The 57,671-nt window shown below is 44.1% G+C and carries 56 protein-coding genes; 38 read left to right on the forward strand and 18 right to left on the reverse strand.

Translation table 11 applies throughout. The features are described 5' to 3' along the window. Positions 1 to 85 precede the first annotated feature (85 nt). Positions 86 to 1,195, forward strand: a complete 1,110-nt coding sequence (locus GB992_RS08920) for an MDR family MFS transporter (protein WP_161002132.1) — start codon at positions 86 to 88, stop codon at positions 1,193 to 1,195. Between the two features lie 69 nt (positions 1,196 to 1,264). Here the strand turns inward: GB992_RS08920 and nrdI are convergent, their stop codons facing one another. Beyond that, positions 1,265 to 1,732, reverse strand: coding sequence for a class Ib ribonucleoside-diphosphate reductase assembly flavoprotein NrdI (gene nrdI, locus GB992_RS08925; protein WP_161002133.1), 468 nt, complete (start codon positions 1,730 to 1,732; stop codon positions 1,265 to 1,267). Between the two features lie 136 nt (positions 1,733 to 1,868). On the opposite strand from nrdI, the gene GB992_RS08930 reads away from it, so the two are divergent. Both GB992_RS08930 and GB992_RS08935 read left to right on the forward strand, forming a co-directional pair. Then, the gene (locus tag GB992_RS08930; RefSeq protein ID WP_161002134.1) at positions 1,869 to 2,705 is read left to right on the forward strand and encodes an HAD family hydrolase; all 837 of its coding nucleotides are present in this window, start codon (positions 1,869 to 1,871) and stop codon (positions 2,703 to 2,705) included. Next, on the forward strand, positions 2,702 to 3,226 hold the full coding sequence (locus tag GB992_RS08935; RefSeq protein ID WP_161002135.1) for a dihydrofolate reductase family protein: 525 nt from the start codon (positions 2,702 to 2,704) through the stop codon (positions 3,224 to 3,226). Before GB992_RS08930 ends, GB992_RS08935 begins: the two co-directional genes overlap by 4 nt. Before the next feature lie 55 nt (positions 3,227 to 3,281). On the opposite strand, the gene GB992_RS08940 is transcribed toward GB992_RS08935, so the two are convergent. After that, positions 3,282 to 4,661 carry a hemolysin family protein gene (locus GB992_RS08940; RefSeq protein WP_161002183.1) on the reverse strand — a complete coding sequence of 460 codons (1,380 nt, stop codon included), beginning with the start codon at positions 4,659 to 4,661 and terminating at the stop codon, positions 3,282 to 3,284. A 711-nt stretch (positions 4,662 to 5,372) separates the two neighbouring features. Between GB992_RS08940 and GB992_RS08945 the strand changes: the two genes are divergently transcribed. The 15 genes from GB992_RS08945 to GB992_RS09015 all read left to right on the forward strand — a co-directional run bounded on the left by GB992_RS08945 (position 5,373) and on the right by GB992_RS09015 (position 19,749). Beyond that, positions 5,373 to 5,738: a hypothetical protein gene (locus GB992_RS08945; protein WP_017261587.1), complete on the forward strand. Its 366-nt coding sequence runs from the start codon at positions 5,373 to 5,375 to the stop codon at positions 5,736 to 5,738. Between the two features lie 440 nt (positions 5,739 to 6,178). After that, positions 6,179 to 6,604: an Hsp20/alpha crystallin family protein gene (locus GB992_RS08950; RefSeq protein ID WP_161002136.1), complete on the forward strand. Its 426-nt coding sequence runs from the start codon at positions 6,179 to 6,181 to the stop codon at positions 6,602 to 6,604. A gap of 197 nt (positions 6,605 to 6,801) precedes the next feature. Then, positions 6,802 to 7,674: an aminoglycoside 6-adenylyltransferase gene (locus GB992_RS08955; RefSeq protein ID WP_161002137.1), complete on the forward strand. Its 873-nt coding sequence runs from the start codon at positions 6,802 to 6,804 to the stop codon at positions 7,672 to 7,674. A 9-nt stretch (positions 7,675 to 7,683) separates the two neighbouring features. Continuing rightward, positions 7,684 to 8,820: a low temperature requirement protein A gene (locus GB992_RS08960; RefSeq protein WP_161002138.1), complete on the forward strand. Its 1,137-nt coding sequence runs from the start codon at positions 7,684 to 7,686 to the stop codon at positions 8,818 to 8,820. A 229-nt stretch (positions 8,821 to 9,049) separates the two neighbouring features. Then, a complete protein-coding gene (gene recX / locus GB992_RS08965) occupies positions 9,050 to 9,835 on the forward strand; it encodes a recombination regulator RecX (RefSeq protein WP_162855674.1) in 786 nt (261 codons plus the stop codon). A 150-nt stretch (positions 9,836 to 9,985) separates the two neighbouring features. Further along, positions 9,986 to 10,219 (forward strand): hypothetical protein, encoded by a 234-nt coding sequence (locus GB992_RS08970; protein WP_161002140.1) that lies wholly within the window; start codon positions 9,986 to 9,988, stop codon positions 10,217 to 10,219. Between the two features lie 96 nt (positions 10,220 to 10,315). Beyond that, positions 10,316 to 10,663, forward strand: coding sequence for a DUF975 family protein (locus GB992_RS08975; protein WP_161002141.1), 348 nt, complete (start codon positions 10,316 to 10,318; stop codon positions 10,661 to 10,663). 120 nt (positions 10,664 to 10,783) lie between these two features. Next, on the forward strand, positions 10,784 to 11,488 hold the full coding sequence (locus tag GB992_RS08980) for a DUF975 family protein (RefSeq protein WP_161002142.1): 705 nt from the start codon (positions 10,784 to 10,786) through the stop codon (positions 11,486 to 11,488). A 101-nt stretch (positions 11,489 to 11,589) separates the two neighbouring features. Then, a complete protein-coding gene (locus tag GB992_RS08985) occupies positions 11,590 to 12,114 on the forward strand; it encodes a DUF1836 domain-containing protein (protein WP_161002143.1) in 525 nt (174 codons plus the stop codon). A gap of 111 nt (positions 12,115 to 12,225) precedes the next feature. Further along, entirely contained in the window at positions 12,226 to 13,062 is an 837-nt protein-coding gene (locus tag GB992_RS08990; RefSeq protein WP_161002144.1) for a DNA/RNA non-specific endonuclease, read from the forward strand. A 389-nt stretch (positions 13,063 to 13,451) separates the two neighbouring features. Then, positions 13,452 to 16,088: a bifunctional acetaldehyde-CoA/alcohol dehydrogenase gene (gene adhE, locus GB992_RS08995; protein ID WP_161002145.1), complete on the forward strand. Its 2,637-nt coding sequence runs from the start codon at positions 13,452 to 13,454 to the stop codon at positions 16,086 to 16,088. 531 nt (positions 16,089 to 16,619) lie between these two features. Continuing rightward, on the forward strand, positions 16,620 to 17,291 hold the full coding sequence (locus GB992_RS09000; RefSeq protein ID WP_161002146.1) for a CPBP family intramembrane glutamic endopeptidase: 672 nt from the start codon (positions 16,620 to 16,622) through the stop codon (positions 17,289 to 17,291). 48 nt (positions 17,292 to 17,339) lie between these two features. Then, positions 17,340 to 18,020, forward strand: coding sequence for a coenzyme F420-0:L-glutamate ligase (locus GB992_RS09005; protein ID WP_347877382.1), 681 nt, complete (start codon positions 17,340 to 17,342; stop codon positions 18,018 to 18,020). A gap of 129 nt (positions 18,021 to 18,149) precedes the next feature. Continuing rightward, positions 18,150 to 18,737 carry a hypothetical protein gene (locus GB992_RS09010; protein ID WP_161002148.1) on the forward strand — a complete coding sequence of 196 codons (588 nt, stop codon included), beginning with the start codon at positions 18,150 to 18,152 and terminating at the stop codon, positions 18,735 to 18,737. 328 nt (positions 18,738 to 19,065) lie between these two features. Then, positions 19,066 to 19,749, forward strand: coding sequence for a CPBP family intramembrane glutamic endopeptidase (locus GB992_RS09015; protein WP_161002149.1), 684 nt, complete (start codon positions 19,066 to 19,068; stop codon positions 19,747 to 19,749). Here GB992_RS09015 and GB992_RS09020 read toward each other — a convergent pair. Then, complete coding sequence (locus GB992_RS09020; RefSeq protein WP_161002150.1) at positions 19,741 to 20,559, reverse strand: sugar phosphate isomerase/epimerase; 819 nt, start codon at positions 20,557 to 20,559, stop codon at positions 19,741 to 19,743. The genes GB992_RS09015 and GB992_RS09020 overlap by 9 nt on opposite strands. Positions 20,560 to 20,886: 327 nt before the next feature. Next, entirely contained in the window at positions 20,887 to 21,687 is an 801-nt protein-coding gene (locus GB992_RS09025) for a Cof-type HAD-IIB family hydrolase (RefSeq protein WP_161002151.1), read from the reverse strand. A 289-nt stretch (positions 21,688 to 21,976) separates the two neighbouring features. Here GB992_RS09025 and GB992_RS09030 point away from each other — a divergent pair, with 289 nt between their 5' ends. The 5 genes from GB992_RS09030 (at position 21,977) to GB992_RS09050 (ending at position 28,122) form a co-directional block, all read left to right on the forward strand. Continuing rightward, positions 21,977 to 22,864 (forward strand): polyphosphate kinase 2 family protein, encoded by an 888-nt coding sequence (locus tag GB992_RS09030; protein ID WP_161002152.1) that lies wholly within the window; start codon positions 21,977 to 21,979, stop codon positions 22,862 to 22,864. Positions 22,865 to 22,886: 22 nt separating this feature from the next. Beyond that, positions 22,887 to 24,413: a Ppx/GppA phosphatase family protein gene (locus GB992_RS09035; RefSeq protein ID WP_161002153.1), complete on the forward strand. Its 1,527-nt coding sequence runs from the start codon at positions 22,887 to 22,889 to the stop codon at positions 24,411 to 24,413. 101 nt (positions 24,414 to 24,514) lie between these two features. Beyond that, positions 24,515 to 26,677, forward strand: coding sequence for an RNA degradosome polyphosphate kinase (locus GB992_RS09040; RefSeq protein ID WP_161002154.1), 2,163 nt, complete (start codon positions 24,515 to 24,517; stop codon positions 26,675 to 26,677). A 39-nt stretch (positions 26,678 to 26,716) separates the two neighbouring features. After that, positions 26,717 to 27,736 carry a Ppx/GppA family phosphatase gene (locus GB992_RS09045; RefSeq protein WP_225439185.1) on the forward strand — a complete coding sequence of 340 codons (1,020 nt, stop codon included), beginning with the start codon at positions 26,717 to 26,719 and terminating at the stop codon, positions 27,734 to 27,736. After that, positions 27,733 to 28,122, forward strand: coding sequence for a VOC family protein (locus tag GB992_RS09050; RefSeq protein ID WP_161002156.1), 390 nt, complete (start codon positions 27,733 to 27,735; stop codon positions 28,120 to 28,122). Before GB992_RS09045 ends, GB992_RS09050 begins: the two co-directional genes overlap by 4 nt. A 123-nt stretch (positions 28,123 to 28,245) precedes the next feature. On the opposite strand, the gene GB992_RS09055 is transcribed toward GB992_RS09050, so the two are convergent. Together GB992_RS09055 and GB992_RS09060 are read right to left on the reverse strand one after the other, a co-directional pair. Beyond that, positions 28,246 to 28,938 carry a DUF4811 domain-containing protein gene (locus GB992_RS09055; protein ID WP_161002157.1) on the reverse strand — a complete coding sequence of 231 codons (693 nt, stop codon included), beginning with the start codon at positions 28,936 to 28,938 and terminating at the stop codon, positions 28,246 to 28,248. Then, a complete protein-coding gene (locus GB992_RS09060) occupies positions 28,938 to 30,407 on the reverse strand; it encodes a DHA2 family efflux MFS transporter permease subunit (protein ID WP_161002158.1) in 1,470 nt (489 codons plus the stop codon). The genes GB992_RS09055 and GB992_RS09060 overlap by 1 nt, the downstream gene beginning before the upstream one ends. Positions 30,408 to 30,644: 237 nt before the next feature. Here GB992_RS09060 and GB992_RS09065 point away from each other — a divergent pair, with 237 nt between their 5' ends. Next, positions 30,645 to 31,352, forward strand: a complete 708-nt coding sequence (locus GB992_RS09065; protein WP_161002159.1) for a hypothetical protein — start codon at positions 30,645 to 30,647, stop codon at positions 31,350 to 31,352. A gap of 60 nt (positions 31,353 to 31,412) precedes the next feature. Next, entirely contained in the window at positions 31,413 to 32,348 is a 936-nt protein-coding gene (locus GB992_RS09070; protein ID WP_191989550.1) for an alpha/beta hydrolase, read from the forward strand. A gap of 163 nt (positions 32,349 to 32,511) precedes the next feature. Here the strand turns inward: GB992_RS09070 and GB992_RS09075 are convergent, their stop codons facing one another. Both GB992_RS09075 and GB992_RS09080 read right to left on the reverse strand, forming a co-directional pair. Next, positions 32,512 to 34,134 (reverse strand): ABC transporter permease, encoded by a 1,623-nt coding sequence (locus GB992_RS09075; RefSeq protein ID WP_161002161.1) that lies wholly within the window; start codon positions 34,132 to 34,134, stop codon positions 32,512 to 32,514. Further along, positions 34,127 to 35,065 carry an ABC transporter ATP-binding protein gene (locus GB992_RS09080; protein WP_161002162.1) on the reverse strand — a complete coding sequence of 313 codons (939 nt, stop codon included), beginning with the start codon at positions 35,063 to 35,065 and terminating at the stop codon, positions 34,127 to 34,129. The genes GB992_RS09075 and GB992_RS09080 overlap by 8 nt, the downstream gene beginning before the upstream one ends. Positions 35,066 to 35,872: 807 nt before the next feature. Here GB992_RS09080 and GB992_RS09085 point away from each other — a divergent pair. Then, the gene (locus GB992_RS09085) at positions 35,873 to 36,619 is read left to right on the forward strand and encodes a LytR/AlgR family response regulator transcription factor (protein ID WP_161002163.1); all 747 of its coding nucleotides are present in this window, start codon (positions 35,873 to 35,875) and stop codon (positions 36,617 to 36,619) included. Between the two features lie 8 nt (positions 36,620 to 36,627). Beyond that, positions 36,628 to 37,299 carry an HD domain-containing protein gene (locus GB992_RS09090; protein ID WP_161002164.1) on the forward strand — a complete coding sequence of 224 codons (672 nt, stop codon included), beginning with the start codon at positions 36,628 to 36,630 and terminating at the stop codon, positions 37,297 to 37,299. Between the two features lie 92 nt (positions 37,300 to 37,391). Here GB992_RS09090 and GB992_RS09095 read toward each other — a convergent pair whose 3' ends face one another. Both GB992_RS09095 and GB992_RS09100 read right to left on the reverse strand, forming a co-directional pair. Beyond that, positions 37,392 to 38,186, reverse strand: a complete 795-nt coding sequence (locus GB992_RS09095) for a hypothetical protein (RefSeq protein ID WP_161002165.1) — start codon at positions 38,184 to 38,186, stop codon at positions 37,392 to 37,394. 10 nt (positions 38,187 to 38,196) lie between these two features. Beyond that, positions 38,197 to 38,694 carry an aminoacyl-tRNA deacylase gene (locus GB992_RS09100; RefSeq protein WP_161002166.1) on the reverse strand — a complete coding sequence of 166 codons (498 nt, stop codon included), beginning with the start codon at positions 38,692 to 38,694 and terminating at the stop codon, positions 38,197 to 38,199. A gap of 119 nt (positions 38,695 to 38,813) precedes the next feature. On the opposite strand from GB992_RS09100, the gene GB992_RS09105 reads away from it, so the two are divergent. The 5 genes from GB992_RS09105 (at position 38,814) to GB992_RS09125 (ending at position 44,638) form a co-directional block, all read left to right on the forward strand. Then, the gene (locus tag GB992_RS09105) at positions 38,814 to 39,542 is read left to right on the forward strand and encodes a GntR family transcriptional regulator (protein ID WP_161002167.1); all 729 of its coding nucleotides are present in this window, start codon (positions 38,814 to 38,816) and stop codon (positions 39,540 to 39,542) included. Positions 39,543 to 39,866: 324 nt separating this feature from the next. Beyond that, positions 39,867 to 42,251, forward strand: coding sequence for a phosphoketolase family protein (locus GB992_RS09110; RefSeq protein ID WP_017261553.1), 2,385 nt, complete (start codon positions 39,867 to 39,869; stop codon positions 42,249 to 42,251). A gap of 470 nt (positions 42,252 to 42,721) precedes the next feature. Further along, positions 42,722 to 43,168 carry an 8-oxo-dGTP diphosphatase gene (locus GB992_RS09115; RefSeq protein ID WP_161002168.1) on the forward strand — a complete coding sequence of 149 codons (447 nt, stop codon included), beginning with the start codon at positions 42,722 to 42,724 and terminating at the stop codon, positions 43,166 to 43,168. Beyond that, a complete protein-coding gene (locus GB992_RS09120) occupies positions 43,165 to 43,644 on the forward strand; it encodes an NUDIX hydrolase (protein WP_161002169.1) in 480 nt (159 codons plus the stop codon). The genes GB992_RS09115 and GB992_RS09120 overlap by 4 nt, the downstream gene beginning before the upstream one ends. 106 nt (positions 43,645 to 43,750) lie before the next feature. Then, on the forward strand, positions 43,751 to 44,638 hold the full coding sequence (locus GB992_RS09125; protein WP_161002170.1) for a DegV family protein: 888 nt from the start codon (positions 43,751 to 43,753) through the stop codon (positions 44,636 to 44,638). A gap of 119 nt (positions 44,639 to 44,757) precedes the next feature. Here GB992_RS09125 and GB992_RS09130 read toward each other — a convergent pair whose 3' ends face one another. From GB992_RS09130 to GB992_RS09140, 3 genes are all read right to left on the reverse strand, one after another. Further along, entirely contained in the window at positions 44,758 to 45,759 is a 1,002-nt protein-coding gene (locus tag GB992_RS09130; protein ID WP_161002171.1) for a glycosyltransferase family 2 protein, read from the reverse strand. Between the two features lie 14 nt (positions 45,760 to 45,773). Further along, entirely contained in the window at positions 45,774 to 48,128 is a 2,355-nt protein-coding gene (locus GB992_RS09135) for a glycosyltransferase family 39 protein (protein WP_161002172.1), read from the reverse strand. Positions 48,129 to 48,941: 813 nt separating this feature from the next. Next, entirely contained in the window at positions 48,942 to 49,394 is a 453-nt protein-coding gene (locus tag GB992_RS09140; protein WP_017261546.1) for a universal stress protein, read from the reverse strand. Positions 49,395 to 49,739: 345 nt separating this feature from the next. Here GB992_RS09140 and lplA point away from each other — a divergent pair, with 345 nt between their 5' ends. The 4 genes from lplA to GB992_RS09160 all read left to right on the forward strand — a co-directional run bounded on the left by lplA (position 49,740) and on the right by GB992_RS09160 (position 52,426). Then, complete coding sequence (gene lplA / locus GB992_RS09145) at positions 49,740 to 50,750, forward strand: lipoate--protein ligase (protein WP_161002173.1); 1,011 nt, start codon at positions 49,740 to 49,742, stop codon at positions 50,748 to 50,750. A gap of 16 nt (positions 50,751 to 50,766) precedes the next feature. Then, positions 50,767 to 51,201 (forward strand): hypothetical protein, encoded by a 435-nt coding sequence (locus GB992_RS09150; protein WP_017261544.1) that lies wholly within the window; start codon positions 50,767 to 50,769, stop codon positions 51,199 to 51,201. Between the two features lie 2 nt (positions 51,202 to 51,203). Beyond that, the gene (locus GB992_RS09155; protein ID WP_161002174.1) at positions 51,204 to 51,683 is read left to right on the forward strand and encodes a hypothetical protein; all 480 of its coding nucleotides are present in this window, start codon (positions 51,204 to 51,206) and stop codon (positions 51,681 to 51,683) included. Positions 51,684 to 51,778: 95 nt separating this feature from the next. Then, complete coding sequence (locus GB992_RS09160; protein ID WP_161002175.1) at positions 51,779 to 52,426, forward strand: DNA alkylation repair protein; 648 nt, start codon at positions 51,779 to 51,781, stop codon at positions 52,424 to 52,426. Here the strand turns inward: GB992_RS09160 and GB992_RS09165 are convergent. From GB992_RS09165 to GB992_RS09175, 3 genes are all read right to left on the reverse strand, one after another. Next, a complete protein-coding gene (locus tag GB992_RS09165; RefSeq protein WP_161002176.1) occupies positions 52,419 to 53,120 on the reverse strand; it encodes a VTT domain-containing protein in 702 nt (233 codons plus the stop codon). The two genes, GB992_RS09160 and GB992_RS09165, sit on opposite strands and share 8 nt — an antisense overlap. Before the next feature lie 452 nt (positions 53,121 to 53,572). Continuing rightward, on the reverse strand, positions 53,573 to 53,698 hold the full coding sequence (locus tag GB992_RS12025; protein ID WP_161002177.1) for a putative holin-like toxin: 126 nt from the start codon (positions 53,696 to 53,698) through the stop codon (positions 53,573 to 53,575). A gap of 410 nt (positions 53,699 to 54,108) precedes the next feature. Next, complete coding sequence (locus GB992_RS09175; protein WP_161002178.1) at positions 54,109 to 54,216, reverse strand: putative holin-like toxin; 108 nt, start codon at positions 54,214 to 54,216, stop codon at positions 54,109 to 54,111. Positions 54,217 to 55,186: 970 nt separating this feature from the next. Here GB992_RS09175 and gloA2 point away from each other — a divergent pair. After that, positions 55,187 to 55,567 carry an SMU1112c/YaeR family gloxylase I-like metalloprotein gene (gloA2, locus tag GB992_RS09180; protein WP_017261540.1) on the forward strand — a complete coding sequence of 127 codons (381 nt, stop codon included), beginning with the start codon at positions 55,187 to 55,189 and terminating at the stop codon, positions 55,565 to 55,567. On the opposite strand, the gene GB992_RS09185 is transcribed toward gloA2, so the two are convergent. Then, on the reverse strand, positions 55,524 to 56,003 hold the full coding sequence (locus GB992_RS09185; RefSeq protein ID WP_161002179.1) for a GNAT family N-acetyltransferase: 480 nt from the start codon (positions 56,001 to 56,003) through the stop codon (positions 55,524 to 55,526). The genes gloA2 and GB992_RS09185 overlap by 44 nt on opposite strands. Before the next feature lie 73 nt (positions 56,004 to 56,076). Between GB992_RS09185 and GB992_RS09190 the strand changes: the two genes are divergently transcribed. Then, the gene (locus GB992_RS09190) at positions 56,077 to 56,484 is read left to right on the forward strand and encodes a MarR family winged helix-turn-helix transcriptional regulator (protein ID WP_017261538.1); all 408 of its coding nucleotides are present in this window, start codon (positions 56,077 to 56,079) and stop codon (positions 56,482 to 56,484) included. A 126-nt stretch (positions 56,485 to 56,610) separates the two neighbouring features. Here the strand turns inward: GB992_RS09190 and GB992_RS09195 are convergent, their stop codons facing one another. Further along, positions 56,611 to 57,474, reverse strand: a complete 864-nt coding sequence (locus GB992_RS09195) for a helix-turn-helix domain-containing protein (RefSeq protein WP_161002180.1) — start codon at positions 57,472 to 57,474, stop codon at positions 56,611 to 56,613. Positions 57,475 to 57,671 lie beyond the last annotated feature (197 nt).

Below are 57,671 nucleotides of genomic sequence, written 5' to 3' on the forward strand. Positions count from 1 at the left end.
TTAATCAGAGACCACTTAAAATACTTGACTGGCAAACACCTTATCAGATCATGCTGACAAATTTGTCCAAAAATTCGGATTAAATTTGCAATCTACCAATTATCTTCATGAATCACTTACTTTATCAGGACTGGTGTTATTGGGGATGTCCTTGATGATGATCGTCGGTGACTCAGTTGGTGGCTATTTATTCGATCATTGGAAACCATATCAAACGGGGGTATTGTCAGCAGCTTTGGCTACTCTAGCTGTAGTCGCCTTGATATTCTGGCATGGTTGGCCGGTATATGGCATTTTGTTGCTAGTTGTCGGGTTTGGCGACGGTGTCAACATGACCATTTTGAATTCTCTGGCAACATGGATGAAATCTACCTCGACACGGCATGTGTTTAACATGCTTTACGTGTCGATGAATATCGGGGTCGTGATTGGAACGTTGATTGTCGGCTATGCCATTAAATTTGGGATTACGACGGTTTTCATTATTGCGGCTGTTTGTTATGCGGCGCTAACGCTCGTCGTGGCTTTACACTTTAATGTTAAACCGCAAACACAAACGAACAGGTCAACGGCACAATCTAAGAATCCTAAGACCAATGGTACGCCAAAGCGCTCACGGCCAACTGTTTTGATCACGTTGATTTTAGTATTATTGCTGGCGATTAACCTGGCGTACTCACAATGGGAGAGTGTGATTTCGGTTCACATGACCAATTTAGGCATTCCCGTGCTGAATTATAGCCTGTTGTGGACTTTGAACGGTGTCATTATCGTGTTGTTACAACCAGTAATTACGCGCTGGAGTGAGCGATTTAAGATTGAAAACGTCATTGTTGTTGGGATCACACTATTTGCAGCGTCATTCTTTATGTTGATTTTTGCCAGGACCTACGCGATGTTTGTGATTACTATGATCGTGCTTACGTTTGGTGAAATGATTGGTCATCCGGCCTTGCCGGCTTGGATTGCAGTTAAAGCGCCAGCTAGTGAAGCTGGTCGTTATCAGGGCTTTGCCAACATGGCGATTGCGTTTGGCCGAGCCTTGGGTCCGCTATTTGGTGGCTTTATGCTAGATTATGCAACATTCCCCGTTTTATTCATGGCGGTTGGTGGTGTGCAGATGATTGCGTTGGTTGCCGTTTATTGGCGCGCACACTCAGAACGGGTCAAACAACAAGCTAAAATTTCGAAATAATGATTCGTTAAATGAAAAATATCCTGAACAATGGGCACGTTCGCAAGTGCCGCATTGTTCAGGATATTTTTATTTGGCCGCTTGAATGGCCGTTTTAACGATTAAATCATAAATGCGAGCGACATCGCGAGTCGTTCCGCGCAACTCATAATCGGCTAAAAATGGGAAGCCATATTTGTCGGCATAGCGACGGGCTGTTAAACAATATTGTTCGTTGAAATTACGGTTACCGGAACCAATCACGCCTAAACATTGTTTGCGGTTATCATGATAGGCAATGTATTCACCAAGGACATTTGTCATTAGCTCTTTAACACCATTGTCGATGCCATTGCCGCCGTCTAGATAGGTCGGAACAAACGCAAAGTAGGGCTCTGTTTCATCGATAAAATCTGATTGTTCAGAGATTTCTTCAACCTTCAGTGTGGGTTGGTCAGCATTTTCTTCATGTTGTTTGTCAGCATATTCAGCAAGGTGGCTGACGAAACTGCGGGTGTTTCCTTCAATAGATATGTAGCGAATGTTTAATGGCGTCATACATATGAACTCCTCATTTTTGATTTAAGTTGAGTGTACAGCAAGGATTTTTTTGAAACCAGTCTTGACGATTCGCAATCTAGCTTCCAGACGCATCATGAACAGGCGTAAAATGGTGTTAACGGAGGAATTGTTAATGACACATTATTTAATTGTTACAGATATTGATGGCACGTTAATTCCGAAGAGCCAAATTGTGTCCCCCCTGACGAAGGCAGTGTTTGCCAAACTTCGTGCGGATGGTCACGAAACATATATTGCTAGTGGACGATTGCTCGCATTGGCGCAGTCAATTGGGAATCAATTAAGTCCTGATATGAACATCATCTGTTCCAATGGGGCGGTGATTGCGCAAGGTGAGCAGATTCATCAAACGCTGCTTGGCATGGATGCCACCATTGCTGCGTATGAAATTTGTGAGCGCTACGGACTAACACTCCGTTTGTTCAACTTGAAGGATACTTTTCATACGTCTACTGAACACGAGGCGATTGAGCATATGCGATTCTTACGCCGCGGCGTTGACACCGGTACGATTTACTTGAAAGATATCGACGATGTAAAAACGATCGCGGATACGATTACAAATGGCCTGGCAGTGTCACATGACGGCGACAAGTTAGCTTTAGCGCGTCAAGCGTTTGCCGAGACTGGTTTATTCTCATTGTCAGCATCAAATCCGTGGAACATCGAGTTAATTCCCAAGGGTATCAGTAAGGCAACTGCGCTTAGGTCAGTACAACAACAGCTACATATCGATGCCGCGCATACTATTGTGTTCGGTAACGGACTCAATGATGCGCCAATGTTCAGCGAGGCGCAGACCAGCGTCGCGATGGCTGATTCTCCACAGGCAGTGATTGACCAAGCGGCGACAACAACCGTTCCGGTGGACGAAGATGGCGTGCCAAAGTTTTTGATGAAGATGTTTGGTATCACTGCGTTAGACTTGGCGGAGGTTCAGATAAAATGAGATCTGTAATCTTGTACATTGCTACTAGTCTTGATGGGCGTCTAGCTGATGCCAACGGGGAACTAGACTGGTTAACCAATACGGCTGTTGATGGGGATGCCGGTTATGATCGTTTGATGGGCGAAATTGACACCTTAATCATGGGTCGTACAACATACGATTACGTAATTAACCACACTGATGTCTATCCATACGAGGGCCTAACCAGTATTGTTCTCACACATCACGAGATTTCCGCGACCGATGGCGTTCAAACTTATCATGGCGATGTAGTCACACTTGTGCGACAGTTACGCCAAAAATCTGGAAAAGCGATCTGGATCGTCGGTGGTGGAAAAATTGTTGGTGATTTAATTCAGGCGGAACTCATCGACGAGTTAAGATTGTTTGTTGCACCTACGTTTATTGGTGCCGGACCACAATTATGGCAGTCTGGAGCGCAACAAAAGGCATTTGAATTAATGGACGTGTCACGTGCTGGGCAGTTGGCTGAACTAGACTATAGCGTAAAACGAAACTGAAAAGGCTCATCATTCTTCCGTTTTCGGAGGAGTGATGAACCTTTTTTTAAAACAATTATTTTTCTTCGCTTACAGGGGCCTCAGAGTCGCTGTTTTCTTCGGTATCTTCAACTGGTTTGCGAATTACTTCAAACCAATTGATATAGGCGTTCTCGTAATCAAGAGCAGTAAATTGGAAGTCACCAATTTGATAACTGTCGCCAGCTTTGATATCTGGGTCTGCTTCAATGATGTAACCTGTCAGCGTAACCACTTCGGACTCTTCAAACTTCTTGATGTCCGTTTGGAAATAACGTTCAAAGTCATATAACGTCATTTTCCCAGAAACATGGTAAGAACCGTCATCTTGCTTGAAGATATATTCGTCAGAGACATCGTCAATTTCGTCATGAACAGTGCCAAATAGTTCTTCGTAGATATCCTTATCCGTAACGATCCCAGAAGTACCACCATATTCATCAACAACCACAACGATTGGCGTTTGTTTGTTGATCATTTGTTTCAGCACATCTTGAATTGGCATGGTTTCAGGCACCGTGATAATGTTCCGTAGCACCTTCGCAACACTGATGGAATCGTCAACCTGACTTTGACGGATCAAGTCGTAGTTAAAGACGTAACCTAAAATCTTATCCTTGTCACCATCAGCGACAACGGGGAGGCGACTGAATTGCTCAGTCAAGTAAACCTGCAGAGCGTCCTTAACGGTGTCAGTAACATCAACGACCTCCAACTGCGTACGGTCGATCATGATGTCACGAGCGACCTTGTCGTTCATTTCAAACGCCCGCTGCATGAACACGTAATCTTCCTGATCTAGTTCACCACCGGAGACGGCGTTTCGTGACAAATTCAGGATTTCAGCCTGACTGAAAGCTTCATCACTTTCAGAGGCAGGTTTCATCCCAAGCATTTTCACGATCCCGTTTGCCGAAGTATTCAATAGCCAAACGAATGGGTAGAAGGCCACGTGGAAGTAACGTAATGGTGTAACAACCAACATCAAGACTTGGAATGGTCGGTCGATTGCGATGTTCTTTGGTACGATTTCGGTAATAACCACTTCAAAGTACGTCAGTAAAATAATCCCAACAACAGAACCGATAGCATGTGCCAAGGTTGTGTTGAAATTGAGGTTAACGATACCAAACAGGTCAACCAACATCGTTGTTACTGTTTCTTCACCAATCCAACCAAGGATGATCCCACACAGTGTGGTCCCAACCTGTGTTGTTGATAAATATTCATTTAGGTTGTGGACCATTCTGGTAGCCACATCGATCTTCTTTGATTTCTTATCGCGTTTGTCCTGTTCTTCTTCCAGAACACTTGGCCGCGTTTGCACCAACGCAAATTCAGCCGCCACGAAAAAGGTAGCAAATACAAAAGTAATTAGCATAATGACTAAGTTGCTAATTATTTCACCACTATCCAACGGAATATTCCCCATTTCTTGTTTCAAAAGTCTGCCACAATTATAACGCGCCAGCTATAGAGAACAAAACACTTTACGCGCTTATTCGTAAATAAGTAACGATTAAGTTGTCGTTATTGACCTTAAACACTGTGCTAATACGTTTTATCTTCCGTATAGTTGTGCTTGCGCTTACGGTTGTCAACATTGCAACACCGTCGTGGGACCGGTTCGAGCCTGCAAACCATAGTCTCTCACCTCGTCATGAAGCCTCTAAAACCGAGTCTTCATGACCGTCCGTTCTGTAAATCCGTAAAATCGCGGATTAACAGAACCTTCATGACTTGGTTTCAATGCTGACGCCCTCCAGCTCATATAACAGAATAGATGAACGACATTTATGTGATTAGACTTTTATCTGAATGTTGGAAGAAACCAGCTATTACATAGTGGAAGCAAATAGAGACAGAGTTTCGTGAAGGCACCACTTAGCGGCAAGGGTTGAGCCGCTTAGTGAGTGCGGGACGAGCTTGAAGACAGGGTTAGGCTTCAAGTCGAGGTCGAAGACCGTGTCTTTCAGGCTGAGACCGGTCCCATGAAACGGCGTCTCTATTTGCCGGAACGATGAGCACATTAACCAGCTACTAATAAGGTCAGCAGAAAAGAGTGGATTCGCTTACCATTTAAAATCCACAGTGCTATGCTGGATTTATAAATAAAGAGGAGATGCTGATGATGGCAGACGAGAACGGACAATATAATGATGCCAACATTGAATATGACGATGCCGACGTTAAGAAAGCCCTAGATATTATTGCAGACAAGGGCTTTATTTCAGTAAAGGACTTTCCGAAATTAGACGATCGGGATTGGGCGCATGGCTTCTCGACTAAGATTATCGCAGCTTCAGAAGACCGTAACTCAGACCCATATATTTACTTTGAACAATTTGATTACGATGATTCATCCATTCATTCCGCAATTTGGGATATGGATCAAATCAAGACGCGTGAAGACGCATTACTTGTTTTGGGTAAAGAATTGGGTGTAAATGAGTTGAAGCCAAACGGTGGTTTGGTTGAAGATGAAACCTACTAAACAGTATAGACAGTAAGGCCGCGAATTCATAAAAAGTTCGCGGTCTTTTATTGTTTCAAAATTTGTTAGCAAGACACAACATTACAGTGAAAACCGCTGTGTAGCCGAGTGGAGCAGACTGGAAACAGAGTCCCATGTCGACACTACTTAATGGGCGTACTTTGACCATTTAGTAGTGTGGAACGAGTTCTGAGACGGGCCGTGGCTCAGAATCGAGGTTGAAGACTCCGGCTCTTCGGAGGCTGAAACGGTTCCTCATGGGACGGCGTTTTCAGTCTGCAAAACGCAACCGCATCAAGCAATTGAACTAGTTCGTACACACAGCCTGCAATAATTTGAAATAATGAGTCAAATCACTTGAATGCTTGACCAATACTGACTATTATAATCCGTGTAGATGGGAGTAACCATTTAAGACTAAAAAGAAGGAGACTTTTGATATGCGTTACGATTTAAGAAATGATGATTTTAACGACCCTCAGGACGACTTTTTCTTTGGTTTCCCACGCAACATGTTTGACATGACACGTCACGGTGGCTCAATGCGTGCCGATGTGGTTGAACATGACAAGGATTTCGAAGTAAGTGCCGAGTTGCCTGGCTTTAAAAAAGATGGCATTAAGTTGCAGTACAACAATGATACGTTGACCATTCAAGCTGAACATGAAAACAACCGTGATGACAAAGATGATGATGGGCGTGTTCTTCGCCATGAACGTAGTTACAGTAATGTAAATCGTTCGTTCTATTTGCCAAACGTTGATCGTGATAACATTGAAGCACATTACGATGGCGGTGTATTGACCATCAAGTTGCCTAAGACGGGTGCCAATGAAGAACGTAATCACGATATTGAAATTAACTAGTTTAAACAAGCTTTCTGGGTAATGATTTATCAGATGGTTTTACCAGCACATTTCCTGCTGATAAAACCATCTTTTTTCGTTTCAAACGGACTTTTTTGCGTATGTTTAACTAGGGCTAATCAAAGACCTGCGTCAAAACCTGCGCTATAATTGCTCATAAGAGTAACCGTGAGTTTGGGGTTGTTAGGAGGAACATCATGACACAGCGTAGTGCACAAAAAATGATGACATTGATTCAGTCCGTTGCCGAGAAGGACGATAATATTCGGGCGATTGGCATGGAGGGTTCACGTAACAATCCGGCGGCCCACCAGGATCAGTTTGCAGACTTTGATATTACTTATTTTGTAAAGGACCCGACACCGTTTCGGCAAAATGATGACTGGCTAAATGTGTTTGGCGAGCGATTGATGATGCAAAAGCCAACGGGTGCACTGTTTAGTGGCACAATGCAGCCATGGTACCCATATTTAATGCAGTTTACGGATGGAAATCGGCTGGATCTTAAGATTGCCTGCGTGGGTGATATGGATGCCTATTTAGCGGCGGAACACTTAAACACGGTGATTTTTGACAAGGATCATCCGGTTCAGGCGCAACCTGAGACTTCTGACTGGGATTTTCACATTGCTCAGCCGACGGAAGAGGATTATCAAGATTGTGTAAATGAGTTTTTCTGGGTCAGCCTGTACGTCATGAAGGGACTCAAACGTGGTGAGCTGTTGTATGCCAACCAATATATGGAAACGCCAGTCCGTGCAGAACTCTTAAAAATGTTGGAGTGGTCAGTGGGCGTTAACACTAACTTTCAGATCAGTGTTGGTAAGAATGACAGTCGACTAAAGGATAAATTACCGACAGAGGACTACGATAAGCTGATTGAAACGTATCGTTTGGATAGCGCGGCGGCAACGTGGCACTCGTTGCAAACTGCCAGTCAACTGTTTATCGAAACGGCGCGAATTGTTGCGGATCAACTTGGTTTTGACTTTCCTGAGTATCCTGCTCATGTTATTGCTTATGAAGAGAAAGTTATGGGCGAATCATCTGCTGTTCAGCCGCAAAAGTAGGTGTAGTTCATGAGAGAATTGCGTCAACATTCAGAAGTAAGTAATATCGAGCTGTTTTACGATTTGATTTTTGCCTATGCGATTAGTCGCATCACGACGGTTTTGCATTTAGTTCACCATGACACCATTCCTGCACTGTATTTGGTCGAATTTGCCGTCATGGTGTTTATGTTTTGGACGGTGTGGACGTATCAAACGGTGTTGGTTAACCGTTTTTTTCAAGAGAACATTCAACACAGCGTCTTCATGTTGTTTGACATGTTTATCGTGATTGTGTTGTCACAGTCACTGACGCCGAATTTTGCGTCCACACAGATTGCCTTTCCCGGGGCAACCTCGCTGTTACTGTTTAGCATTGCCGTTCAGTACCTATTACGCAGTCGTCATTTAACGGATCCACGACAACTGAAGGTGGCTTATGGGCTGGCGCGTATTTTGATTATTACCAGTGTTATCGGTGCCATTACGATCATTCCGTGGGCGCCATACAGTGTTCGCGAGGTTGTTTATATTCTGTCGATGATTTATGCCAACATTGCGCCAATCTTTATGAAGGACAGATTGACCGCCTTTCCAGCGATGTTTGAACATCTGACGGAACGGTATTCGTTGTTTACGTTGTTACTGTTTGGTGAAGCGATTATCGCGGTTACCGAAGTTGTCGATGTTCACCATTTTGACTGGCTGTCGATTCCGTTTTTTCTCATTATTGTGGCACTCTTTTGGGTCTACTTTACGATTTACCAACAAGGTATTGACCGGCACAAACGGACGGCGGGCATCGCACTCATTAATATCCATTACTTTGTATTTGTCGGTTTAGATTTAGTCGCCGCGATTGTGACGTTATATTTGAAACACGAGTTAATCGGCTGGCAATTTGCACTATTAATGACGATTGGACTGTGGTTTTTCTTAGGTGGTTCTGCGATGATGTTAGCCACTTATGGTTCTCATCGTGCAAACGAACATTGGCGCTTGTTGTTCGGCAACGCAACGTGCGCGGCTATGTTTGCTGGTGCGATTATTTGGGTTTGTCGTGCTTGGCAAGATATCGTCATGGTTCTCATCGCTTTGTTCTTACTGGGGATTGCGTGGTGGTGGAATCGGGAAGTGTCACGGTTAAGTACCAATACTGCGGATTGAATAATAGAAAAAAGTTTGATCAAATTTGGCAAACAAGGAGGCCACAATGAGCGATCACGAAAATAAACCAATTTTAATTGGCGATGTGGGTGTACCAAAATCAAAACGTTCCAAACCACGTACGAGTTCAACTAACGGCGCTGACATTGCGGCCGATCTCTTGGCTAAACACAAGAAAGCGCCGACTGATCATAGTTCGCGAACCAGTCGGACTAAAAACGAAGTGACGATGATTGAAGCACAGAAACGCGCTGGTCGTTACAACGTTTATTTAGATGGTAAATATGCTTTTCCTATCAGTGAGTCAGTCATGATCAAATACCGAATTTTTAAGGGAATGGTCATCGACAAAGACTTACAAACGGAAATTATTGCGGCAGATGATGTCGCTAAAGCTTATAATCGAGCGCTAGACTACTTATCTGGTCAGTTACGCTCTGAAAAAGAAGTTACGGACAAGCTTAAAACGCTGGAGATTGATGATGATGTCATTGAATCCACATTGGAGCGGTTACGAGAATTCAATCTTCTGGATGATCAAGCTTACGCAAGTGCTTATGTTCGCACAATGCGCAATACATCGGACAAGGGGCCAATCGTTATTCGTCAACATTTGCGACAAAAAGGGATTGGCGAGAATCTAATTGATAACGCATTGGTTGAATTTAAGGACGATGAATTGGTCGAAAATGGCGTGACGGTGGCTGAAAAGCTAGCAAAACATTACGCTCGTAAGCCATTTTCAACTCAAAAACAAAAGGTGATTCAGGGATTAATGACCAAAGGATTTCAGCGTGAGACCATTGACCAAGTCATGAATCAAATTGAACTCACACGCGATGAAGATACGGAAACCGACTTATTGACCCACGAGGCGCAAAAAGTTTGGCATCGCAATCGTCGCTATGATGATCGTGAACGATTGAATCGGACCAAACGAACTTTATATGGTAAGGGCTATCAGTTTGACGATATTAATCGGGTGTTGGATACCCTGATTGAAGGCAACGATTAATTGAGAAATTAACTAATTGGTATAGCTAAAAAGACAAAAGCAAAACGTTGTTATTACACAAGACGTTTTGCTTTTATTTTGGATTGGTTAAGAATATATTATAGAAAAATAATGTATTACTAAGTTGATTATCAGAACGGGGGAATCATCATGCTTGCCAATTCTGAATTGAAGAAAAATGCACGTCAGACGTTGCGTGGTAACTGGCAACGTGCAATTAAACTTACGATTGTGCCAGTGATTTTGGGATTGATCTCATGGGGTTATCTTTATGGTAACTTTAAATGGCCAAGCAATAGTTTCTTTGTTGATCAGCCCAGTTTGTCATTTACTATTGTTTCGGTAGCCTTGTCGATTGGGGTCATGTATACACTATTAGATTAGGTCAGAGATAAGGATGTCATCAACCAGTCACTACCAGCTCACGTATTTGGATTATCCATAAATACAATGTTAGCGTTATTAGTGCAGGCTCTGTTTATGAGTTTCGTTATCTTGATCGGCAGTCTCTTAATCGTCCCTGGCGTTATCTTTTGGCTCATGTTTTCGCAGTCAGTTTATATTTATAAGGATCAACACGAAGCAGATCCGAACATGAACGTCTGGTCAGGAGTAATCAACAGTGTGTCTCTAAGTGAGTCGATGATGATTGGCCATAAATGGGAGCTATTCAAACTGAAGTTGAGTTTTCTTGGATGGCTTTTGTTGAGTATTGCTACTTTTGGAATTGGTTTCATTTGGTTAGCGCCGTATTATCAATTGACGGTGACAGGCTACTATGTTGCACTGGCCGCTGAAAATCGTGAACAGATTGCACAACATGCCTAAACTCATAAAAATAATAATAGCGACAAACAATTTGTGTTTAAGCAACTTTTCAAGTACCTTTATTTCAAGGACTTTGTTGGCGTCATGTCAACAGCGTCATTTGAAAGGGGTACTTTTTTAATGAAAACAAGAGCTGAGTTAAAACAAGATGCAAAGGACTTGTTGCGTGGACACTGGGGACGGGCAATTCTGCTGGTAATTATTCCACTGCTTTTGTCATGGTTCAGTGGCTCATATCAGACGCATCAGGCAAATTTTTATGCTGATATGACAAACATGAATGTTCATATGTCATTTTGGCCGTTTATTTTGAGTGTGCTGGCGTGGGGCATTAATCTTGGCGTCACTTATACGTTCCTAGACTGGATTCGCAATCCCAAACGGACGGTAAATCCCGGGACCGATGCCTTTCGGGTTATTGGTTCAGCGGCTATCTTTGGATTGCTTGCGATGGGGATAATTGCAAGTTTTATAATTGGAATCGGATTTGTGCTAGTAATCATTCCGGGATTTATTTTTGCTTTGATGTTTTCACAGTCAGTTTATGTTTACAAAGATTTGCACGATAGTGATCCGCAAGCATCCATCTGGTCGGGGGTCTGGACAAGTTTGTCACTCAGCCGTCAGCTGATGATCGGACATAAGTGGGAATACTTTGTTATGCAATTAAGCTTTATTGGTTGGTGGCTGCTATGCGGGATTTCACTCGGAATTGCAACACTGTGGGTAACACCGTATTATGACGCGACGATGGCCGCTTATTATGATGAACTTGAAACAACTAGCAATATCAACATTGCCTTTCATGATGTGAATGAACCATAATATAGTTAAATAACAGCTTCATCTAGTTTACAAAACTAGATTAAGCTGTTATTCTATCCTTAGAGCATAACTAGTCAAAGTGTCTAAGGAGGACAACGAGCATGGCTGATTCTTTTAATGACTATCACAAGTGGGAACAACACCTTGCGGAGGTTAAACTACCTAAGTGGGATGAGCTGCCAAAGTTTGATCTTTATATGGATCAAGTTGTTGCTTATGTTAATGACACCCTGGGCCCACTGGATGTTGATTCGGTGACGCCGGCAATGATCAATAATTACGTTAAGCACAACATTATTTTGGCACCAGTAAAGAAGAAGTATCAGGTTATGCAGGTGGCAGATATCTTGTTGATAGGTTTGCTGAAGCCAACGTATTCAATGGATACAATTCGCCAGGGGATGGATCAAGTTACTGCAAGCTTATTCCCTAAACGCGCTTATGATACGTTTATTGACCTTATGCTGGCCGGTCTGCAAGGCACGCTGAGTACGGATGCAGCGACCAATTTGAATGATCAAATGATGAAAATCACCGTTAATGCAGTGTTAGATAAGATGAAATCGGAGAAGTTACTGGCACTCACGAAAGAGATCGTGAAGCCAAAGCCAGTTGAACAAAAGTAAATTCCGGTTCATGATCCAGTTTGGGTCATGAACTTTTTTTACGCAATGTGCCCCGTCATTTCTATTTATTAGGTAGAATAAAATACAAAGATAACTAGACGGGGAGAAAACATGCGAAATCGTCAGAATGTAATATACGCTGTAGTAGCAGCGGTAGTTGTCGCAATTGTCTTTGGAGCGTTTACGTTGAGTCGTCAGGCCAGCGGGCCAGTCAATCAAAGTCAACAACAGACGACTCAATCCAGCCATGAACAAACATCTGAGCAGGGAAGTACTCAAGCTACAGATGCTGCTGCTTTAGCGAAGCTAACTTATGCGTCGGGCAAACCAGCGGTGGTTGCGGTCAACCATAATCGCAGTACGTTAAACAAGAACGCTTGGCAACGTAATCATGTGATTTACAGTGCACTGGATAATGAAAATCGGACGTCAACGGCCAACACAGCCTATTTAGAGTCCCGTAACGTGGCCAATGATTCGCTGAGGGTTCGACAATATGTCCAACCCACAGGCTGGCATCAAAAGATGGTCAACGGTCAAGCCATTATTAATCGCGGTCATTTGATTGCCTATTCACTGTCAGGCGGGATTGATCAGGATGGTGAGTACAGTCCAAACAATGAATCGGGTGATCAGAACAATCCAAAGAACTTGTTCACCCAAACGGCTTTTAGCAATCAGACGCTACAAACGATTTACGAAAGCAAGGTGCGCAATGCACTGCGTGATAATAAGAAGGTTATTTATCAGGCACAGGCCATTTTTCAAGGAGATAACGAGATGGCTAATGGTGTCCATTTACAGGCGATTTCAACGGATGGCAGTTTGAATTTTAATGTGTATATCTTCAATGTACAGCCTGATTTTCAGTTTCATTACGCGACCGGTCGTTCTAAGGTAGATCGAGGAATGGATGTTCCGACACCGGATGAATCACCAGAATATTAGTTTTTAAATGTGGACCTTGTTTTGCTGGTCCTTTCAGAAATACGTTTATTCGTTATGACATAAATAATCGCCGTGAAGATCATCAAGATTTTTACGGCGATTATTTGTATCTTACGGTTGCCGCGTCATCACTTACGTAAGTTAGCGCAGTACTGCACATATATTTGATGGCTAGTTTAAATATTCACAATAACTTTTCAGATTTTAAAAAACGCTACTAGAAAAAATGTTACGGCACTAAATCCCTTGATAGTAAAGATGGAAACGCTTACTATAATTTTCTTTGTTAATTTGTGAGCAAAAAGACTTGCAAAGTTTTTACATGGTGATATGATACTAATTGTGAAAGAGATAACAATAACCTGTAAATTGATGGAGGAAATCAAACAATGGTTGTTAAAACTGATAAGAAGGCTGAAAAAGACACAACTGATATCGCAGAAACGATTCAGAAGTTAGTCGACAAAGGCCATGAAGCATTAGCCAAAATGGATGACTTTGACCAAAAGCGCATTGACCACATCGTGCACGAAATGGCCATGGCTGCCTTAGACCAACACATGGAACTAGCTAAGCTAGCTGTTGAAGAAACAGGCCGTGGTGTTGTTGAAGACAAAGCAATTAAAAACATTTTTGCCTCAGAAAACATTTGGCACAAGATCAAGGATGACAAGACTGTTGGTATCATCCGTGAAGATGATGTTGAAGAAATCACTGAAGTTGCTGAACCATTGGGTGTTATTGCTGGTATCACACCAGTTACTAACCCAACTTCAACGGTTGTCTTCAAAGCAGAAATTGCCGTTAAGACACGGAACCCAATCATCTTTGCTTTCCACCCACAAGCACAAAAATCTTGTGTGGCAGCTGGTAAAGTTGTTCGCGACGCTGCAATTGCAGCCGGTGCTCCTGAAGGCATGATCCAATGGATCGAAACACCTTCTATTGAAGCAACGAACCTGTTGATCAATAACGATGGTATTGCCTCAACATTAGCTACTGGTGGTCCTGGCATGGTTAAGGCTGCTTATTCAACTGGTAAGCCTGCCTTAGGTGTTGGACCTGGTAACGGTCCTGTCTACGTTGAAAAGTCTGCTAACATCAAACGTGCCGTTAACGACATTACTTTATCTAAGACGTTTGATAACGGGATGGTTTGTGCTTCTGAAAACTCAGCTGTTATCGATGCCGACATTTACGATGATGTAATGGCTGAATTCAAACGTTTGGGCTCAGTTGTTATCAAGAAAGCTGACCAGAAGAAGTTGGCCGATGCAATGTTTAACCCAGTTACGCATGGTGTCAAAGGACCTATCGCTGGTAAGTCAGCATTCGAAATTGCTAAATTAGCTGGCATCAAAGTTCCAGAAGACACTAAAGTGCTGTTAGCTGAAATCGATGGCGTTGGTCCTGATTACCCATTGTCAGCTGAAAAATTGTCACCAGTTCTGTCCGTTTACAAGGCAGCAACACGTGAAGCAGCTTTGAAGACTTGTGAAGAATTACTAGACTTTGGTGGTCTTGGCCATACAGCCGGTCTCCAAAGTGAAGATCAAGATTTGATGAACGAATTCGGTATTCGCATGAAGGCTAGCCGTGTCTTGATTAACACACCTTCCGCCGTTGGTGGGATTGGTAACATCTACAACAACATGATTCCTTCCTTAACATTAGGAACTGGTTCATGGGGTAAGAACGCCGTTTCGCACAACGTTTCATCATTTGATTTAATCAACGTTAAAACGATTGCCAAACGGAGAAATAACATGCAATGGATTAAGATTCCAAGTAAAGTTTACTTTGAAAAGAACTCTGTTCGTTACTTAACTGATATGGAAGGTGTCGAAAAAGTCTTCGTCGTTGCTTCACCTTCAATGGTTAAGAACGGTTACGTTGACATCGTCCGCGATCGTCTTCGCAAACGTCCAAACGCTACCAGCATTCAAATCGAAGTCTTTGACCAGGTTGAACCAGACCCATCAACAGACACGGTTGACCGCGGTGTTCGTTTGATGAACGAATTCAAGCCTGACACGATTATCGCCATCGGTGGTGGTTCGCCACTTGATGCCGCTAAGAACATGTGGATGTTCTACGAGCACCCAGATGCAGACTTCTTCGGTGCTAAGCAGAAGTACTTGGATATCCGTAAGCGGACATACACGTTTGAAAAGCCTAACAAGGCTAAGTTCGTTGCTATCCCAACTACTTCGGGTACTGGTTCAGAAGTAACACCATTCGCTGTTATCACTGACTCCAAGACTCACGTTAAGTACCCATTGGCTGACTATGCTTTGACACCAGACGTTGCCATCGTGGACCCTCAGTTCATCATGACTGTGCCTAAGCGGACAATCGCATACTCTGGGTTGGATGTTTTCTGTCACGCCATTGAATCATACGTTTCAAGCTTGGCCTCAGACTACACGAAGCCATGGTCATTACAAGCCCTGAAGTTGGTTTACAACAACTTGACTGCTTCATACAATGGTGACGCCCATGCCAAGGAAGAAATGCACAATGCTTCAACCTTAGCTGGTATGGCTTTTGCTAACGCATTCTTGGGTGTTAACCACTCTGTTGCCCACAAACTTGGTGGGGAATTCGGCTTAGCCCATGGTCTATGTATCGCCATCACTTTGCCACACACGATTCGTTACAACGCCCAGATGCCTACTAAGTTGGCTATGTGGCCTAAGTACGAATACTACCGTGCTGACGAAGACTACGCTGAAGCTGCTCGTTACCTTGGTTTGAAGGGTGACACGACTGAAGAATTAGTTGAAGCATTGGTTCAAGCATTTATCGACTTAGCACACAGTGTCGGCGTTGAATTGAGCTTGAAGGCTAACGGCGTGGACAAGAAGCATTTCGATGCAACTGTCGACAAATTAGCAGAATTGGCTTACGAAGATCAATGTACAACTGCCAACCCTAAGGAACCTCTGATTTCTGAATTGAAGGAAATTTTGGAAGAGGATTACGACGGTAAGGGTGTTGAAACTAAGACTCGCGGTGCCTACTAAGATTAAGTATTCTTTGAAATAAATGAAGTTTGAAAAAGTCGTTACCGATGACAAATTGGTAGCGACCTTTTGCTGTACTCATTGTTAATGCAGAGGTCAGTTAATGGTTAAGCTGACGCTTGCGGTTGTCAAACATGAACGCCGTCGTGGGACCGGTTCAAGCCGGAAGTTCACCGTCTTTCACCTCGCCGTAAAGCCGAAGTTCACGTCTTCACGACCGTCCCTGTGCTGTAAATCAGGCATTAGAGCCGCCTGATTAACACCACGTTCACGACTTGCGTTCATGTTTGACGCCATCCAGCTCAGATTGTGCTGTGCATTTTGACTGAGTCACCGAAGTTAAGCATCAGAGCTCCGTTCGTCTGTTGGCAATGAACGATATTTCAACATCATTAAAGCTCGATTTAGTACTTTTACCATTAAAAATAATTCAGCGAAAACGTTGTTAAAAGTCATTTCGTGTCTAAATACTGCAATCGTTGTAAAATAACTAAAAAGATTATAAATGATGATATAAGGCCGGTGTTATTTATGAAAGCAAGAATTAGTCGTTATGTCATTGGTATTATTACCATTTGGGTGATGCTATTTTTGTATCAAACGTCACAGCTTCCAGTACACATGCCTGAAATAATAGGTGTATCTGAATCTAGAGATTATCAATGGCTCTTTATTATTTTGGTGACAATTACTTCGATTCTATTTATCTGGCTAGAATTGTATACGATCGACGATGCACGACGCTATTATGGTAATGCGTATATTGAACATCAGACTACCCGTAAGCATAAATGGCTGATGTTTGGCGTCATGTTTCTCGCATTAATCATATTTTTAAGCGTTGAACCACTCATTAAAACGCCAATGCCAGAAAACGAGAAAATGATTGAACGGTCTATGATGGGGATGCCAGTTCTTACCGAATATGTCGAAGTTGTTCTGGCACCAATAATTGAGGAGTTGCTTTTCCGACGGCTATTTTTTGTTTTCTTTTTCAAGGGAATGGCTAACCCGTGGAAACGAGTCTTAGGAATTGTTGTCAACGGGTTATTTTTTGCCAGTTTGCACACATCGCTACTTTCACCAGGTATGTGGGTCTACGCAGTGATGGGAATGATTTTTGCGACAACGTATGTGACAACCAAGAATATTAAGTACAGTATTGCTCTTCATTTTCTTAATAATCTGATCTCTGTGCTTTAAAACTTCGTTAATATTAAATGACATGAGGAAGATGATTTCTTGGTAGAAGTGATAGGTCTAAAAGGCATCAACCAAATTGAAGCAAAAGATGATCTTGGAAAACTGATTGTTACAGGTTTCCAGGATAATGATGTTGTGATCAAACCGTATGACATATTATGCGTGGCATCGAAAATTGTTTCAGTTGCTGAAGAACGGCAAGTTTTGTTGTCTAATGTTCAACCATCATCTGAAGCAATGAAGATTCATCAACAGGTTCCTCGCAAAGATGCTCGTTTAATTCAGTTAATGTTGAATGAAATTGATGATGCAAGTAGTGCACGGTTAACGATTAGTGAGGGATTTATAGGTGCCCGGCTACCGAATGGCCTGTTTTTAACGAGCGCTGGCGTAGATAAACTCGATTCACAATCAGCTATTCTGTTGCCACGGTATCCAGATCAATCAGCTAAACGTATCGCGGAGACAATAACAAGATTGACTAGTGTGCCCGTGTCTGTTGTCATTACAGATAGCGATGGACGGCCTGACAAAAAGGGTGCAACACAAGTAGCAATTGGTGTGTATGGATTAACGCCAATGCGGTCTACAGAAACATTGTGTGATATGGTCGCTGCTGCGGCTGGGTTGGAGATGGGACAGCGTGATGCAGGTATTCCAGTCGCAATAGTAAGTGGTCTAAAATATCAGCTTGATACCAATGCGAATATTACTGACGCACTCAATTGACCGCGTTTTATGAGCTTGGCAGAATTGCGCGCAAACTGTGCAAATTTGACACCGTTTCCGTTTGAGGCGATAATTATGCATTAAAGTTATTGTTCTGTTCTTAAGCAGCAACCCCCTGAGGAGGTTTTTATGCGGCCCCGCAATTATATTTATATTTTAATCGTTGCTTTGGCGGCAATTGGTGTCGGCATGCTGACCGTTAAACCGGTGGCAGAGTCGAAGCCAGCCACTAGCCAAACGCAGTCAAGTTCAACAAAGGCAACATCAAAGAAAGATTCATCAAAAGCGTCTTCACAGAGTTCAACTAAAAAAACGACGCCTAAAAAGGCACCGGCCAAAAAAATCAGTACGGAAACAGTTAGCAACTATACGCTGACAAAAACGGCGACTGACTTGCCATCAGGCTTAGCAAGTGGACAGGCACCGGCAGGATGGTCAGCACCAATCACCTTAAGATTGTCTAGTGCAGCATTGTCTGGTACATCAGAGCAAAATATGGTTCGTTTTGATGGCTTACGCGCAGGAAGTCATTATCGTATTTGGGTCGCTCCCGTAACGTCCTCAGGAACTGCTAAGGCTTATAAAATCGATTATGAGCCAACGACATCATCGTCGTACGTTCCGACACGTTTGTTGAGAACGGCATTGACGGAGGCACAGCAATCCGGCGATAGTGTAAGTCAGCTAGCGTTATACAACGTAAGAGAAAACGGCTAATTAAATATTAAAAAAATCGTAGATGGCCTGTCTAGTGAAGATTAGCCGAAGGGCGTCAATATTGAAACCAAGTCGCGAGATGAGAGACTGTGGTTTAACAGGCTCGAATCGGTCCCACGACAGTGTTTTAATATTGACAACCGCAGGCGACTTTTTAGTACAAACAAAGCCATATGATAAAAAACACGCTGACTTCTCAGCTTTTTTGAGAGGCCAGCGTGTTTACGCTTTGCTAATATAAAAATTAGTCAAGACAGTTTTCCTTGCACTCATCGCAATATACTGTCTATGATATGCCTAATAAATGGATTAAAAGTGGTGACGATAAATGACAGCAGACCGTATCAGAAGGTATCTAATGGGAGCCGGCGCAATGTTTGGCCTGTTCCTGCTTGAACAAGTGGCGGCAACGCTTTCACAACTGCCCAGCATGCTCCGATTGACGAGTGTACCTGCCCAAATCACGTTTGGCGTACTTACCACAATAATAAGTATTTTGGTGTTCTGGGCGTTATGGCGAGCATATCAAAATGGATTAGCTAATCGCGAACCACGTTATTTTGATCAACAACCCACCCGTCGTCACAAATGGCTCGTACTTGGCTTGATGGTGATTGCACTGATTGCGTTGATCGTGGCAGAAGGATTGATTCACAGCAAGTCGTCGGAGAATCAGAGGGCCATTGAACAGATGTTTAAGACAACACCGTGGTTAACTTTGTACTTTGGCGTGTTTGGCGCACCAATTCTGGAAGAACTCATTTTCCGTGGCCTGTTCTTTAATTACTTCTTCATGAAGTTGAATAAACGGTGGGTGAAAGTTCTAGGAATCATCGTGAATGGCCTGCTATTTGCCCAACTGCACACAAATTTGTGGACACCAGATGCTTGGGTATACTTCGTTATGGGCGCTATCTTGGCGACAACTTATGTTCAAACAAAAGATATCCGCTTCGACATTGGTCTCCACTTTGCAAATAATGCGTTTGCCATGTTTTCGATGCTACTCTAAATTTGCTGCGACTTGTTTTAGGTAGTCATATGAGTTGAGCATTTCTGTGGCTTTGGTAGGATCTGCCAGATTAATTTCGAAAATGCTGGATGCTTTAGGATTCAGCAGTGGCAATACGCGAGCCCAGTCAATCCGGCCAAGTCCAAGCGTTAGGCTATCGTGCGTTAGGCCCATTGAATCGACAAGGTGGTAGTGAACGACATGATCACCCAGTTTGGCTAGGGATGCTGCCAGCACATCATTGCTGCCGTGATTCTTGATGAAACAATGGCTGGTATCAAACGCCAACCAGTAGTTACGATCGAAAATAACCTGATCCATGTGGGGATCACCATAGAAAAATAGTGGCGAGATAGAATTTTCGAACATGATGTGGTCGCCGCCTTGTTTGGCGTATTCATCCAAACGTTCGAAGACAACATGTTGAGCTGTTTCAAAATTGGGATACAGATCGATGAAATGCTGCGTTTGCCGCGAGTAAGAACCATGTAGTAATAACTGAATGTCGTTTTTAACGGCTAAATTTAGCAATGTGTCGGAACTGTACCGTAAAAAATGGTACAAGTCCGGCATTTCTTTTTCCGGCGTGACCATTTCGTTGAACCACTTGCCATACCGCATCGGTTGGTGCATCACAATTCTTGGCGTGACATCCTTTGCTTCGTCAATGGCATCCTGCAAATGGCTGAGGCCTTCTGGTGTTAAATCGTGTTGATCTAAATAAAATTCGAAGACATCGGGATGATATTGGAGCCGGTTACGGTATTGTGCGGGATCCGTGCTGCCTTTTAACCCAAGTAATACTTTCATGGTAGATTGTAAAATTAATCCGAACGCTGTTCGGACAAAAAAGATCAGCTTCCTTTAAAATGGTGTTTACCACAAACCCATCTTTTAGGAGCTGATCATTAACCAGCGACCGCTTAAAATACTCGACTGGCAAACACCGTATCAGGTTATGCTGACAAATTTGTCCAAAAATTCGGATTAAATTTGCAATCTACCTCATATAAACCTCCTATGCTTTTAGGTAAAAATATGTGACAGTCTATTAAAAATTGGTTATGTTCAATTCAAACGAACATAGCCAATTTTTTTACGTATGTTAAGTGTATGAGAAGATGGTTCCGTCAATTTTTAGAAGGCAAACGTTTCTAAAAATTGAGCGACACCGTCGTCATCGTTGTTACCCGTAACGTCGGTGCCCGCCGCTTTGATTTCGGGTTTGCCATTATCCATAACTACGCCAACTTTGGCTGCTTTCAACATACCTAGATCGTTTTCAGCATCACCGAATGACATCAGGTTATCAAACGTCATGTTGTAGTGTTTCAACAAAGCGCTAAGGCCAACATGTTTGTCCATGTCTTTATCCAAAAATTCAAGAATCTTTGGTTGTGAGCGAACTGCGTGATATTTGGCTGTCATTGCCGGCGTGAGGTTGGCAACGGCATCGTCCAGTACGTCTGGGTCGTAGGACATGACAGCCTTGCTGTAGTCACCCTCGGGTAAGTCTTTGAAATCACGGTGAGTAAAGGTTAACCCCGCGTTGAGCATTTTTTCGTAATAGGAGTTAGGCAAGTCAGCCAGTGGCCAAACCTGTTCAAAGTCCAAGACGTCGAGTGGATAGTGGTGTTCACTGCAGTAGTCGTGGAGTAAGGATAAATTTTCCTTTCTAATGCCTTGTTGAAATAGCTTTTGGTGGCCCACATTTTGAATAACTAATGCGCCATTAAATGTGATGGTGTAATCGTCTTCGTTAGTAAGACCAAGCTGTTCAATATATTTCCAAATGGCGTTGATTGGTCGACCAGTACAGAGCACCACTTTGATGCCTTTCTGATGGAGTTGTTTTAAAATCTTTTCATTACGTGGACTGATTTTTTTGTCACTCGTCAATAGAGTGCCGTCTAAGTCCAAAGCAACCATTTTAATCATGAGAATCCTCCGTATTTGTGGACGATGCCACCGTGTTTTCAGTCTAATTCGTAAGGACAACGAACACTGACGAATCAAACAAACTTACATCATAACGGTAGCATAGTTTGTTCACTCGAGAACAAGTTTTTCGACAATTTCCAAAAAGGGGCGTGTTTTTGATTAATTTGATTTAACTTTGTTAGGGAAGCCAGTAAAATAAAGTTAGCAAGAGAATTGCTAAGAAAATTGGCAGGAAGTTAACATGAAACGGCCAAGGATTTTAGCAAGAAAGTTGGGAGTGGGTAGGATGAATTATGAAAGTGAATATCGTTTTGATGGTAGTGAACGGCTTCATTTAAAGAATCAAGCAACCAGTTTGCCAAGCCCCGTGCCAGACAAGGATAAAATCAAGGCTCAGTTAGCTGACAACATTACGAAATTGGCCGATCTCCAGTCGCGTTTATATGCACAATCTAGCTATGGTGTGGTTGTGCTGTTGCAAGGAATGGATGCGGCTGGTAAGGACAGCATGATTCGTCACGTGATGAGCGGTTTAGACCCAGAAGGGACATCAGTGGTGAGCTTCAAACAACCAACGAGTAACGAGTTGGCCCACGATTATTTATGGCGAATTTCTTCTGCACTCCCACGTCGCGGCAGTATTCAAATTTTCAACCGCTCCCAGTATGAGGACGTGTTGATTAGCCGTGTTCATCCTGAAATATTATTGGGTCAGCATTTGCCTGGCATTAACCAGCTTAGCGACGTCACGGATGACTTTTTTAATCAACGTTTTCGTGACATCACTCACTTTGAAGAATATTTAAAGCACAACGGTTTTATCATGGTGAAGTTCTTTCTCCACTATTCGCGGGACGAACAGAAACGTCGGTTTGAAAAACGCATTGAAGTGCCTGATAAGAACTGGAAGTTTTCCGCGGCTGACATCAAGGAACGTGCCTTTTGGGATGATTACCAAAAGGCCTATGAAGATATGCTGAATCACACGGCTACAAAGGAAAATCCGTGGTACATCATTCCATCGGATTCTAAATGGAATTCACGGATGGTTGTTTCAGACATTTTAACGACCAGATTAGCGGCCTTGAAGCCAGAATATCCAACGGTTACCGACGAACAAAAACAGCAGTTGCATGAAATTTTGAATCATTTGCAAACGGACAAAAAAGCGTGAAATAAGTAAGAGGGGGGATGTCATGGCCAAAGGAAGTTTATATGGCGCAATGGTGATTAGCGCGCAGGACATGCAGCTAATTATCGTTGATGTTAAGAGACAAGCAGTCATTGAGCGGGTCAGTGCACCCATTCATCTAGGCAACGATTTGTTTGCGGGGAAACGAATTGACCCGGAACGGTCTGACGAAGTTGTCACGATTCTTCAGCGTTTCTTGCAATTGCTGAAGGATTATAACGTGACGGATTATCGCCTGGTGGCCTCACATACAATTACCAGAGCGGAGAACATTGATTATATTCGTGATCACATCTACATCATGACGGGCGTGACCTTGCATTTTATGACGGTCAATGAGGAATCGCTGTTTTCTTATGAAGCAGCGCAGTTGTTGTCCAACTTCAACGAACTCATTAGTGGTCGAACCGTGTTGATGCAAGTTGGTGCCAGCATGGTGCATTTCATGATGTTTGTTGATGGGCACTTAACGTTAACCCGGGAGTTGTTCCTAGGCCCGCTTCAAGTTGCGACCCAGTTGCAGAATTTAGAGCATAAAGTGGAGTCCTATCAGGAAGTCCTTAGCGATTATTTGCATTCAAAGCTAGTGAGTCTATATCAATACTTACCCGATGAGCCGTTTGACAAGGTTATTTTGATGGGTTCCAAACTGAACTTGTTGGAGAACCTTATTCCCAAGGGTAAACGGTACGTTCAATTAAGTCGCAAAGACTTCGATAAACAATTCCAGTCAGTTGTACAAATGACGCCGCAGGACATGTTGAACCAAAACAATCTACCGGCTGACCAAGTTAATGAGGTGTTACCACTTTTCCTATTACTGGATGAGGTCTTCAATCATTTGCACACAAAGTCCATTCACTTAACTGACTTTAAAGTGATTGATGGGTGTGTCGTAGATGAAGAAATGAGTCGGAAGAAACATCCACGGAATACCGATGCGGTCAGTCAGGTTATGCTGGGGGCCGCTTATGAGTTGGCGCGTAGATTTCACGTCGATGAACGGCACCAACAGTCTGTCGTGTTGTTTGCAACCCAGCTGTTTGACCGTTTGAAGAAGATTCATGGATTGGGTTCTCGTGAGCGTCTGCTACTCCAATTGGCCGCTATTTTGCAGGACAGTGGTTTGTTCATTGATAGTACGCAACATGCTTTTCACTCCGAGTACATTATTAATCACTCCGAAATGTTGGGCTTGCGCGCTGATGAACAGGTGGAAGTGGCCGCTATTGCCCGGTACCACAGTTCTGAAACGGTATCGGCTGATTTGAGCCGTTTTAACATCACAATGGATAATCGGTTAGTGATGGTAAAGCTGGCGGCTATTTTACGTTTGGCAGATGCGCTAGATGACAGTCGGCTGCATAAGATTTCTAAAATCAGTGTTTCTATCAAGAAGCCAGAGATCATCATCCATGCCACCGCTAATGATGACATTGAGTTGGAAACTTGGACTTTCAATGGCAAACGTAAATTCTTCGAAGAGGTTTACGGCATGACGCCGATTTTGAGGAGAACTGGTCGATTTTAGTGGTGTATCGATTTTTAAAGAACTGCTAAGCGGCAGTGGCGAAATGACACGTATTCGGTTTGAATCAATATAGGAGAGTTGAACCGACAGGAGGGATAAGGATGGATTTTTCAGATCCAAGTTTATATGTCAACCGGGAGCTAAGCTGGGTTGACTTCGACGACCGAGTATTGGAAGAAGCGCGTGACAAAAATAATCCTTTGCTGGAACGAGCACGGTTTATTGGGATTACGCAAAGTAACTTAGATGAATTTTTCATGGTTCGTGTGGCCTCACTGCGGAAGATGGAAGATGTTAATTACACCAAGCCAGATGTGTCGGGGATGCAACCTAGTGAACAGCTGGAAGCAATCAGCGAAAAGGTTCATCAATTGGTTGAGAAACAATATAGTACGTTAAATCGGTCAATCGTGCCCCAGATGGAAACAATTGGTATTCATTTGCGTCAGTATGACGAATTGAATTCTGCTCAGGTCAGTTTCCTAACACAGTATTTCCGTGAAGTGTTGTACCCAGTGCTGACGCCAATGGCAGTGGATGTTTCCCGGCCATTTCCGTTTATCAGTAATAATACATTAAACATTGCTTTGCGGTTGGTTAAGAATACCAAGGATGAAGAAAGCGGCAAAAAGGAACACCGTTTTGCAACGATTCAGGTACCTGATACATTTAACCGAGTGGTTAGTTTGCCTGGCGCGAACGAGTTTATCTTGTTAGAAGAAGTCATCAAGCACTTTTTGGGTGAGTTATTTTCTGGCTTTAAAGTGAAAGAGGCGCGTGCGTACCGTGTGATTCGCGATATGGATTTTGACGTGACCGAAGAAGATGCCAGCGACCTACTAAAGGAAGTTGAACATGAACTAGCTGTTCGCGATCATACGCAAGTTATGCGTTTGGAAATCGAAGCTGATATGTCTAAACAGTTGAGAAAACAACTGATTCACGATTTGCAGGCACGAGAAAAGGACGTTTATGACATTAAGGGTCCCATCGATTTGCGCTTTTTGAGCAAGCTGGTTAAGCAGGTGAAAGGACACAGCGAATTGATGTATCCGTCGTTCACCGGTTATATTCAACCAGCGTTGCGACAGGATAATCTGTTTGACGAAATTAAAAAACGCGATATTTTCGTTCAGCATCCGTATGATAGTTTCGATCCAGTCGTGAAGTTTGTGCATGAAGCGGCGACAGACCCTGACACGTTAGCCATTAAAATGACGCTGTACCGGGTTTCTTCACAATCACCAATCATTAAGTACTTGGCTCAGGCCGCACGTAATGGGAAACAAGTTACCGTGCTTGTGGAATTAAAAGCACGTTTCGATGAAGAGAATAACGTGAAGTGGGCACAAATGCTTGAACGTGAGGGCTGTCATGTTATTTATGGACTGGTCGGTTTAAAGACGCACTGTAAGTTACTGTTAGTCGTTCGTCAAGAACCCGACGGCATCAAACGATACATGCACATGGCAACGGGGAACTATAACGATGTGACGGCGCACTTATATACTGACATGGGCCTGTTTACAGCAGATCCACTGATGGGCATTGACGCTTCAAACATTTTTAACATGTTGTCGGGGTTTAGCGAGCCTGATCACTTTGAACGGGTAGCTATTGCACCGACGACGTTACGTGGCTTCTTGTACGATCGCATTGATGATGAGATCGCCAACGCTAAGGCTGGTTTACCGGCGGCCATCAAGATGAAGATGAATTCACTGTCCGACAAAGGTATGATTGAGAAATTATATGAAGCCTCGGCCGCTGGGGTTAAAATAAGCCTGATTGTCCGCGGTATCGTATGTTTAAAGGTCGGTGTGCCTGGTGTATCTGATAACATTACCGTTCATTCGATCGTTGGCCGCTTGCTGGAACACAGCCGTATCTATGACTTTTATGCGAATGGCGAGCATCAATTGTACTTATCATCAGCTGATCTGATGACACGTAATATTAGCCGTCGGGTAGAATTACTCTTTCCGATTCTCCAAGATGATATTAAGGAACGGGTAGGCCACATTTATGATCAAATGTGGCATGATAATGTCAAAACGCGCGTGTTACATGCGGATGGTACGTGGCAAAAGGTGGACCGGCGTGGTTTGGCACCATTAGATGTTCAGGATAGCTTGATCAAAGAGGCAGCTCGTAAGTCTCAGGCAGATGCTAAGCTGGCAACTAGTCAACCGCAGACGCCATTCGTACCGCTGATGCGGCCTTTGGATGAAGTGGCTACTGATGACGATTCTGATGACGAGTAACTTGAGATTAAATGTTGAGCGAGTTTGATAAGGAGGGCAATTGTGGAAAATTTTGCGGTCATTGATTTAGGCTCCAATTCGTGTCGGATGACAGTTACGGAAATCAACGACGATGGTAGCTTTAAACGTAGCCAAATGAGCAAACAGTTTGTCCGTTTGTCAGAAGACATGGGACAGTCTGGCGCGTTACAACAGGCGCCAATGGATCGAACCATTGAAGCACTGAAGGGCTTTTATGAAGAATATTCACAACTCCCCAATCTAACGCTAAAGGCTGTGGCAACGGCGGCGGTCCGCAATGCATCCAATCAAAAGGCGTTTTTGGATCGGGTACGTTCAGAGGTTCATGGCTTAAACATTGAAGTGATCTCCGGTACGGAAGAAGCGCATTACGACTATCTAGGCGTGATCAATACGTTACCCGTGACTAACTGCGTCATTATGGATACCGGTGGTGCTTCTTGTGAATTGGTTTTGGTTCAAAACGGACGGGAACAAAATTTAGTGAGTTTGCCATTTGGTTCAGTCAACTTGTCGGAAACCTTTTTAAAGCACGGCTTGGATCAGCTCGCTGCAGTTGACTTATTTAGACTGTCGACAGCCGTTCAACGATTATTCAATGGACTGTGGTGGCTGCAACGGGGACAGAATTTACCGCTCGTCGCATTGGGCGGTTCAAACCGAACCTTGGCAAAGATTCGGCGAAAACAAAAGAATGTGGCCGACTTTGAGGATATTCATGGTTTTCGCATGAGCGTTTCCGAAGTTGACAATGTTTACGCAGAAATTATTGAACATAACTTGGCGGAGCGAAAGGCTATTCCTGGTCTCTCAAAGGATCGCGCAGATATTATTGCGGCAGGGATTACGCCAATTGTTACAATTATGCGATTCTTGGATGCCGGCCGTGTTATTTTCTCGGAGAATGGAGTTCGTGAAGGCATTTTGTATGAACATCTTGATCAGTTGCGGGCTAAAGGGAAAATTGGCAATAAAAAGGATAATATTTCCAACACCAAAAAGAATGCCGGTAGCCGCAAGAAAGCTGACAAAAAATGAGTGCGTTTGAAATTGATCATTTTGTCCTTACGGTGGCCAATGTTGAGCGGAGCGTGAAATTTTATCGGGACCGGTTAGGATTGACCATTGAACAATTTGAGGATGGTCGGACAGCGATTCGATTGTCTACGCATCAGAAAATTAATCTTCAGATAAAAGCCCATCCTCATTTACCGGTAGCTGCGCAGCCGACGTTTGGTAGCAGTGACTTTTGTCTCATGACGGATAAGACACCGAACGCTTTAGTCACATGGGCAGAGCAGCAACATTTAATTATCGAAACTGGTCCTGTGGTGCGCCACGGTGCAAGGGGGACGATGACATCTTTATATGTTCGTGACCCGGATCAAAACTTGGTGGAGCTAGCGGCTGTGGGAACGTTGTAGTCGTTTCCAGCGGGACCTATCGCAGAAACGCCATCAAGAATAAGAAAAGAGTGGCAACTTAACGTAACTAACAGTTTATCAATTCGTTAGTTAAGCTAAGTCGCCACTCTTTTTAAATGTTTTTTATTTTAGTTGCGCTTTAATTACGGCGATTGTTGTCTTCTGAATCAACGCAGAACGTTTTGCAGCAGACATTTTAGGATCTTTTTTAACGGCCTGAGCTACCTGTTCAGTAACCTTTGCCTTAATCGCTTGTTGTTGGGCAGGTGATTTCATAACTTTGGCAAGTTGTTTTGCCTCAGTGGTGCTAAGACTTAACCACGTTTGTGGCAAACGGAATGTGTAATCACGATGGGAAACACGGTTTTGCTCGCCAGAAAAGGCAAACAGCGCATGTTGCCAATCGTTACGATATTGCCAACGAGTGGTGGTTACGGTTAAAGTTGCCTGATCGCTCGTCGTTGTTTTTAGTTTAGAGCTGACATGCTTAGTTGGTACTGCCTGCGGTTGGGCTTGCGATGTGTTGGTCCGGTACAGATAGACCTTTTCTGTCCCATTGCCTAATGGTTGATAGAGAAAGACATTAGGCACACTAGCTGGTTGATTCGGAATACTGGAGACCAACGTTGATGTCGTCCGTTGATGCGTTTTTATCATGCCGTACTGAAAATTGTCGTTTGCAATCAGTAAACCAATCATGCCCAAGAATAAAATTAGGAAAACACCAATTAGCCAGCGGCGTAATTGATGACCATTGAGAAGCACGACGGCCCAAAATAACCCAAGCGTTGCAATAATTAATGTGATAATGACCATTATCCACGCCTCCTTAAGTTACCTGGTTTAATGCGGAAGGCTAGTACGAGGCCAATTAATGCAAAGATCGTTGCGGTAAGGAAGGCCGCATGATACCCCGCTAGTGTTGCGGATAAAGCATGTGTTCCGTAAGTAAGGGGCGTGCTGTGCAGCAACGACTTAGCTGGCATGTTTGAGTTGGTCACGTTTGTTAACACGGAAATGAGGATGGCCGTTCCCATTGACGAGAAGACCTGACGCCCGGTGTTGTTAACAGATGTTCCGTGACTCATGAGGCTTAATGGTAAAGCGTTCATGCCAGTGGTTGTCACTGGCATCATGACCATTGAGATTCCAAACATCCGGATGGTGTACAGGATGGTAACGAAGATAATCGGTGTTGTTTCCGTCAATGTGACGAAGAACGCTGTTCCAATCGTCAGTAAGAACATCCCAGTAATTGCCAAACGTCGTGCGCCAATGCGGTCGAAGATGCGACCGGTAATGGGAGTCATGATTCCCATCATTAACGCTCCGGGCAACAGAATCAATCCAGAATGAAAGGCTGATTCACCACGAACTGTTTGAATATAGAGCGGTACCACCATTTCGGCGCCCATCATGGCCATGTTAACAACGGCCACTTCAATTACAGACAGGGTATAAATCGGTGATTTGAACACCCGTAGTTGCAGTAGCGGATTTTCAATTGTCAGTGATCGCCAAATGAATAAGCCAACGAAAATAATCCCGACAATCAGTGTGATATACACTTTTGGTGCAGTCCATGAGCTAGCCCCAACACTACTGAATGCGTAAAGCATGCTCCCGAAACCGATTGTGGACAGTGCGACGGATATCCAATCTGCGCTGGTCTTCTTGGTTGGAAAAATCTTGCGCATGGTGAAAATGGCAAGAGTGAAAACGATGACTGGGAATGGCAAGATGACGACGAACAATGCTCGCCAAGAGTAGTTCAGCAATAACCATCCAGACAAGGTAGGTCCAATAGCAGGTGCTAATCCGATAACAATTCCAGCCAAGCCCATTGCTGAGCCACGACGCTCAGGCGGGAAAATTGTCAGCATCGTTGTTTGAAACGTCGGTGCGGTGATTCCAACAGCGACGGCTTCAATCAAACGGCCGGCTAGAAGCACGCCAAACGTCGGCGCAATCATACAAATAAAGGTTCCAACAAAGAAAATGGCCATCGCGGTTAAGTACAGTGCTTTGGAACTATACCGTTGCAGAAGAAATGCAGAAATAGGGATGGTAATGCCCATCGCTAACATGAATCCGGTAGTCAACCACTGAACGGAATCGGCGTCGATATTGAACGTGCGCATTAGGGTTGGAAATGCGGTGGTCAGGGTCGTCTGCACGATAAATGTGCTAAATGTCCCGATGAGCATTGTGATGATGAGAAGCAAACGGTTATAAGGTTTGCCATTGGCATCAACCACTTTAAATTCGGATGATGAATTGGACACGAAAAAGCCTCCTTGTGAACAACGTTTATGTAAACAATTATAAAAATCGTTTTGACAATGAAATAGATAAGTGACACTAACGAAGACAGTGATTGCCTCAGTCAATTATGAAGTTGGCACAGTCAGACACGTTAGCGCTAAAATAGATTGAAACATACATTCGAAATGATGAAAGTCCAAACGAAAATTATACGCCATTTACTGAAAAAATGTTAGTAAGAGGGCCGGAGGCAGATCGTGACAACAATGACCACTATGATGAATCAATTAAAACGCAATCGTTTATTTTGGCTACTATGCGCTTGTGCCATCGTATTGCCGCTTGGTCTCACGAGCTGGCTAGCGTCATTACGTGGTGTTGAGTTTGCAACGGTTGTGCCAATATTAGCGCAAACACGCGTTTTTGTGTTCTTTTTATCATGGGTTGTGCCTGGCATTTTACTTAGCCTGGCAAAAAAGGAAAATGGCAATGTGACGGGCAAACACCGCTGGCAAAACGTCTTTTTAATGACGCTTTGTGTTGATATAGCATTGATGGTCGTTAATCAAGTGACATTACTAACTACTGGAACACTATTTTTAGGACACACCGTTGCCTTTCCTTGGCAACAATACTGGCAAATGCAATTAGGTCTGTTCCCACTGATAGCAAGCGGTCAGGTGATTTATGAAGTCATTGGCATTCATAAGGCAAGCTACACGGCGACAATGTGGTGGTCGCTAGCCGCGACATTTGGGTTAACCTTTTTTATTGCCGTTGGACGGTTAATGTTTGACTGGTCGCAGCAATTACGATTAATATCAGTATTTAGTTTAGTGAGCGCGGGCTACTGGAACACTTGGAATCAGGTATTGGCGAGTTGGATTAGCAGTGTGATTACTTGTGTATTGGCAGTAGTAATTAGTTACTATTGGCTCGGCAGGCACGAGCATTCGTCAAAGTAGTGTTCAAACGGCAATGGTGCCGCACTCAGGGATTGGAGATTGACAGTGAAAAAGAGAACAATGGTCAGTTTGGCAGCGCCGTTTGTGATTGCAACAGGCGTTGCCGGCATTTCAGAACAACTGTATCGGTACGCCTTCAACCGCGTAAACAAGGTTCCTGAAACTTCGAAGGAAAAGCAGAAATATGCAGATGCCTACTACGGCTATGTTGACTGGCTACGTAATCAGCCAACGCAGGCTTGGCATTTGCACGAAGATGATGCTGCGCGTAAATTAGCAGCTACTTATTTAGCAGCTGATGTGCAAACGACGGACACGGTGATCATTTCACACGGTTACAAGGGCAACGGCGAGACGATGGCCAACTACGCGAAAATGTTTCATGAGTTAGGGTATAACGTATTGTTGCCAGATGATCGGGCGCATGGCCGCTCAGCAGGTCGCTACATTACGTTTGGCTGGCTGGACCGCTTGGATTATTTGGATTGGATTCAGCGCATTATCAAAGAAACTGGTCAGGATGCGCGGATTGTCTTGTTTGGTGTGTCGATGGGCGGCGCCACGGTTGAGATGATGAGTGGGGAAGCCCTCCCAGAGCAGGTACGTTGTATCATTGCGGATTGTGGTTATTCCAGCATTGACGACGAGTTGGTGTACTTGCTCAAACGGAATTTCCATCTACCAAAATACCCGTTTTTGCCAGCGGTGAACGCAATCAATCGACGCAAACAAGGGTTTAGTCTGACGCAGGTTTCATCGGCCGAGCAACTCAAACATAATCGCCGGCCAATTTTCTTCATTCATGGTGAAAAAGATATTTTCGTTCCTGCGGAAATGCTGGCAGCCAATTATGATGCGACTCAGGGTCCAAAGGAAAAGTGGATCGTGAAAGATGCGACACATGCTGAAAGTTTCTGGATTGATCCAGAGGCCTATCAACAACATGTCAAACAATTTCTCGATCAGTATTTGACCTATCGATTGCCACAAGAATAATTGTTGGCTAGGTTATTGCTTAACGATAGATATGTGGCCATTGTCTAATTTAAAACGCTTCATCCCGCCATTTTTTTGTGACGACGGGATGAAGCGTTTTTGTGTTCAGCGTAGCGGGAGACGGCTAGATGAGTTATAGTCTTTTTTCTTTTACATTTAAGAGTTAGTTGGCACTATTCAGATCACGCAACTGATATCCAATCAATCCTACAACAAATAAAACTGCGGCTATCCCGGTTTGCCACCAGAATACAGACCAGTTCAGCGACGAAGCGGGCACATGACCAATGAATCCAAACGGAGACAATCTAGTTGCCCACTGAGGTAGATTAAATAAGCGACCGAAGTAGTTCATCACAAAGGTTGCGCCAAGGTAGAGCCAAACAAGGCTGCGTAGTTTAGGCAGCCAACCAACGAGGAGTGCACCGGCACCTAAGAAAATGAGCAGTGGTGAGATGTTGGCGAGTAAACCATGAATAAACAATTTGTTGGCTAGTGGATGATTAAGAGCCATGTTAGCCGCAACGGCCAAACCACCAACGGCTGCCACAAGTGCTAATAAACTGGTGACGATGCCCCAAAGGCTGAGGACCAGGTTAAGTCGGAAACGGGAAACAGGACGGGCATGCAACATTTCAAGCAGCCCCCGTTGTTCATCAGTAGCGATTCGATAAATAATTTGTAAACCGGGAATGATTGCGCAAACCGTGAAAATGATCATTAACAGGGCAATAAATGATTTTAAAACTTGAGCAGTGGCCAACACGGCAGTATGAGGATCAGCTAATAGTTTTACCGTAATTGGATTCGACTTGAGAATGTCAGCAACGGTGTTAAAAACGGAACCGTACATTGCCCCAAAAATAAAGAGACCAATTACCCAGGCTAGGATAGTATTGCGCTCTAACCGACCCACTAGTGAAACTGGTCCGCGAAGAAGGGGGCTGGCATGACGCCGACCAGGTCGGGTGGCCAAAATGCCGGCGTTAAGATCACGGCGTGCGCGCAGCATGATTGCGAGGGCCGTTAAAACGACAATAGTGATCAGCATTAACATGGCCGGAAGCCAATTATTGCTACGGTACGTTTGCAACTTTTCTACCCACCCTAATGGAGAAAGCCATGTGTAGCGGGGATGGGAAACATCGGTTAACATGCGTCCCAGATAGACAATGCCAAAAAGCAGATAGGCGAGACTTGTTGCGGCACGGCTACTGGATGTTAGTTGTGCACAAACGACGGCGAGTAGTCCAAACATCAGACCGCTGAGGCCAAGGGTGACACCAAGAACGAGATTGCCACCCGTATTTGTGCCATTTAAACCAGCAACCTGCAGGCCGCCTGAGTAAAGTAATGCTAACAGGCCGTTTGCAACCACCAGTTCACTAATTGCTGCCATCATCGTGGCATAAGGGTCAACATAGCGCGCTGACACTAGTTCCGTCACACCGCTATCTTCATCACCACGTGTCAGTGCAATGGCTAATGAATAGTTCATAATGACCCCGAAAATGGCCATAAACACCGTCATTTCACCAGCAAAGACATCAGCGGAACTGTACGGGCCATGGGGGAGACGGCCAAAAAGTGAAATCATTGCCGGCGTATTTAACGTTGCCGTAATTTTTTCAATGGCGGTTTTGCTACCGTACAGATTATTGAACTTGGCAGCAATGCTTGCGAATAAGCCTCCCAGTGCAATCAGCCAGATCAACAACTTAAGCCAATCGCGCCGGAGATTGATCCGCAATATTTGGCCTGTTTGAAAGAACGGTTGTTTAGGCATCGGGACCATCTCCCGTCTTGGAGTTCACAGGCTGCGCATTTTCACGGCCATAATAGCGTAAAAATAGGTCCTCTAAAGTTGGCGGGGTGCTTCGTAACGTTAGGATCTGACGATCGGCTAGGTATTGAGTGATTGCAGTCATGGCGTCTGAATCGACTGCAAAAATTGCCGTAGTTGAATTAGTTTGTTTGAGCTGATGAACGCCAGATTGATTGCCTAAATCAGTCAATGGCGTTTTAGTGGTCACTGAAATTTGCGTGCGGGTCAAGTGTTGCATTTCAGTGAGTGTACCTGTTTCAATGATTTGGCCTTCGCGGATGATACCAATGCGATCACACATTTGTTCAACTTCTGACAAAATATGGCTAGACAGCAAGATTGCTTTGCCGGCTGCTTTTAAAGCTTTTACTTCGTCCTGAAAAACTTGCTCATTGAGTGGGTCGAGGCCAGATGTTGGCTCGTCGAAGATATATAAATCGGCTGTTTGCGATAAGGCGGCAATCAGGGCAACTTTCTGACGATTCCCTTTGGAATAGGTGCGCGCTTTCTTACCAGTATCGAGTCCAAACGCCTTAATTAGCTCATCCGTTCGTTTAGAATGTTGCTGGTGACTGAGCCGGAGAAATAGGTCAATAATTTCGCCGCCGGTAAGATTTGGCCACAGATAAACGTCGCCGGGCACATAGGCGATGTTTTTATGAATACTGACCGCGTCGTGAAAAACGTCTTTGCCAAAAATTGTAGCCGTACCACTTGTTGCTCTTAAGAGACCAAGTAATGTGCGAATCGTTGTCGATTTTCCGGCGCCGTTTGGACCAATAAAACCAAATACTTCACCGGGTTGTACGTCAAACGAAACATCGTTTAGTGCTTGAAATTTACCAAATCGTTTTTGAAGATGGGATACGTGAATTACTGGGGATAATTGCATGGTTCAACGCCCCCTTTAGGCAGATGAAATTGCAGTTGAAAGACTTACCAATTTGCAGGTTAAATATCCTGTCGCTGTCAGTGTAGAGTGCTATTCTAGGGGTGTCAATTTTAAAATTTTGCGGGACTTTAAATAATCGACTTAACCACTAATTCAGGTCCAAGTATGACATTATTTTCAAATCTGTTAATTAAATTTACGAACTTCCGTCAAGGCTTTGGTAATATAGGACTGAAATTGATTAAAATGGGTTTGCTATGCGCATTTAGATGGGATGGTGCATTACAATCTATTGCGGGATAGTCAATTAGCATGATTGAGTGAGAAATGAATGGTTTTTAATATTGTTTGTGAGTTGACGTCGTGTATTAAAGTGTCCATGTGGCAGTTCTATCTCTGCGTATGTGCGTACATGATAAATGACAATTAAATGGATTTATTTGCGTTGTCACGACCGTGCGAGAATAGTCTTCGAGAGCTGTTTTCGAGTGCCGGCTCGGCGGCGTTTTTTCCTTTGATAGGCATTAAAACGGCCAGCCTATTACAAACAACCTTAAATAATTAGCAAAAAAATGCTGTTAACGGCATAAATAATTGATTCAAGCAACGGAAGGCCAATTATTTTACTTATACCGTCCTCATTATGTAACGAGGTAAACAACTTTTAGTAATGAAGCTGCAATTGAATGGCGATAAGACAAGATATTTTGGCGACGGTTTGCTTGTCAATGAACAGTTAAAAAGGGCGCCGGAAAATGCATAATGGAATTTTTTAATGCATACAAGGTAAAAGAAGGAGAGATCGTCATGATTCTTTACGTTTGTGAAGATAATTTAAAGGAACGACTATGGCTGACAACTTGCCTTGAAAACGAACTTAAAGAATTGAATATGAATATTCCGATTGAAAGTGAAGGACGACCGGAAAAAGTGTTGGCAACGTTGCCTGACCATCCGGGTCCAAACATTTACTTTCTGGACATTCAACTTAATGCTGCGGTTGACGGTATTGAGCTAGCTCGACGAATTCGCGAAGTCGACCCCTTAGGCTATATTGTCTATGTCTCTATTCGTGAGGACCGTGCGTTTGAAACAATCACGTCGATGACCATGCCAACAGGATTTCTTTCCAAAGAATTTATGTTTGACACTGAGAAGTTTACGCCTCAACTTCGCCAAATTTTGGTGACGATTCAGGATCACTTAAATCAGGTCCATCCGAATCAGCCAGCTTATTTAGAAATCAAAAACGGTGGGTTTCTAATTCGGTTGCGTCAAGATGATCTGTTATACATTGAAAAGGTGCGCCGGTTGAAAAAAGTTACGGTAGTCACGACAAATAATCGCTACGAAGTGAATGGGAGTATCCATGAATTAGCCAGTCATCTGACGGCAGACAATTTTTTTAATGGGTTTCAAAGTTATATTCTGAATACAGAACATATTCAGACCGTCAACTTTACGTTGGGACATGTTACGATGAGTAACGGCGACGAGTTGAATTTCTCGCGTGGCACCATCAAAAAATTACGCGATTTTATTCGCGAAAAGTAGGCGACAGCATGGCAGAAGGACTGACCCCAGCAGAGCAAACACAATTGGATAAAATTGAGTCTTACGCACGTCAGCAACTTGGTAGCGATCGTTCGGGACATGATTTTTTCCATTTGGAACGGGTCGCAAAGTTAGCAGATCGAATTGAATTAATCGAACAGACAGGTCAACGTTTTGTTGTTTTAGCAGCGGCTTATTTGCACGATGTTATTGACGATAAGCTTGTTGAAGATCCTGAGGCCGCTCACACGGCGTTGAAAGAACAACTTTCAAGATGGGATGTGAGTGAGGACAACGTAACGGATATTTTTGCAATTATTGATCACATGTCATTCAGCAAAAATCTTGGGCAGCATCAGACGCTGAGTCCGGCTGGTCAAATTGTTCAGGATGCTGATCGCATGGATGCCATTGGTGCGATTGGTATCGCTCGGACATTGACTTATGGTGGCCATCATGACCGGGTGCTGTATGATCCGGAGGTTGAACCTCGCCACGATATGACTAAGGCAGAGTACCGCAAAGCGGATGGCACCACGATTAACCACTTCTATGAAAAGTTGTTGCTTATTAAAGACCAGATGAATACCGTTACTGCACGAAAGATGGCAGAGCAACGCCAACGCGTAATGCTTGATTTTCTACATGAATTCAAACAAGAGTGGAATGGTGAAGCCTAACCTTTTGGACTATAAATGAACAGAGACTTAAAACACGCTGATCTCCAGAAAATGGACATCAGCGTGTTTCTTGTTTTGATAGAAGAATCATTTTATTTATCTTTGGTTAACCAACGGGTGACTAGGTTTACGACTGCAGAAAGCACAACGACCAGACTAAGTGCAAAGAAGACCGGCACTAGGTGCGCACGAGACCATTCCGTAAACGAACTTGTTAAAACGCCAGCACTTAAGCCGATTAGGCCGAGCAGAACAATGTACGATGAGACACCGGCACCGGAATTACGCAGGTCGGCACTACTTAGGTCGAATCCACCAACACTAAGGTTAGTCACTAATATTGCCCAAATGATCCAACGAACTGTGTTGACCAATAAGTTACCGTCAGAAGTTGCCGGTTGAAACAGATTACTAAGGGTTGGATGAATGGCGAACATTACCCAGTTATGAAACATTGTTGGCCATAACCAGGCGGTGATACCGAAAATGACTGCACTGACGCCGATAATTGGCGCAAAACCTATAAAAAAGTTACCCATTGTTTGGTAACTGTTGCCACTATTCCAGCGGTGATTGACATACCCTAATGTTAGCGCCTCCGGATCACTGCCCTGGTTTTCAGGGTGAGCGAATTTAATCAAACGGAGACCAGTAATTTTGTGACCAAACAACAAGGCCATGAGCAAGTGACTGGATTCATGAACAATAATACCAAGAAAACCTAGGTAAACTTGTGCGTTCATGCCGTAGTAAGTTGCGAGCCGTTGTTTGGTATTTCGATTGATGATGGTTAGCGCCCAACTGAATAGTAGCGGTAAAGCTAATCCGTAAAAGAAGACGGTCAGCAGACTGATCAAAATCTGCTGACCTAACGTACTAAATGACATGAAGTTATTCCTATTCTTCCTCTAAGTCTGTAAACGTACCATGGACAAGTTCAGCAACAGCTGTGGCATCTACTTTAACGGAGCGGCCGATTTTGCCAGATGATACGACAATGTCGCCCTGTTGTTGTGCCACGTTGTCGAAATAAATGGGGTACTGGTATTTTTCCCAAATGCCGATTGGCGTATTGGCACCGTGTTCGTAGCCGGTCGTTTTCAGCAGATCTTTGAGCGGCACCATACCAACTTTTTTATTACCAGACGCGGCCGCTAATTTTTTGTAGCTGAGGTGTGTATCTAGTGGCACCACGCCGACCAGCGGACCCGTGACATTTCCAGTGAGAACCAGGGTTTTATAAATGTTATGCTCATCGTAATCGTCATGATCAACATCGAGTTGAGCGACATCACCAGCTTGATGGGTCGCAAACTCAATTTGTTGGTAAGGAATCTTTGCTTTATCAAGGATCTTTTCAACGAGTGTTTTCTGAATTCTTTTTTTCTTAGCCATTCAATGAACCTCCGAGAGATTTAAAATTGGTACGAACCTAAAACACAATTGGCCGGACCAATATTTTTCTGGTATACTCTTATTAATCAGTATACAAGAGAAAGGAACTTTGCGTCGAGATGGCGGACTTAGTTTATAAAAATGTAATGCAGGACTTAAAACGTCGCATTAATGATAATCAGTTTCCAGATAAACGGCTGCCTGACGAGCGGAGCCTAAGTGAATCTTACGAGGTGAGCCGATCATCCGTCAAACGGGCACTTAACGTTCTGGCGCAACAGGGAATTATTTTCAAAAAGCGCGGGTCCGGCACGTTTGTGAACCCATTGTACATTAAAAATCAGGCGGTTTTTAGTTACGAAGGGCGTAATCTTGGGGTGACGGACTCAATGCGCGTTGATGGCAAGAAGCCGGGAATTAAGTTGCTCGACTTTCAAGTTATTCCGGCGACGCCAGAGTTGCAACAGGATTTATTCTTGAATGCAGATGATTTTGTGTATCAGATTAAACGCCTGCGGTTACTTGATCGACAGCCGATAATGATTGAAACTGGGTTTATTCCAATTAAGATCATGCCCGAGTTGTCGACGACCGTTGTATCTGGCTCGATCTTTAATTATCTGGAAGATATTAAACATGTGTCAGTGACTAAGTCGTTTATGACGGTAGGTGCTGAACCATCCGACGATAAGGATCAGGAGTTGCTGTCATTAAAACCAACTGAGCCAGTTGGTGTAATGAGTGGAATTTTCTTCCTGGATGATGGGACACCGTTTGAAGTGTCAAACATGCGGATTCACTACAAATACATGAAGTACAATAACTTCGTGGATCTAGATGCGGACTAAACTGAATAGAACATATTAAAAAACACTAAGAATATCAACTTCTCAGTGTTTTTTAGGTTCATTTTAAGGCTTTATTTGTTAGCATTGGGTCGGATTAGCAAAGGACTAATCCCGATAAGGGCGCGCTTTTGCTATGGAAATAAAGGTGAACTAACCAATGGAAACATTCGATCTTGGTAATTGGGTCGTACCAATTTTCTAAAAGGTTGACTTTTATTTAAAAGCGTCTATTATAGTAACTGTAAATTGACCGGTAAAAAAGTCGGTGGATTTCACAGCAAATTTCGTGTTATTAAAAATTATCTCGAAGGAGTGTAAATATTCATGGCAGTTGATTACGACTCACAAGAATACTTAGACAAAGTTGACGCTTACTGGCGTGCGGCTAACTACCTTTCAGTTGGTCAGTTGTTCTTAAAGGACAACCCATTATTGAAGGGTGACTTGACGGCAGAAGACGTTAAAGTTAAGCCAATCGGTCACTGGGGCACAATCGTTCCACAAAACTTCATTTACGCACATTTAAACCGTGCCATCTTGAAGTATGACTTGAACATGTTCTATATCGAAGGTTCAGGTCACGGTGGTCAAGTTATGGTTTCAAACGCTTACCTTGACGGTTCATACACTGAACGTTACCCACGTATCACACGTGACGAACAAGGTATGCAACGCTTGTTCAAGCAATTTTCATTCCCAGGTGGGGTTGCTTCACATGCTGCTCCTGAAACACCAGGTTCTATCCACGAAGGTGGGGAACTTGGTTACTCTCTTTCACACGGTGTTGGTGCTATCTTAGATAACCCTGACGTTATTGCTGCTGTTGAAATTGGTGACGGGGAATCAGAAACTGGCCCATTGGCTGCTTCATGGTTCTCAAGCAAGTTCATCAACCCAATCCACGACGGTGCTGTATTACCAATTATTCAAGTTAACGGGTTTAAGATTTCTAACCCAACCATCCTTTCACGGATGAGCGATGCTGACTTGACTAAGTACTATCAAGGTATGGGCTGGAACCCTCGTTTCGTTGAAACTGATGGTTCAGACCACAAGAAGGCTCACCAAGACATGGCTAAGGCCATCGATGCATCTGTTGAAGAAATCAAGGCCATTCAAAAGAATGCCCGTGACAACAACGACGATTCATTGCCAGTATGGCCATTGATCGTGCTTCGTGCACCTAAAGGCTGGACTGGTCCTAAGAAGGACTTGAACGGCGACCCAATTGAAAACTCATTCCGTGCTCACCAGGTTCCAATTCCGGTGGACGCAAACCACATGGAACACAAAGACATGTTGGTTGACTGGATGAAGTCATACAAGCCTGAAGAATTATTCAACGAAGATGGTACTCCTAAAGAAGTATTGTCAGAAGTTGAACCTAAGGGTGACAAGCGGATGGCTATGAACCCTATCACTAACGGTGGGATTCACCCAGAACCATTGAAGATGGACGATGTTCGTAAGTTTGCCGTTCCTGAAAGTGACTTGAAGGATAACTCCAAGCAACGGATGGACATGGAAGTTATGTCACACTTTGCTGGTGACATCATGAAGGAAAACCCAACGAGCTTCCGGATCACTGGTCCTGATGAAACTCAATCAAACCGTTTGTGGGGTCTATGGGATGCTTCCAAGCGTCAATGGATGGAAGACATTCACGAACCAAACGATGAAAACGTCGCACATTCTGGTCAAGTTATTGACTCACAATTGTCAGAACACCAAGCTGAAGGTTGGCTTGAAGGCTACGTTCTGACTGGTCGTCACGGTTTCTTCGCTTCATACGAATCATTCACACGTGTTATTGACTCAATGTTGACTCAACACTACAAGTGGTTACGTAAGGCGCAAGAACAAAACTGGCGTCATGATTACCCATCATTGAACATCATCAACACTTCCACTGTGTTCCAACAAGACCACAATGGTTACACTCACCAAGATCCTGGTATGATTGGTCATATGGCTGAAAAGGGTCACGAACTGGTTAACGAATACTTGCCAGCTGACGCTAACTCATTATTAGCTGTTATGAACAAAGCTTTGCAAAGTCGCGAAGTTATCAACTTGATTGTTGCTTCCAAGCACCCACGGACTCAATGGTTCTCCATTGACGAAGCTACGGAACTTGTTAACAACGGTTTGGGAATCATTCCTTGGGCTTCTAACGATGATGGTGCAGAACCAGATGTTGTCTTTGCAGCGGCTGGTACTGAACCAACGATGGAAAGCTTAGCTGCAATTACCTTATTGCATGACAGCTTCCCTGACTTGAAGATCCGCTTCATCAACGTTGTTGACCTATTGAAGTTACGTAAGAAGGGTGACGACCAAGACAACCGTGGTTTGACTGACGAAGAATTCGACAGTTACTTCACGACTGACAAGCCTGTTATCTTTGCTTTCCATGGCTTCGAAAACACATTGCGTGGTTTGGTTTACGACCGTCATAACCACAACATCCACTTCCACGGTTACCGTGAAAATGGGGACATCACTACACCATTTGACATGCGTGTCTTGAACGAATTGGACCGCTTCCACTTGGCTAAGGATGCCATCAACGCAACTAGCTTTGCTGAAAAAGCCGGCGAATTCAGTCAACACATGGACGACATGGTTGCTAAACACAACCAGTACATCCGTGATGAAGGTACTGATTTACCAGAAGTTAATGCATGGCAATGGAAAGACATTAAGTAGTCTCACTGCTTAATCTCTTCTCTGAAAATTAATAGGGTTCACACAGTCCGTTTGGATTGCGTGAACCCTATTTTTTTGTTTTCAATAGCAGAATGGTGGATGAATGACGTCTTCAGTTGCCAAAACTGAACTCCAGCTGTGGAACCGGTTCGAACCCCTGAGATGCGGGTTTCTCACCTCGCCGTGAAGCCGAAGGGGCACGTCTTCACGACAGTCCTGTGCAGTAAATTCGACTCAAACCGTCTCATTAACAGCACCCTCACGGCTTCTACTCAGTTTTGGCTCTCTTCGACTCATTTGACCACACTTTTGTTTTTGAACTTTATAAATTTGATTGAGTTTTAGCGTTTATAATCAAATCGCTAAATCAAAAGAACGCTTATTCGCAAAATTTCATGATTGCAAAACCACTGTATTAGCAAGATAATATAGCCACGCTGTCAAAACGCACAGGCAAAAGAGGAGGTAACATGGCGAAGACTGAGGAAGTTGAATTGACTAATATGGTGTTGGTATCAGATAACGAAACCAACCAGATTTTGGTTGAGGATCGCAAGAATCCTGATTGGCCTGGTTACACATTTCCGGGTGGTCATGTGAAGTCTGGAGAAAGTTTTGTTGATTCTGCCATTCGTGAAGTGAAGGAAGAAACAGGCTTGGACATTCATAATCCCATCTTTTGCGGGATTAAAGAATTTATGACTGAACATGGTCGTTATGTTGTCGCGTTATTCAGAACGGATTCGTATTCAGGCGAGTTACGGTCATCCGATGAAGGTAAGGTTTGCTGGATGCGCCGTGACGAAATGTTTGAACATGAGATTGCAGATGGCATGGATAAATTGCTTGATGTATTTGAAAAACGGAGTGTGTCTGAACTGACCTATTTAGAGAATCCGGATGGCGAATTCAAATGACTGAAGAGGCTGATGATCTGCTGTTTAGGCGTGACAAACGAACGTTTAATGTCCGTGCGAGTGGACTACTAGTTCGAGATGACAAGGCGTTGCTCCATTGTGATATTGATGACGATGGTCGGCCGTATTTCGCATTAGTTGGCGGCAAAGTTAAGTTTGGCGAGTCTTCTATTTCTGCGATAAAGCGGGAGTATCAGGAGGAACTGCATCTGGATGTGTTACCCACACGATTATTGTGGGTGATGGAGCATCAGTTTGGAACACCAGAAGACATCTGGCAACAGGTTAATTTCGTTCATTTACTCGACAGTCCACAATTAGCCAACTTACCAAACGAACGGTTTAGCGTCGGTCGTCACGCGTTTGAATGGATTAACTTACAGGACTTTCCGAACCTGCCAATTTATCCAGCAATCATTGGACAAGCGACAACATTGCCTACTGTTGTTCAATACGTCAACGATATTGACGACTAAAGTGATTGCTCGCTCGAAAAATGATGGCAAGTCGGGTATGATGAATGTACACAAATGGTTGTGAAAAAATTCTCTTCAACCAATAAAGATGAAGCGAGGCAGCGGGATGAAAACAGCTGTGATCACGGACAGCGCCAGTTACTTAGATCCTGAAGTAGCGAAGGCTGCTGGTATCCGAGTGGTGCCAATTACTGTAATTTTTGGCACCCAAACCTACTTAGAAAATGTTGATATTACCAGTGAACAGTTTTACAAACGAATGCGCGAAGAAAAGGCCATGCCGTCTACTGCCCAAGTGACGATGATGCAGATGCAGGAGCAGTTTGATGAACTGATCAAAGAAGGCTATGACCAAGTGATTTGTATTCACTTGTCGAGTGGCATTACGACGTTCCTACAAAACCTTGAAGCGTATGCACCAACTGTAAAAGGTATCAAAGTCTATCCGTTTGATTCACGGATGGCTAGTGAAGGTGAAGCTTGGTTGGCCTTATTAGCTGCCAAGATGGCTAAGGCTGGCAAAAACGCTGCCGAAATTTTGCCAGCGCTTGAACATTTGCGTGAAACGACGCACGTGTACTTTGTGGTGGACGATTTAAGTCACCTGCTCCGGACAGGTCGGATTACGAACAGTTCCGCTTTCGTGGGTAACTTATTGCGGATCAAACCGATTCTGACATTTGAAGATGCTAAAATCGTGGCCTTAACGAAGGAACGGACAGCCAAACGTGCCTTTCAGAAGGTTAAACGTGACTTTGAAGCTTCCTTGGGCGATGAAGATTATCCGGTGCGTGTCGGCGTGATTGACGGGAACAACCCCGACGCCAGTGCCACTTGGATGAGTGATTTAACCAGTGAAAACCTGAAAACGGACGGTGGCAAAGATCCTCAGTTTGAGGTTGCTCACATTGGGCCTTCCATCGGTGTGCATACCGGCGAAAAGGTCATGGGACTCGTCTGGGCCGAAGACTGGCAAACGCTCGGAGAAGAATAATAGAGTGATGCCGAAGCCCTCCGCGCCATCAATAAATTAAAAGACACAATATCAAAAGGGTCCCAAACATCATTAGCAAGTGCTAACGGTGTTTGGAACCCTTATTTGTGTCAATTTAGTTAGGATTGTTTTCTGATCTTTTGGACCTGACTAACTGGGATTGTCCGAGCCACACTGTGTTGATTGCTGGCGCTACTAGGAAAGCCCATTGTTTCGGCCACAACGTACAGGGGACGTTCGCGTGACTGATTGAACACGCGGCCGAGATACTGGCCCAGAATACCGATACTGAGCAGCAGTAGGCCACCTATCAGCAGGTCGACCACCAACAGGAGTGTCGTTCCGGTAAAACCGGTCCAGATAGCCGCGATTAAGGTAAGGACAGCGGCCATACATAGAACTCCGCCGGTCCAATTAGCAAACTTCAATGGCAGGTTTGAAAACGATGTGATGCCATCCATTGCCAGACGGACCATCTTGCGAAGGGGATATTTGGAGACGCCTTCGGTGCGTGGCTGGCGTTCGTATTCCACTGCGGTTTGTTTGAAACCAACCCAGCTGACCATGCCGCGAACGAAGGGTTCATCCTCATTCATTCGTTCAAGGACGTTGACCACTTTGCGATCCATCAAACGGAAGTCACCAGTGTCAACGGGAATATCGACGTTGGTGATGCTGTGTAGAATGTGATAGAAGGCTTTGGCGGAGGTTTTTTTGAACCAGGATTCACCATCACGCTGTTGTCGTTTGCCATACACCACATCTGCGCCTTGGTGCCAGGCTGACACCATGTCGGCAATGACAGCTGGTGGGTCCTGCAGGTCTGCGTCCATGACCACGACGGCCTGACCAGTAGCGTAGCGAATACCTGCAGTAATCGCTAGCTGGTGGCCAAAGTTACGGGAGAAACGGACAAGTCGCATCTCTGGATGGAAGGCGATTGCTTTACGAATTTTATCCGTTGTTGTGTCATTTGAACCGTCATCAACAAAGATAATTTCGTAGCGTTCGGGTTGTTGGGTGACAAACCCCTGAACGGTTCGAATCGTCTTCATAATGAGCGCTTCTTCGTTGAAAACAGGCATTACAATAGAAATTAGTTGATTTGAAGTATTCGTCATGGCTGTCATCCTCCTTAGTTCAGTTTGTATAGTGTGCCGCCATTACCACCCATGCCGCCAGCACCTGGTTGACCCTGTTTGGATGAACCAGTTTTGCTGGATGGTTTCTGCGACGGCTTAGTCATTTTCTTAGATGTGCCTGACGGTTTCTTGGTGCCAGCCTTTTTGGTGGCTGTTGGTTTTTGAGCACTGCCAGGTTTCTTCGTTCCCGATGGCTTCTTCATGCCAGAAGGTTTCGACCCGGAAGGCATTTGACCGCCAGGTTGGCCACCTTGTGTGCTGCTCGTTGGCTTAGTTGCCTTCTTGTTAGTACTACCATTACTGCTTGGTTTGCCTTCTGAGGTGCTTGTGGTGCCCATGGTGCCGGCACCGCCCATCATGGAACTAGCACTTGCACCGCCGTAAGTTTTGGCGCTTATCTTGGTACCGTGTTTCTTAACCCAGTTCACGATGCTGCCACTAGTGCTCTTACCGGCGACGTAGAAGTATTTGACCTGACCGGCTTTGACAAGCTGTTTAAACTTCGCAAGCGAGATAGCATTATCAGTACCGTTGAAACCACCAATCGTCATCACTGACTTACCGGTTTTGATAATATATGGCGCGGCCGTACCTGAATCCATTGTGGCAAACAGATATTTGGCGTTGCCGTTGTGTTTTTCGAGATACTTAATCAGTTTGGTATTCGCAGATTCGTTACCCATACCACCACTGTTACCACCGCCGCTGGTCAATAGATCTGGACCGGCTGTCGGAATAGCGGCGGATTCACCAGCAATAGTTGGCGTTAGTGACCAGAATCCAGGCGCCAGTGACAACAGAGTAATCGCAAACGTACTGGTAATAGCGACTTTGTGCCAGCTCGTGAATACGAAAGCAATCAACGCTGCTGTAATGACAGATCCGCCAGCAATGAGCCAGCTCAACCACGGATAGTAGCTATAAACGTACCATGCTTGCAGTGCCGCTGTGGCAAGTAATCCGATAGCAAAGAGATAACGTTGCCAAGGCTGACGACCTTCTTTGACGGATTTTACAAATGTGGCAATGCCAATTCCACCCAGAACAGCAAGCGGTGGTGCGAGCATAATCATGTAGTAGGGATGGAAGAAACTAGCGATACTGAAGAATCCGGCAACTGACACGAGCCAACCAGCCCAGTACCAGAGCTGTTGTTGATTCCGCGTTGTTTGCCACCAGCGTTTCTTACGGTCGGCTTCATACAAGTAAGCGCCAACTAAGCCAGTTAATGCCAGTGGGAAGAACCAACTGACCTGACCGCCAAGTGCTTGCTGGAACAAACGGAATGGGCCAGCGGTACCGATGTTGAAGGCACCGCCACCACCGCCGGCACCAGCACCGGTTCCTTGTTTGCCACCAGTCATGCCAGTTGGTGCGCCGCCTTTGGAACCACCTGGCATCTGACCACCAGACTTTTTACCCGTTGGCGCCACGCCTTTAGTGCCGTTCTTTGACCCTGATGGTGGGGTGCCCGTTTTGCCCTTAGTTCCCGTTGGCGCCTGGCCAGATTTACCTTTACTACTACTGCCCATGCCAGGAAAGCGACTACCGGTTCCGGTCGATTGACCGAGCAAACGTTGTGAACCGTTGTAACCAAAGGCTAAGTTTAAAACGGAGTTCGTTGATGAACTGCCAATGTAGGGCCGGTTACTCTTGCTGGTTGAGTCAACAGCGACTGGCCAAGCTAACGTGAAAACTGCTAGGGCAATAGTGGCCATCACCAGATGGACTATCTTTTTCTTCCAACCAACCGTGCTGGCAATCCAGTAGAAGAAATACATTGCAGGTAGTAGCATAAACGCCTGCAACATTTTGACGTTGAAGGCAACGCCGATTAACGCAAACGAAACGATTACAAGCCACGTTTTCCGTTTGGCAACAGCACGTTGTAGAAGAAAACCTGCGAGTAATAAGAAGAAGACTAACGTCGCATCCATGTTGTTGGTCCGTGAATCGGCCACCACAATTGGGGTAATCGTCATGAACAAGGCAGCCAAGTTACCTGCCAAACGCCCAAAGTAAGGTTTGACCATGGCGTAGATCAGACCGACCGAGCCAATTCCAAACAGGATGGACGGCAACACGACACTCCAGCCGTGAACGCCGAATATTTTGGCACTGATCGCCATGAACCAGAGGGCCACTGGCGGTTTATCCACCGTAATAAAACTAGCCGGATCAAAGCTGGCATACCAAAAGGCCTTCCAGCTCTTCGTCATGCTGACGATTGCGGCCGTATAAAAATCGTTGGCCTGACCGGCTTCCCAGATATTCCACCCGTAGAGTCCGGCAGCGAGGACAAGAATGGCGACTAACCACCAGTCCCATCGTTTAACAAACTTACGCATAAGGTCACTTCCTATCGTTTAGTTTCAAACAAGAATGCGTGATTAATAATTGCTTGAACATTGTTGATTACGATAGACCTGCTTGCATAAATATGACTTAAGCGAAACTAAAAGGGAGCTTAAAACGGGTATACCAATGCTATTGAATGTTAGTGGCTGATGTCGCATTGCTGCGCCAACGCTAGGGAGCTTAAAATGATTGCATAAATATAGTAGCTGACTGACGCTTGCGGTTGTCGACATTGAAACCCCGACATGGGACCGGTTCAAGCCCGCAGTTCACGGTCTTTCACCTCGCCGTCAAGCCTCGTAAAGAGTCTTTCCGACCCGTCCGTGACCTAAATTCGGAAGTCCGCCGAATTTAGGTCACTTTCATGTCTTGGTTTCAATGTCGACGCCCTTCAGCTCACATTGAGGTTAAATGGGAAAATGGGTAATTGATGTTTTCACCTCAAAATGTGGGTAAAAATGTTTATTACCCATAATGCTGATTATTATTCACTTTTGAAAAGTGGTATTGAAATTGTAGGGTGGTTAGATGCACCTGTTTTAAAGCCAGAGTATCTCATTTTGTTAAGGCAAATGCGCAGTTGTAAATTTAAAGTTAGATCGATTTGGCCAGAATCCGCGTAAGTCAAAAGAACTTGTAATCCAAGCATTACAAAACCTAATTCAATAACAAATTGCCAACGCGCAACTTACCTTTTATGAGTACAATCCGCTACTTGAATGCGAATATAAGAAGTTAAAAAAGCGGTAGATACCCTCAATCGAGAGTACCTACCGCTTTCTTAACTTCGTGATTTAATTATCTTACTTCTGGTTAACCTTAACAATCAGTACATCAACATCTGCGTTGCGGCTGACATAGTTGGTAACAGAACCAACCATCAACCGTTCAACAGCGTTCAAGCCGGTCGTGCCCATGACGATTAATTCACTACCATGGTCGTGAGGAAATTCACGCGAGATAACAGGCTTGGGATTACCAAAACGAACGTGGATGTCGACATCCTTAACGCCCGCTTTTTCAGCTTGTTGTTTCAAAGATTCCAAACGGTTTTGAACGTCTTCAACCAACCGGTAGATGACATCGCCGCTTACAGCGCCACCATAACTATCTGAGAATTGGTTAACCTCCAAAACGTTCAGGATGTCTAGGTGCGTATCGTTGCGTTTGGCAACCTCAATTGCCTTTTCCAGAACTGGTTCAGTTGCTTTTGAACCATCAACTGGGGCAAGAATATTTTTGTATTGCTGTAACATCGCTGTGTGCCACCTTTCTATCAATCAGGAACTCTGATGTTTTTGCCTTATGTTTATTATACCTTTTATCAGTCATAATGTAAGCGATTTACTAATTTATGATGTGCAAATGTAAACTTATTTGGTTACCAATAATTAACGTCGTGGCCAATGAAATTATAATAAATACGAATCGAAAAGTTTGTGAAATTATAAAACGAAAAGCCGTTAAATTAGCGATTGTTTCCGCTTTCAGAAAGTGCTAACATCAATGGTGAAAACGTGATTTGCCTATGTATCAGGAGTTGAAAACTGCTATACCGGGTGAACCATAATTATAAAAAATGCTTAGGGGGATTTAACGTTATGTACTATGTTTCGATGAAGTCACACAACATTGGCGAGAACTTAGCCACCGAGCAATATTTGATGAACAACAAAAAGTTTGATGAACCGTTATTACTTTTCTATTACGAGGAACCATGTATCATCGTTGGACGTAATCAAAACACTCAAGAAGAAATTAACCAGAAGTATGTTCAAGAGCACAACATTCGGGTAACCCGTCGTCTGTCCGGTGGTGGTGCTGTTTATCAAGATCTTGGAAACCTATGTTTCAGTTTCGTGGTGGACTCAAACAGTGAAGAATTTGGCGATTTCAAATCTTTCACAAAACCAATTGTAGACGCGTTACACAAGATGGGTGCGACAACCGCTGAAGTTTCTGGTCGTAACGACATTCTCGTTGATGGCAAAAAGTTTTCTGGGAACGCTATGTACACCCGTAATGGGAAGACATTCTCACACGGCACGTTAATGCTTAACGTGGATCTTGATGTTGTGACGCATGCGCTCAATGTACCAGAAGATAAAATTGCTTCGAAGGGGATCAAGTCCGTTCGCTCACGGGTTACTAACCTGCGTCCTTACTTGGATAAAGAGTATCAAGATATTGATGTCCCAACGTTCCGTGATATTTTATTGAAAGAATTGTTTAACGTTGACGACCTCGCTGACATCAAGGACCGTGAAGTCCAGGTTACTGATGACGATCAGAAAGAAATCGACAAGTTGTACGAACAATATTACAATAATTGGGACTGGGTTTACGGTAAGTCACCAGAATTTACGGTAAAGAAGCGTCAGCACTTTGATTACGGGACGATTGATGCACGTTTGAACGTTGATGACGGTAAGATCAACAACATCAAGTTCTACGGGGATTTCTTCGGACCAGAGGATGTTTCTGCACTGGCTGACAAACTGACGGGCGTGAAGTATGACCGTGACGATTTAGCATCTGCTTTGGCAGACGTGGACCTGGCAAAATACTTCGTCGGCATTTCGAAAGAACAATTGGTCGATTTGTTGGCATAGAAAGGTTTTTGTCTAGATGAGAGATGTACGTGTCGTCAGCTTGACGATTGCTTCCTGGATTTTCTACACGATCGTGAATGCGGGGGTCTACTTTGGCTTTGGCAAGAGTGCGAGCCAGCAGTGGCCACATTTTCTGGCAAACGAAGGCATCATGTTAGTCTTTGTCGCTATCCCTGTCATTATGTTTGCGCTTAACTGGCGGTTTTCAGTATATCCGCAGTCTTTCGTTCTGATTATTTTGACAGCTGTGCTACTCTTAGCGGTGGTGCAGACGTTTACGGGCCACGGGGTGGTTTTCATAAACGTAATGATCGATCTGTTTGCGGTGATTGGTTTAATTACCAACTTCGAAGCCTTTGTGGCGGGCGCACGATTCCGTCGCAACTACGAGGAAAACAACCGTATTTGGGTCGAGCGCAAGGCAAATAAACAAGCGAACGGGAGAAAATAACCATGGAAGAAAAAGTTGCCGATTTTTTACAGGCATTGCAAGATGAAACGTATGTGGCAACCTCATCCACAACCACGTTTGACAAACTGAATGATGATCCAGAAGGCGTCATGGCTGACAGCATTGCCTTTGCACAGAAACAACTCGCAGCTGGTAAGTTAATTCAAACACGGGTTGATATCACCGGCTTTCACGATGTTGAAATGAATGTTCGTTTAGAAAGCTCATTGATCAATTTGCCGTTTGCTTATGCGAATGAGATTGATAAAATGCTTGATCCTGACGACGAACGTGAAGTCAACCTGTACATGATTTTCGACTCGCCAGCGATCAATGTGTCCAAGATGCGGATTGATATGGCCAGTTCTGTTCAGGCATTTTTAGACGATCCGGATTCCGTGAGTGCCAAAATTACTGACTGGCTTCGCGAACAGATTGAAAAGCTGGAAACAGCTGATGCTGAAAAAGAAGCCGAGGATTAGTTTTCACAATTAAATAAGGGTTTCAATTGCGGCGAGTATTAGTGAAAAGTGGTCTTTCACTGATACTCGCCGTTTACATAAGGTGGGTTTGAAAGATGATAACAGCTTTTTTAAAGGGTGATCCCAAGACGGCTGAGGGAATGGCCGCATACATGAAGAACAAGTTTCCGTTTGCTGGTGTTAAGTCACCGGAGCGTAGGAAACAGGAACATACGCTGCTGGTTGATAGTAAGCAGTTAACGTTGCCAGAATTGAGACGGCAGTTTGCGACACTATACGCGCTACCAGAGCGTGAGTATCAATACGTCGCCGTTGATATGATGCAACATAACGTCACTCGGCTGACACGGGATGATCTAGCATGGCTGAGTGACTACATTACGGTCAAACCTTGGTGGGATAGTGTCGACGCTATTCGTGGCGTAATTGGTCGCGTTGTCAAACGTCATCCAGACTGGTTAGCAGAAGTTGGTTCATGGTATAAAGAAAAGCCCGACTTCTGGCAACGCCGGGTGGGCATTACCTTGCAGTTAGGCTTTAAAACGTTAACGAATGAGACATATTTACGTGAGATGATGCTGGCTGATTTAGCGACCGACGAATTTTTTATCCAAAAGGCGATTGGCTGGTCGTTACGTGATTACAGTAAGACTAATCCGGATTGGGTGCGTCAATTTATAATTGACCATCAATCCAAGATGAGTTCGTTGGCCGTCCGTGAGGGCAGTAAATACCTCAATTAAGGTCGCGAATCGCATCAATCCATTCACGCACAAACCGAACGGCTTCGTGAAGGATAATTGGCAGCAACGCAATACCAATGCAGATAAACGTAAAGTAGTTTTTGACAAACTGTGTTTTGCCAAAGAAAAATCCCGCTAGTGTGGCGATCAAGATCCAAGCCACGACGCCAATTGTGTTAAATAGATGAAATTGGCGTTGATCCATCTTGGTTTCACCGGCAATGAGTGGCATGAAAAGGCCGACGATAGGAACAAACCGTGCAATGATTAGGAAGCTACCACCGTACTTCTCAAAGTAGACCTCGGATTGAGACAGTCGCTTCATGGTTTTACTTTGCGATTTACCCTCATCACGTTTTTGTTGAATATGGGCATCGGCCCGTGCTTTCATGCGGATACCGGTGCGGTATTTAATGGTCGAACCGACCAGTGTCATCACCACGAAACCAATCAACAAGAGGTAGATGTTGAGCACCGAAGACCGGTTCGCAGAAATTGCTCCGGCGACAAACAGCAGCGACTGCGCTGGTAAGAACGAGAATAACAGGTAGGCACTTTCTAAAAAGAGGACAGCAAATAGCACCACATAGCCCCAGTAATTAAATTGGTTGGTCCACGGCACTAAAAAGGCTAGTGGGTGGAAAATAAATTCAAGTACCCACGCCAGGCGGGTGGAAGTCAGGAAGTTTGTCATAGTAGTCTTACTATACTTGCAAACGACTAGAATGCCAAGCAAAGAGGGTACGTCATGGGCAAACTTTGTTGGACATCTTGCTAAACGGAGGTGTTATAATAACGAAGTAAAAGGATGCCACTGGTGATGGCATCCTACCGATCCGCAAAAGCGGTGGTGTGTTGCGTTAACGAGCACTCGTCAACTTCCCAAAATATACGACGACTGACCATTTTTTTACGTTAACAGCAGGCCATAATGACTGCTATTAACTGAACGATTAGTTGAATGTTTTCTGTCACATGAATCATCCAATTGTACTGACTCTTTTTAGGATGAACATGTTATAATGAAAACGTAAAAAGGATGCCACTAGTGATGGCATCCTACCGATCCGCAAAAGCGGTGGCGCTAGATGATCAGCGAGCAATCGTCAGCTTTCCAAAGTTTACGACGACTGCTCGTTTTTTACGTTAACAGCAATCCATAATGACCGCTATTAACTGAACGACCAGTGCGAGAAGGCCCACAACGAACATGGCAAACTCCAACACTAGCTGCAGTGCATCCTTTACGGACACGAGGTAACTCCTTTCCATCAGATTCTGCGGCAATACGGTAAAAAATTCTTACCCCATTAGCACCATCTTCTTTCAGACGTATAAATACGCCAGAGTCACCACCGTCTTCACTTCTCGGTAACAAAAATTATAGCAAACCAAGCGACACGGTTCCCTCGATTTAGATGAGGTTTCCATGCCGTTTTCATGAGAAAGTCAGTAAGATGATAGTATCTATAAATGCTGTTATATCAATCAATTGAACGATTTGTTTTTACATGAATCATCCAATTGTACTGACTCTTTTTAGGATGAACATGTTATAATAACAACGTAAAAGGGATGCCACTTGCGATGGCATCCCTACCGATCCGCAAAAGCGGTGGTGTGAACGATAAACGAGCAATCGTCAACTGTCCAAAGTTTACGACGACTGCTCGTTTTTTACGTTAACAGCAGGCCATAATGACCGCTATTAACTGAACGACCAGTGCGAGGAGGGCCACAACGAACATGGCAAACTCCAACACTAGCTGCAGTGCATCCTTTACGGACACGAGGCAATCTCCTTTCAGCAGATTCTACGGCAATACGGTAAAAAATCTTTACCCCATTGGCACCATCTTCTTTCGGACAAAAAGATCACCACCGTCTTCACTTCTCGGTAACAAAAATTATAGCAAACCGAACGAGACGGTTCCCTCGATTTAGATGAGGTTTCTATGCCGTTTTCATGAGAAAATCAGTAAGATGATAGCTTCTATAAATGCTGTTATATCAGTCAATTGAACGATTTATTTTTACATGAATCATTGAATTTAACCGATTCTTTTTAGGATGAACATGTTATAATGACAACGTAAAAAGGATGCCACTAGAGATGGCATCCTACCGATCCGCAAAAGCGGTGGTGTGTTGCGTTAACGAGCACTCGTCAACTGTCCAAAGTTTACGACGACTGCTCGTTTTTTACGTTAACAGCAGGCCATAATGACTGCCGGTCGGCGCAACGGCATGCTACTCGCTCAATGAGCCAGCCTAAATCCACACAGATACTAAATATGTACTTTCAGCCCATAAAATTCTGACTTCTGCGCCTCCCGCATTTGCATTCATCTCAATAAGATGTTAGTGTATTTACATGCGATGAGTCGAGATCAGCCAGACGGCAGTAATGTCGTTCCTCTGCGGAGGCTAGTGGCTATCGAAGCCGGGGGCACGTTTTTCCTTCGTATAAGGAGTGCTTGATCGTTCGTGTTGTGGAACACGGCGGCCCACCCACCGACTACTAATCGGGTGCCGGTACTCAGTTCTTCGTGATTGAAGAACCCCTCAAGTCTGGGAGGTATACCAGACACGCCAAACTAACTTCTATCATTTATGATAGAAGCTTTTTTTTGCCCATTTTGTTGAGTGCTTGAGTTAAGCATTCAAAATGGATGAAGTTGGCGAGTATGCTACACTAATATGTAAGGAGTGCGACCTGAGCACAAGTAATCGCTAAGCCGCACACAGAGGAGGGCACACATGGAATTAAGCACATTGCATCACATCGCAATCGTCGTTTCAAACTACACGAAGGCCAAGGATTTTTACATCACGAAGCTTGGTTTTCAGATGGTCAGTGAATATGACCGTCCAATTAAACATGATACCGTGATCATGCTTTGTGCTGGCAACGTTCAGTTGGAACTCTTTGTGCGTCCAAACAGTCCGGCACGGTTAACGTATCCAGAGGCGCTTGGTTTACGCCACATTGCCTTTATGGTGAAAGATGTGTCGCAAACAGTGATTGAGTTAGCTGAACTGGGTGTGAAGTCTGAACCAATTCGCCATGACGAGTTCACTGGGAAGGCAATGACGTTTATTCACGACCCTGATGGGCAGCCAATTGAGTTGCATGAGTAATTGCCAATGGTTCGTGAACCATCTTGGTGTGTGGTGTGTGGTTGAATAAGAACACATCGCCCACAGCGTGAAAACCAAATTTTGTATATAACCCCTGAACCTGTTCTTGGGCTTCAATTTCGACGGGTAGATCGCTGAAGTGACCATTCAATACTTGCATGATCTGTTCGAGTAGCAACCGTCCATAACCTTGTCCACGAACATCAGGAATCGACAGCACGCGGCCAAACGTCACGTGCTTTTCTTCTGTGAAAATTCGTGCGTATGCAACAAGACGCCCATTTTCGTAATCCATTAAATGTAGTGCTGTTTTGTCATGCTCATCGACTTCTTGATAAATCCGGTTTTGATCGACCACAAAGGTCTGGATTCGTGCATAGAAGATGTCGTATAATTCATTTGGAGTTAATTTGGAGAACCGTTTTAATTGCCACATAGTGTTACTTCTTTCGTTATTAATGGCATTTAGTATAGTTTTATTTTATTGCAAATGCAACAAGGAGTTTGAAATGATTGATGAATTAAGACAAATCGGTACCTTTTCACGGCGTGCTACGGCGAGTGCCAATCACGAATTCGCATCTCAAGGACTGAACAATAATCGTTTTCAATATCTACTGCGGATTTGTGAACGGCCCGGGCTCTTTTTTGATGCTTTGGCAGCTGATATGGCAGTGGACCGCACGACAAGTTTTCGAGCCGTTCAAAAGTTGATTGCGGAAGGTTACGTCGAGAAACGGCCGGACGCGGTTAACAAAAAAGTTCGGCGGTTATTTCCAACAGAGAAGGCCACGGCACTATATCCAACCATTCATCAATTTGAGGCAGGGGTAGCTGACCGGACAATCGGGTCGTTAACTCCCGGGGAGCAGCAACTATTAGCGGAGCTACTGACTAAAATTAATGCACAACTTTAGATTTTTAGAACCAAATATAAACTAAACGAACGGCGTTACGATTTTGCATTCCTGATATGCAAAATCGTAACGCCGTTTTATCTATCATTAAATTAGCTTACATAAATCAAACTCTACTATAGGAAGCTACCAGTCACCAGTAATATGATGTTCACGCATTAGCTGACTCATAATATTTAAAGCAACCTGATTGCCGGCAAAGTGTGCAAACGACCAACCCTGAATGAGATATTGACGGGCTTCTTTATCGTCCCATCCCTTTGTGTAGGCTATGTTTTCACCTAGAGTAAAATTCAGGGTTTCCATAAACAAGACGGTTTGATGGTCTCGAGCCAGTGCTAAGGCTTGGTGACCGTAACTATTACTCTTATCAAACTGACGTTGTTTTGACCAAAAGTTCGTCAGGTTATCCAGCATAAATAATGTCCAGTAAAGGTATTTCTCTGTGTCTATTCCGTCGAGTAGAGATGCCACTTGATCAAAATAATAAGCAGCCTGCTTTGGCTGTTCTTTAGAAAGATAGGCAGTACCGAGCTGACATACAGCTAGCAATGCATAAATGCTCTGCCTTTTATCTGTGATCTCATCCAAGATTCGATTAAAGTCAAAAATACTAGTGTCAAAGTCATGTGTTAACCACATTGTGGCGTTGATTTTCAAAAAACTATAGTGAAATTTGTCTTCATTAGTAAAGAACGACTCACGGTCGATCTTATTGAGCAGGTCTGCCGTACCTTGATAATCAAATACTTCTGTTAGCTGATCGGCCTGCGTTAATAGCTGTTCTGGTGTCTGCTCGTCTTCAATCATAATGTCGTCCATGGACAGATGTAATCGGTGAACGAGCTTTGTCATAATTTCACTGTTGGGAGCGACACTGTCATTTTCAAGTTTACTAATTGTTGCTTGAGTTGTAATTCCCTTTGCCAGCCCAGCTTGAGACAAGTGCTGACGTTTGCGTGCATCACGCATAATACTGCCGTTAATCAAGCAGACTACCTCTCTTCTACAAAAACTAATTATCAAAAGAATACCATAATCTAGGCCACCTGATGAGGATAAAAGGTGTTTCACTATTACAAATTGAAGTGGATAAACATTTTGAGTTCATTTTAGCGAAATAACGCAACGGAAGTCCGCTGTGCCTATTGTTTTCGTTTCCAAAAAGAATTATGGTTAATTTAATA

The sequence above is a fragment of the Furfurilactobacillus milii genome (assembly GCF_009863985.1).
Lineage (GTDB): Bacteria > Bacillota > Bacilli > Lactobacillales > Lactobacillaceae > Furfurilactobacillus > Furfurilactobacillus milii_A.

What these genes read in the sequence shown, in the direction of transcription:
- GB992_RS08960 (WP_161002138.1), top strand. Translation starts at nt 7,684, where the DNA reads ATGAGAGAATTGCGTCAACATTCAGAAGTAAGTAATATCGAGCTGTTT.
- GB992_RS09150 (WP_017261544.1), top strand. Translation starts at nt 50,767, where the DNA reads ATGAGAGATGTACGTGTCGTCAGCTTGACGATTGCTTCCTGGATTTTC.
- GB992_RS09115 (WP_161002168.1), top strand. Translation starts at nt 42,722, where the DNA reads ATGGCGAAGACTGAGGAAGTTGAATTGACTAATATGGTGTTGGTATCA.
- GB992_RS09165 (WP_161002176.1), bottom strand. Translation starts at nt 53,120, where the DNA reads ATGACAAACTTCCTGACTTCCACCCGCCTGGCGTGGGTACTTGAATTT.
- GB992_RS09110 (WP_017261553.1), top strand. Translation starts at nt 39,867, where the DNA reads ATGGCAGTTGATTACGACTCACAAGAATACTTAGACAAAGTTGACGCT.
- GB992_RS09070 (WP_191989550.1), top strand. Translation starts at nt 31,413, where the DNA reads ATGGTCAGTTTGGCAGCGCCGTTTGTGATTGCAACAGGCGTTGCCGGC.
- GB992_RS09020 (WP_161002150.1), bottom strand. Translation starts at nt 20,559, where the DNA reads ATGAAAGTATTACTTGGGTTAAAAGGCAGCACGGATCCCGCACAATAC.
- GB992_RS09035 (WP_161002153.1), top strand. Translation starts at nt 22,887, where the DNA reads ATGGCCAAAGGAAGTTTATATGGCGCAATGGTGATTAGCGCGCAGGAC.
- GB992_RS09100 (WP_161002166.1), bottom strand. Translation starts at nt 38,694, where the DNA reads ATGGCTAAGAAAAAAAGAATTCAGAAAACACTCGTTGAAAAGATCCTT.
- GB992_RS08990 (WP_161002144.1), top strand. Translation starts at nt 12,226, where the DNA reads ATGCGAAATCGTCAGAATGTAATATACGCTGTAGTAGCAGCGGTAGTT.
- GB992_RS09135 (WP_161002172.1), bottom strand. Translation starts at nt 48,128, where the DNA reads ATGCGTAAGTTTGTTAAACGATGGGACTGGTGGTTAGTCGCCATTCTT.
- GB992_RS08930 (WP_161002134.1), top strand. Translation starts at nt 1,869, where the DNA reads ATGACACATTATTTAATTGTTACAGATATTGATGGCACGTTAATTCCG.
- nrdI (WP_161002133.1), bottom strand. Translation starts at nt 1,732, where the DNA reads ATGACGCCATTAAACATTCGCTACATATCTATTGAAGGAAACACCCGC.
- GB992_RS09010 (WP_161002148.1), top strand. Translation starts at nt 18,150, where the DNA reads ATGCGGCCCCGCAATTATATTTATATTTTAATCGTTGCTTTGGCGGCA.
- GB992_RS12025 (WP_161002177.1), bottom strand. Translation starts at nt 53,698, where the DNA reads ATGGAAAGGAGTTACCTCGTGTCCGTAAAGGATGCACTGCAGCTAGTG.
- GB992_RS09095 (WP_161002165.1), bottom strand. Translation starts at nt 38,186, where the DNA reads ATGTCATTTAGTACGTTAGGTCAGCAGATTTTGATCAGTCTGCTGACC.
- lplA (WP_161002173.1), top strand. Translation starts at nt 49,740, where the DNA reads ATGTACTATGTTTCGATGAAGTCACACAACATTGGCGAGAACTTAGCC.
- GB992_RS09140 (WP_017261546.1), bottom strand. Translation starts at nt 49,394, where the DNA reads ATGTTACAGCAATACAAAAATATTCTTGCCCCAGTTGATGGTTCAAAA.
- GB992_RS09155 (WP_161002174.1), top strand. Translation starts at nt 51,204, where the DNA reads ATGGAAGAAAAAGTTGCCGATTTTTTACAGGCATTGCAAGATGAAACG.
- GB992_RS08945 (WP_017261587.1), top strand. Translation starts at nt 5,373, where the DNA reads ATGATGGCAGACGAGAACGGACAATATAATGATGCCAACATTGAATAT.
- GB992_RS09190 (WP_017261538.1), top strand. Translation starts at nt 56,077, where the DNA reads ATGATTGATGAATTAAGACAAATCGGTACCTTTTCACGGCGTGCTACG.
- GB992_RS08970 (WP_161002140.1), top strand. Translation starts at nt 9,986, where the DNA reads ATGCTTGCCAATTCTGAATTGAAGAAAAATGCACGTCAGACGTTGCGT.
- GB992_RS09055 (WP_161002157.1), bottom strand. Translation starts at nt 28,938, where the DNA reads ATGGTCATTATCACATTAATTATTGCAACGCTTGGGTTATTTTGGGCC.
- GB992_RS09030 (WP_161002152.1), top strand. Translation starts at nt 21,977, where the DNA reads ATGAATTATGAAAGTGAATATCGTTTTGATGGTAGTGAACGGCTTCAT.
- GB992_RS09040 (WP_161002154.1), top strand. Translation starts at nt 24,515, where the DNA reads ATGGATTTTTCAGATCCAAGTTTATATGTCAACCGGGAGCTAAGCTGG.
- GB992_RS09025 (WP_161002151.1), bottom strand. Translation starts at nt 21,687, where the DNA reads ATGATTAAAATGGTTGCTTTGGACTTAGACGGCACTCTATTGACGAGT.
- GB992_RS09105 (WP_161002167.1), top strand. Translation starts at nt 38,814, where the DNA reads ATGGCGGACTTAGTTTATAAAAATGTAATGCAGGACTTAAAACGTCGC.
- GB992_RS09085 (WP_161002163.1), top strand. Translation starts at nt 35,873, where the DNA reads ATGATTCTTTACGTTTGTGAAGATAATTTAAAGGAACGACTATGGCTG.
- GB992_RS09185 (WP_161002179.1), bottom strand. Translation starts at nt 56,003, where the DNA reads ATGTGGCAATTAAAACGGTTCTCCAAATTAACTCCAAATGAATTATAC.
- GB992_RS08955 (WP_161002137.1), top strand. Translation starts at nt 6,802, where the DNA reads ATGACACAGCGTAGTGCACAAAAAATGATGACATTGATTCAGTCCGTT.
- GB992_RS09160 (WP_161002175.1), top strand. Translation starts at nt 51,779, where the DNA reads ATGATAACAGCTTTTTTAAAGGGTGATCCCAAGACGGCTGAGGGAATG.
- GB992_RS08985 (WP_161002143.1), top strand. Translation starts at nt 11,590, where the DNA reads ATGGCTGATTCTTTTAATGACTATCACAAGTGGGAACAACACCTTGCG.
- GB992_RS08950 (WP_161002136.1), top strand. Translation starts at nt 6,179, where the DNA reads ATGCGTTACGATTTAAGAAATGATGATTTTAACGACCCTCAGGACGAC.
- GB992_RS09075 (WP_161002161.1), bottom strand. Translation starts at nt 34,134, where the DNA reads ATGCCTAAACAACCGTTCTTTCAAACAGGCCAAATATTGCGGATCAAT.
- GB992_RS08975 (WP_161002141.1), top strand. Translation starts at nt 10,316, where the DNA reads ATGAGTTTCGTTATCTTGATCGGCAGTCTCTTAATCGTCCCTGGCGTT.
- GB992_RS08980 (WP_161002142.1), top strand. Translation starts at nt 10,784, where the DNA reads ATGAAAACAAGAGCTGAGTTAAAACAAGATGCAAAGGACTTGTTGCGT.
- GB992_RS09000 (WP_161002146.1), top strand. Translation starts at nt 16,620, where the DNA reads ATGAAAGCAAGAATTAGTCGTTATGTCATTGGTATTATTACCATTTGG.
- GB992_RS08935 (WP_161002135.1), top strand. Translation starts at nt 2,702, where the DNA reads ATGAGATCTGTAATCTTGTACATTGCTACTAGTCTTGATGGGCGTCTA.
- recX (WP_162855674.1), top strand. Translation starts at nt 9,050, where the DNA reads ATGATTGAAGCACAGAAACGCGCTGGTCGTTACAACGTTTATTTAGAT.
- adhE (WP_161002145.1), top strand. Translation starts at nt 13,452, where the DNA reads ATGGTTGTTAAAACTGATAAGAAGGCTGAAAAAGACACAACTGATATC.
- GB992_RS09090 (WP_161002164.1), top strand. Translation starts at nt 36,628, where the DNA reads ATGGCAGAAGGACTGACCCCAGCAGAGCAAACACAATTGGATAAAATT.
- GB992_RS09015 (WP_161002149.1), top strand. Translation starts at nt 19,066, where the DNA reads ATGACAGCAGACCGTATCAGAAGGTATCTAATGGGAGCCGGCGCAATG.
- GB992_RS09120 (WP_161002169.1), top strand. Translation starts at nt 43,165, where the DNA reads ATGACTGAAGAGGCTGATGATCTGCTGTTTAGGCGTGACAAACGAACG.
- GB992_RS09125 (WP_161002170.1), top strand. Translation starts at nt 43,751, where the DNA reads ATGAAAACAGCTGTGATCACGGACAGCGCCAGTTACTTAGATCCTGAA.
- GB992_RS09080 (WP_161002162.1), bottom strand. Translation starts at nt 35,065, where the DNA reads ATGCAATTATCCCCAGTAATTCACGTATCCCATCTTCAAAAACGATTT.
- GB992_RS09130 (WP_161002171.1), bottom strand. Translation starts at nt 45,759, where the DNA reads ATGACGAATACTTCAAATCAACTAATTTCTATTGTAATGCCTGTTTTC.
- gloA2 (WP_017261540.1), top strand. Translation starts at nt 55,187, where the DNA reads ATGGAATTAAGCACATTGCATCACATCGCAATCGTCGTTTCAAACTAC.
- GB992_RS09050 (WP_161002156.1), top strand. Translation starts at nt 27,733, where the DNA reads ATGAGTGCGTTTGAAATTGATCATTTTGTCCTTACGGTGGCCAATGTT.